Source organism: Neobacillus sedimentimangrovi (assembly GCF_010614825.1).
Classification (GTDB): domain Bacteria; phylum Bacillota; class Bacilli; order Bacillales; family Cytobacillaceae; genus Neobacillus; species Neobacillus thermocopriae.
This window is the reverse complement of the sequence record NZ_JAAFZF010000019.1, coordinates 1-53,360: the sequence shown is the minus strand read 5'-3', so window position 1 is coordinate 53,360 and position 53,360 is coordinate 1. Positions and strand designations below refer to the sequence as shown.

At 38.6% G+C, this 53,360-nt stretch carries 51 protein-coding genes, 1 rRNA gene and 1 riboswitch; of the genes, 38 read left to right on the top strand and 14 right to left on the bottom strand.

Translation table 11 applies throughout. The annotated features are described in order from the left end of the window. Together GZA11_RS08600 and GZA11_RS08595 are read right to left on the bottom strand one after the other, a co-directional pair. A partial coding sequence (locus GZA11_RS08600) for a transposase family protein (protein WP_163183477.1) occupies positions 1-189 on the bottom strand: 189 nt, incomplete at its 3' end. Between the two features lie 186 nt (positions 190-375). Continuing rightward, positions 376-1,788 (bottom strand): peptide MFS transporter, encoded by a 1,413-nt coding sequence (locus GZA11_RS08595; protein ID WP_163183476.1) that lies wholly within the window; start codon positions 1,786-1,788, stop codon positions 376-378. Positions 1,789-2,361: 573 nt separating this feature from the next. Here GZA11_RS08595 and GZA11_RS08590 point away from each other — a divergent pair. From GZA11_RS08590 to GZA11_RS08495, 20 genes are all read left to right on the top strand, one after another. After that, positions 2,362-3,126 (top strand): MerR family transcriptional regulator, encoded by a 765-nt coding sequence (locus tag GZA11_RS08590; protein WP_038539859.1) that lies wholly within the window; start codon positions 2,362-2,364, stop codon positions 3,124-3,126. A 229-nt stretch (positions 3,127-3,355) separates the two neighbouring features. After that, a complete protein-coding gene (locus GZA11_RS08585) occupies positions 3,356-4,369 on the top strand; it encodes an ABC transporter ATP-binding protein (RefSeq protein WP_038539863.1) in 1,014 nt (337 codons plus the stop codon). Continuing rightward, on the top strand, positions 4,350-5,318 hold the full coding sequence (locus GZA11_RS08580) for an ABC transporter ATP-binding protein (RefSeq protein WP_163183475.1): 969 nt from the start codon (positions 4,350-4,352) through the stop codon (positions 5,316-5,318). The genes GZA11_RS08585 and GZA11_RS08580 overlap by 20 nt, the downstream gene beginning before the upstream one ends. Positions 5,319-5,363: 45 nt before the next feature. Continuing rightward, the gene (locus GZA11_RS08575; protein ID WP_038539868.1) at positions 5,364-6,980 is read left to right on the top strand and encodes an ABC transporter substrate-binding protein; all 1,617 of its coding nucleotides are present in this window, start codon (positions 5,364-5,366) and stop codon (positions 6,978-6,980) included. A gap of 94 nt (positions 6,981-7,074) precedes the next feature. Then, a complete protein-coding gene (locus tag GZA11_RS08570; protein ID WP_163183474.1) occupies positions 7,075-8,082 on the top strand; it encodes an ABC transporter permease in 1,008 nt (335 codons plus the stop codon). A gap of 12 nt (positions 8,083-8,094) precedes the next feature. Then, the gene (nikC, locus tag GZA11_RS08565) at positions 8,095-8,997 is read left to right on the top strand and encodes a nickel transporter permease (RefSeq protein ID WP_038539874.1); all 903 of its coding nucleotides are present in this window, start codon (positions 8,095-8,097) and stop codon (positions 8,995-8,997) included. 130 nt (positions 8,998-9,127) lie between these two features. Further along, on the top strand, positions 9,128-9,664 hold the full coding sequence (locus tag GZA11_RS08560) for a shikimate kinase (protein ID WP_038539876.1): 537 nt from the start codon (positions 9,128-9,130) through the stop codon (positions 9,662-9,664). After that, positions 9,661-10,413: a type I 3-dehydroquinate dehydratase gene (aroD, locus tag GZA11_RS08555; protein ID WP_038539879.1), complete on the top strand. Its 753-nt coding sequence runs from the start codon at positions 9,661-9,663 to the stop codon at positions 10,411-10,413. Before GZA11_RS08560 ends, aroD begins: the two co-directional genes overlap by 4 nt. A 217-nt stretch (positions 10,414-10,630) precedes the next feature. Then, complete coding sequence (gene argC / locus GZA11_RS08550; protein ID WP_231314771.1) at positions 10,631-11,680, top strand: N-acetyl-gamma-glutamyl-phosphate reductase; 1,050 nt, start codon at positions 10,631-10,633, stop codon at positions 11,678-11,680. Between the two features lie 26 nt (positions 11,681-11,706). Beyond that, entirely contained in the window at positions 11,707-12,942 is a 1,236-nt protein-coding gene (argJ, locus tag GZA11_RS08545) for a bifunctional ornithine acetyltransferase/N-acetylglutamate synthase (protein WP_163183472.1), read from the top strand. A 14-nt stretch (positions 12,943-12,956) separates the two neighbouring features. Further along, positions 12,957-13,754: an acetylglutamate kinase gene (gene argB / locus GZA11_RS08540; protein ID WP_163183471.1), complete on the top strand. Its 798-nt coding sequence runs from the start codon at positions 12,957-12,959 to the stop codon at positions 13,752-13,754. Further along, positions 13,754-14,953 (top strand): aspartate aminotransferase family protein, encoded by a 1,200-nt coding sequence (locus GZA11_RS08535; RefSeq protein ID WP_163183470.1) that lies wholly within the window; start codon positions 13,754-13,756, stop codon positions 14,951-14,953. The genes argB and GZA11_RS08535 overlap by 1 nt, the downstream gene beginning before the upstream one ends. A gap of 6 nt (positions 14,954-14,959) precedes the next feature. Then, complete coding sequence (locus GZA11_RS08530; protein ID WP_163183469.1) at positions 14,960-16,033, top strand: carbamoyl phosphate synthase small subunit; 1,074 nt, start codon at positions 14,960-14,962, stop codon at positions 16,031-16,033. Beyond that, positions 16,020-19,253 carry a carbamoyl-phosphate synthase (glutamine-hydrolyzing) large subunit gene (gene carB, locus GZA11_RS08525; protein ID WP_163183468.1) on the top strand — a complete coding sequence of 1,078 codons (3,234 nt, stop codon included), beginning with the start codon at positions 16,020-16,022 and terminating at the stop codon, positions 19,251-19,253. The genes GZA11_RS08530 and carB overlap by 14 nt, the downstream gene beginning before the upstream one ends. Continuing rightward, positions 19,237-20,196: an ornithine carbamoyltransferase gene (argF, locus tag GZA11_RS08520; RefSeq protein ID WP_163183467.1), complete on the top strand. Its 960-nt coding sequence runs from the start codon at positions 19,237-19,239 to the stop codon at positions 20,194-20,196. The genes carB and argF overlap by 17 nt, the downstream gene beginning before the upstream one ends. 82 nt (positions 20,197-20,278) lie before the next feature. Further along, a complete protein-coding gene (locus tag GZA11_RS08515) occupies positions 20,279-21,496 on the top strand; it encodes an argininosuccinate synthase (protein ID WP_163183466.1) in 1,218 nt (405 codons plus the stop codon). Between the two features lie 72 nt (positions 21,497-21,568). Further along, positions 21,569-22,945, top strand: coding sequence for an argininosuccinate lyase (gene argH / locus GZA11_RS08510; RefSeq protein WP_163183465.1), 1,377 nt, complete (start codon positions 21,569-21,571; stop codon positions 22,943-22,945). Positions 22,946-23,109: 164 nt separating this feature from the next. Next, positions 23,110-23,967 (top strand): carbon-nitrogen hydrolase family protein, encoded by an 858-nt coding sequence (locus GZA11_RS08505; RefSeq protein ID WP_038539906.1) that lies wholly within the window; start codon positions 23,110-23,112, stop codon positions 23,965-23,967. Between the two features lie 42 nt (positions 23,968-24,009). Next, positions 24,010-24,681, top strand: a complete 672-nt coding sequence (locus GZA11_RS08500; RefSeq protein ID WP_163183464.1) for a GNAT family N-acetyltransferase — start codon at positions 24,010-24,012, stop codon at positions 24,679-24,681. A 260-nt stretch (positions 24,682-24,941) separates the two neighbouring features. Continuing rightward, positions 24,942-25,050, top strand: a riboswitch (SAM riboswitch). Between the two features lie 65 nt (positions 25,051-25,115). Beyond that, positions 25,116-26,345, top strand: a complete 1,230-nt coding sequence (locus tag GZA11_RS08495; RefSeq protein ID WP_163183463.1) for a homoserine dehydrogenase — start codon at positions 25,116-25,118, stop codon at positions 26,343-26,345. Positions 26,346-26,389: 44 nt separating this feature from the next. Here the strand turns inward: GZA11_RS08495 and GZA11_RS08490 are convergent, their stop codons facing one another. Then, positions 26,390-26,578 (bottom strand): YfhD family protein, encoded by a 189-nt coding sequence (locus GZA11_RS08490; RefSeq protein WP_038539912.1) that lies wholly within the window; start codon positions 26,576-26,578, stop codon positions 26,390-26,392. Between the two features lie 107 nt (positions 26,579-26,685). Further along, positions 26,686-26,814, bottom strand: coding sequence for a YfhE family protein (locus GZA11_RS08485; RefSeq protein ID WP_081905137.1), 129 nt, complete (start codon positions 26,812-26,814; stop codon positions 26,686-26,688). Between the two features lie 195 nt (positions 26,815-27,009). Between GZA11_RS08485 and recX the strand changes: the two genes are divergently transcribed. After that, the gene (gene recX / locus GZA11_RS08480) at positions 27,010-27,819 is read left to right on the top strand and encodes a recombination regulator RecX (protein WP_038539915.1); all 810 of its coding nucleotides are present in this window, start codon (positions 27,010-27,012) and stop codon (positions 27,817-27,819) included. Between the two features lie 31 nt (positions 27,820-27,850). On the opposite strand, the gene GZA11_RS08475 is transcribed toward recX, so the two are convergent. The 3 genes from GZA11_RS08475 to GZA11_RS08465 all read right to left on the bottom strand — a co-directional run bounded on the left by GZA11_RS08475 (position 27,851) and on the right by GZA11_RS08465 (position 30,695). Continuing rightward, the gene (locus tag GZA11_RS08475) at positions 27,851-29,335 is read right to left on the bottom strand and encodes a sodium:solute symporter family protein (RefSeq protein ID WP_163183462.1); all 1,485 of its coding nucleotides are present in this window, start codon (positions 29,333-29,335) and stop codon (positions 27,851-27,853) included. Then, positions 29,332-29,535, bottom strand: a complete 204-nt coding sequence (locus tag GZA11_RS08470; RefSeq protein WP_163183461.1) for a DUF3311 domain-containing protein — start codon at positions 29,533-29,535, stop codon at positions 29,332-29,334. The genes GZA11_RS08475 and GZA11_RS08470 overlap by 4 nt, the downstream gene beginning before the upstream one ends. Before the next feature lie 491 nt (positions 29,536-30,026). Next, positions 30,027-30,695 carry an SDR family NAD(P)-dependent oxidoreductase gene (locus GZA11_RS08465; RefSeq protein ID WP_163183460.1) on the bottom strand — a complete coding sequence of 223 codons (669 nt, stop codon included), beginning with the start codon at positions 30,693-30,695 and terminating at the stop codon, positions 30,027-30,029. Positions 30,696-30,782: 87 nt separating this feature from the next. Between GZA11_RS08465 and GZA11_RS08460 the strand changes: the two genes are divergently transcribed. After that, positions 30,783-31,106 carry a YfhH family protein gene (locus GZA11_RS08460; protein ID WP_269153303.1) on the top strand — a complete coding sequence of 108 codons (324 nt, stop codon included), beginning with the start codon at positions 30,783-30,785 and terminating at the stop codon, positions 31,104-31,106. 58 nt (positions 31,107-31,164) lie between these two features. On the opposite strand, the gene GZA11_RS08455 is transcribed toward GZA11_RS08460, so the two are convergent. After that, a complete protein-coding gene (locus GZA11_RS08455) occupies positions 31,165-31,320 on the bottom strand; it encodes a small, acid-soluble spore protein K (protein ID WP_163183459.1) in 156 nt (51 codons plus the stop codon). A 131-nt stretch (positions 31,321-31,451) separates the two neighbouring features. On the opposite strand from GZA11_RS08455, the gene GZA11_RS08450 reads away from it, so the two are divergent. Next, positions 31,452-31,718: a YfhJ family protein gene (locus GZA11_RS08450; protein WP_038539932.1), complete on the top strand. Its 267-nt coding sequence runs from the start codon at positions 31,452-31,454 to the stop codon at positions 31,716-31,718. Between the two features lie 43 nt (positions 31,719-31,761). Here GZA11_RS08450 and GZA11_RS08445 read toward each other — a convergent pair whose 3' ends face one another. Then, positions 31,762-32,742 carry a metal-dependent hydrolase gene (locus GZA11_RS08445; RefSeq protein WP_038539934.1) on the bottom strand — a complete coding sequence of 327 codons (981 nt, stop codon included), beginning with the start codon at positions 32,740-32,742 and terminating at the stop codon, positions 31,762-31,764. A gap of 162 nt (positions 32,743-32,904) precedes the next feature. On the opposite strand from GZA11_RS08445, the gene mutY reads away from it, so the two are divergent. Then, on the top strand, positions 32,905-34,011 hold the full coding sequence (gene mutY / locus GZA11_RS08440; RefSeq protein ID WP_163183458.1) for an A/G-specific adenine glycosylase: 1,107 nt from the start codon (positions 32,905-32,907) through the stop codon (positions 34,009-34,011). A 37-nt stretch (positions 34,012-34,048) separates the two neighbouring features. Here mutY and GZA11_RS08435 read toward each other — a convergent pair whose 3' ends face one another. Next, positions 34,049-34,240, bottom strand: coding sequence for a hypothetical protein (locus GZA11_RS08435; protein ID WP_038539939.1), 192 nt, complete (start codon positions 34,238-34,240; stop codon positions 34,049-34,051). Between the two features lie 115 nt (positions 34,241-34,355). Between GZA11_RS08435 and fabL the strand changes: the two genes are divergently transcribed. The 5 genes from fabL to GZA11_RS08410 all read left to right on the top strand — a co-directional run bounded on the left by fabL (position 34,356) and on the right by GZA11_RS08410 (position 38,471). Continuing rightward, on the top strand, positions 34,356-35,105 hold the full coding sequence (gene fabL / locus GZA11_RS08430) for an enoyl-[acyl-carrier-protein] reductase FabL (protein ID WP_163183457.1): 750 nt from the start codon (positions 34,356-34,358) through the stop codon (positions 35,103-35,105). A gap of 74 nt (positions 35,106-35,179) precedes the next feature. Further along, the gene (locus tag GZA11_RS08425) at positions 35,180-35,392 is read left to right on the top strand and encodes a gamma-type small acid-soluble spore protein (RefSeq protein WP_038539947.1); all 213 of its coding nucleotides are present in this window, start codon (positions 35,180-35,182) and stop codon (positions 35,390-35,392) included. A 167-nt stretch (positions 35,393-35,559) separates the two neighbouring features. Further along, positions 35,560-35,817 (top strand): YgaB family protein, encoded by a 258-nt coding sequence (locus GZA11_RS08420; protein ID WP_163183456.1) that lies wholly within the window; start codon positions 35,560-35,562, stop codon positions 35,815-35,817. 162 nt (positions 35,818-35,979) lie between these two features. Beyond that, on the top strand, positions 35,980-36,510 hold the full coding sequence (gene ntdP / locus GZA11_RS08415) for a nucleoside tri-diphosphate phosphatase (protein WP_038539952.1): 531 nt from the start codon (positions 35,980-35,982) through the stop codon (positions 36,508-36,510). A gap of 191 nt (positions 36,511-36,701) precedes the next feature. Continuing rightward, the gene (locus GZA11_RS08410; RefSeq protein ID WP_163183455.1) at positions 36,702-38,471 is read left to right on the top strand and encodes an ABC transporter ATP-binding protein; all 1,770 of its coding nucleotides are present in this window, start codon (positions 36,702-36,704) and stop codon (positions 38,469-38,471) included. A gap of 176 nt (positions 38,472-38,647) precedes the next feature. On the opposite strand, the gene GZA11_RS08405 is transcribed toward GZA11_RS08410, so the two are convergent. The 3 genes from GZA11_RS08405 to GZA11_RS08395 all read right to left on the bottom strand — a co-directional run bounded on the left by GZA11_RS08405 (position 38,648) and on the right by GZA11_RS08395 (position 45,978). Then, a complete protein-coding gene (locus tag GZA11_RS08405; protein ID WP_038539956.1) occupies positions 38,648-39,718 on the bottom strand; it encodes an FUSC family protein in 1,071 nt (356 codons plus the stop codon). A gap of 197 nt (positions 39,719-39,915) precedes the next feature. Then, positions 39,916-44,385: a glutamate synthase-related protein gene (locus GZA11_RS08400; RefSeq protein ID WP_163183454.1), complete on the bottom strand. Its 4,470-nt coding sequence runs from the start codon at positions 44,383-44,385 to the stop codon at positions 39,916-39,918. 297 nt (positions 44,386-44,682) lie between these two features. Then, a complete protein-coding gene (locus GZA11_RS08395) occupies positions 44,683-45,978 on the bottom strand; it encodes a glutamate-1-semialdehyde 2,1-aminomutase (protein ID WP_328822041.1) in 1,296 nt (431 codons plus the stop codon). A gap of 168 nt (positions 45,979-46,146) precedes the next feature. On the opposite strand from GZA11_RS08395, the gene GZA11_RS08390 reads away from it, so the two are divergent. The 7 genes from GZA11_RS08390 (at position 46,147) to perR (ending at position 51,192) form a co-directional block, all read left to right on the top strand. Next, positions 46,147-47,160, top strand: coding sequence for an ABC transporter ATP-binding protein (locus GZA11_RS08390; RefSeq protein ID WP_038539961.1), 1,014 nt, complete (start codon positions 46,147-46,149; stop codon positions 47,158-47,160). Continuing rightward, positions 47,153-47,944 (top strand): ABC transporter permease, encoded by a 792-nt coding sequence (locus tag GZA11_RS08385; RefSeq protein ID WP_163183453.1) that lies wholly within the window; start codon positions 47,153-47,155, stop codon positions 47,942-47,944. The genes GZA11_RS08390 and GZA11_RS08385 overlap by 8 nt, the downstream gene beginning before the upstream one ends. 6 nt (positions 47,945-47,950) lie before the next feature. Next, on the top strand, positions 47,951-48,736 hold the full coding sequence (locus GZA11_RS08380) for an ABC transporter permease (RefSeq protein WP_038539966.1): 786 nt from the start codon (positions 47,951-47,953) through the stop codon (positions 48,734-48,736). 107 nt (positions 48,737-48,843) lie between these two features. Further along, complete coding sequence (locus tag GZA11_RS08375) at positions 48,844-49,242, top strand: ion channel (protein ID WP_321175663.1); 399 nt, start codon at positions 48,844-48,846, stop codon at positions 49,240-49,242. 82 nt (positions 49,243-49,324) lie between these two features. Continuing rightward, entirely contained in the window at positions 49,325-49,792 is a 468-nt protein-coding gene (gene bcp, locus GZA11_RS08370) for a thioredoxin-dependent thiol peroxidase (RefSeq protein ID WP_038539972.1), read from the top strand. Between the two features lie 288 nt (positions 49,793-50,080). Next, positions 50,081-50,632 (top strand): cob(I)yrinic acid a,c-diamide adenosyltransferase, encoded by a 552-nt coding sequence (locus GZA11_RS08365; RefSeq protein ID WP_038539974.1) that lies wholly within the window; start codon positions 50,081-50,083, stop codon positions 50,630-50,632. 107 nt (positions 50,633-50,739) lie between these two features. Continuing rightward, positions 50,740-51,192, top strand: a complete 453-nt coding sequence (gene perR, locus GZA11_RS08360) for a peroxide-responsive transcriptional repressor PerR (RefSeq protein WP_038539977.1) — start codon at positions 50,740-50,742, stop codon at positions 51,190-51,192. Between the two features lie 303 nt (positions 51,193-51,495). Here perR and GZA11_RS08355 read toward each other — a convergent pair whose 3' ends face one another. Next, the gene (locus tag GZA11_RS08355; RefSeq protein WP_038539980.1) at positions 51,496-51,846 is read right to left on the bottom strand and encodes a YgzB family protein; all 351 of its coding nucleotides are present in this window, start codon (positions 51,844-51,846) and stop codon (positions 51,496-51,498) included. A gap of 151 nt (positions 51,847-51,997) precedes the next feature. Between GZA11_RS08355 and GZA11_RS08350 the strand changes: the two genes are divergently transcribed. Further along, complete coding sequence (locus GZA11_RS08350; protein ID WP_038539983.1) at positions 51,998-52,873, top strand: nucleotidyltransferase-like protein; 876 nt, start codon at positions 51,998-52,000, stop codon at positions 52,871-52,873. 270 nt (positions 52,874-53,143) lie between these two features. Beyond that, a 16S ribosomal RNA gene (locus GZA11_RS08345) occupies positions 53,144-53,360 on the top strand; the annotation flags it as partial.

The following is a 53,360-nucleotide window of genomic DNA, read 5'->3' as shown; positions in this document are numbered from 1 at the left end:
TTCAAACCATTTTAAATGTTGAACTTTTTGCCATCGATAATCATGAACTTTGTTGGTGAGCTGACCACAGTCAGGACAAGGGTGAGGCTTTCGCTCCATTTCCACATAGAGGAAGATTTTACCTTTACGCTCCTCCATTTTTATCACCTGACAGCCTTTTAATCCTGGGATATTCATGATAGAATTCATAGTACACGCAACTCCATTCTTTTTGCTTGTTTCTGGACAATTCAAGTATAAAAGAATGACGGGGGTGCGTGTCTTTTTTTTGACCAAAATTGTATGAAAACCCCAACATTTATTATAGAGCCGAAAAGATTAAATCGGAAATAAAAAAACGAAGTCACCAATAGGGTTGACTTCGTTTTTAATAAATTAGTTAGCTTTAGCCACTTGCTCTTCCATATTTTCTTTTTCATCGTCTCCCAACATTTTCACAAGCTTCTTAGAAAGTGAAAGGAGAATAAGTCCAAGAACAATGACAGAAACACCGATTACTGAAAATACTTCAAAGTATCCCATACTTTCAGTAAAAGCACCTAATTGACCAGCAATAATATTGGCGACAAAGGAGCTTGCCATCCAAACAGCCATCAATAAAGATGAAAATTTAACTGGTGCATATTTACTTACAAATGATAAACCAACAGGAGACAAGAATAACTCACCGATTGTATGGAAGAAATAAGTGAAAATAATAAATAAGATATTTGCTTTTACAGTAATATTGGTTTTATCGCTACCTGTTTGCATGATCGCAAATAATAAGACAATAAAACCAAGACCAAGCATAATCATTCCTAATCCCATTTTTGTTGGAACGGCCAGGTCTCCACGTTTCGAATTAGACAATTTAACCCATAGCATGGAAACAAGTGGTGCTAAGATAATAATAAATAATGGATTAACCGATTGGAACCAAGAAGTTGGAATTTCCCATCCAAAAATTGTACGATCAATAAACTTATCTGTATAAATGCTTAGTGCTCCGCCAGCTTGTTCAAAACCAGCCCAGAAGAACACAACGAATGTTGCTAAAATAAAAATGACCGCTGTTCTGTTCTTTTCTACTTTAGTCAAAGTTTGTTTTTCAACTGTTCCTGAAGTAGAAACTTTTGGTTTTCCAACTGGTTTTTTACCAATATCTCCTAAGAATCGATTCCCTAGTGCATTAAATAATACTTGTCCAATCACCATACCGATTGCTGAAGCAAGGAAACCATATTTATATCCGTATTCAACAACTCCGTTTGCTTGAACGGCAAACCATTTATCTGTAATGGCTCCAATGACTAATGGTGCGAAGAATGCGCCCGTGTTGATACCCATGTAGAAAATCGTAAATGCTGCGTCCCGACGTTTATCTTTTGGACCATATAGTTCACCAACGATAGTGGAAATATTTGGTTTGAAGAACCCGTTACCAATAATTAATAATCCTAATCCGATATAAACGGCGGTGAAACTTTGGTGGGCAAACAGGACGAGGTTTCCGCATGCCATGGTAATACCACCAATGGTGACAGCAAGTCTTTGTCCTAAAAATCTGTCAGATAAATAACCACCAATTAAAGGTGTAAAATAAACGGCTCCTGTGAAAAATCCGTAAAGCATTAGGGCCGTACTTTCTTTCATTCCTAATCCGCCACTAACTAAAGACTTCGTTAGATATAGGATAAGAATAGCTCTCATACCGTAATAACTAAAACGCTCCCACATTTCTGTCAAAAATAACAGATACAAACCAGGTGGGTGCTTTTTGGATTGATGATCCATTGTAGCTTCCATTTTGTATTCCCCCTGAAGATGAATGTTATTTGGGTATAATTATCTTAATTTAAAAACATTTGAATCGTCAATGAATTATTAATAAAAACCAATATTGGAAAAATTGATAATTCCGTTTATATTTAGTTAATTATTGTGTCTACATTGAAAATATTGAATTTATGATTTTTATATTTGGAATAAATATGTAAAAACAACTAATAATTACTATATTAAGAAAACAAGATGAGAGTGTACTACTTTATATCGTTTCATAACTGCTATCTTCTTATTTAAAAATGATTGATTGAACAAAAACTAATTTCTGTAAGAAATATTACCGGCATTGTGTCACAATTGGCTCGTATCATTTCAACCAGCAATTTAATTTTGTTTTCCCTACTTTTTATAAAAGTATGTGGTCATGGAGACTTACAAATACTGTAAAGAAACAAAATGAATGGATTAATTTTTCCATTACGCTTGTGAAGTTCCCTTCTTAATTTTTTGAAAAAAATCAATAAAATGGGCTAATTTTTAATTGACCTTAACGTTGCGTAAAGGTGTATTGTGTACTTAAGAGGAGGTGAAATGATGGAGTATACAGTGCAGAAGCTTGCAAATTTAGCGGGTATTAGTACGAGAACCATTCGATATTATGATGAAATTGGTATTCTTAAGCCGGCAAGAATCAATTCTTCAGGATATCGGATTTATGGTCAAAGGGAAGTGGACCGTTTGCAGCAAATTCTATTTTATCGAGAATTAGGTGTTTGTTTGGATGATATTAAGTCGATCATGACAGACCCTTCCTTTGATGGTGCTAAAGCACTGGAAGAACATCTGAAAAAGCTCCTCGAAAAACGAAAACAATTAGATTTATTAATTGCGAATGTCAAAAAGACAATCGCTGCAAAAGAAGGGAGAATTCACATGTCGGATAAAGAAAAGTTTGAAGGCTTTAAGAATAAAATGCTTGAAGAAAACGAAAAGAAATATGGAAAAGAAATTCGAGAAAAGTATGGGGAAGAAGTGGTAGAAAAATCTAATGAGAAATTCCGAAATATGACAAAAGAGCAATATGAAGAAGTAACTCACTTAGAAAAACAAGTTACTCAGACATTGGCTGAAGCCTTCAAAACGGGTGACCCTAAAGGAGAGCTCGCTCAAAAGGCAGCCGATCTGCATAAAAAATGGCTTATGTATTTTTGGCCTGAATATAGCAAAGAAGCCCATGCTGGTCTAGCTCAAATGTATGTAGACGATGAAAGGTTCAAAGCCTACTATGATAAAGAACAACCAGGTACTGCGGAATTTTTAAGAGAGGCTATTCTTGTATATACGGGAATAAAACAATAATATTTCATAAAAACTTTTCTTAAAATAATATAATCTCTTTTTGAGGGTATTTTCATTAGTGCTTTAACGTTTTACTGTTCTAATGAAAATACCCAATTTTTTAAATTTTTAAAAATTCATTATTGACAATTTTCGATAAAAAAGTAAAAATAAAAATAATCTGATTATATATAAATTTACTATATTGTTATATTTTTGAATTATAAATTAATTTCAGGCAGGTGTGAATGTGAGTAAAGAACCAATTCTTCGAATAAATGACTTAAAGATATCGTTTCAATCCGGAAAAAAATTGGTAACGGCAGTTGACGGAGTGAGTTTTGAATTAAAAGAAGGAGAGATTCTTGGAATAGTCGGGGAATCCGGTAGCGGAAAGAGTGTCACATCCCTCGCATCGATGGGACTGATTCCCTCACCACCGGGAAAAATTGAAAAAGGCGAAATTATCTTTAATGGAAAGAATTTAACCAATATTTCTGAAAAAGAATGGCGGAAAATCCGGGGAAACCAGATTTCAATGATTTTCCAAGAACCGATGACCTCTTTAAATCCGTTATTTACTATAGGAAATCAGTTGATGGAAGCGATCCGATTACATACGAACCTCTCTAAGGCAGAGGCGAAAGCAAGAAGTGTAGAATTGCTGAAGCTGGTCGGGATTCCGAGAGCGGAAGGGATTTTAATAGAGCATCCTCACCAGTTATCAGGAGGAATGAGGCAGCGGGTTATGATTGCCATGGCAATGGCGTGTAATCCTAGAGTGTTAATCGCGGACGAACCGACAACAGCCCTTGATGTTACAATTCAAGCCCAAATTCTTGCATTAATGAAAGACTTAAACCAAAAAACGAATACATCTATCATCCTTATCACTCATGATTTGGGGGTTGTTGCGGAAATTTGTGAGCGAGTAATTGTAATGTATGCTGGACAAATCGTCGAGCAGGGGGATGTACGAAAGATATTAAAAGACCCGCAGCATCCTTACACGAGAGGATTGTTGAAATCAGTTCCAGACTTAAGAGGGAAAAAAGACCGCCTTTACAGTATACCAGGGACGGTTCCGGTACCAGGGTCTGTTATCAAAGGGTGCCGTTTTGCTGCCAGATGTGCGGATGCTTTTGAAAAGTGCCGTCACGAGTCCCCTATTCTCCATCAAACGGAAAATGATGGACATGAAGTGCGCTGTTTCCTACATACAATTAAGGAGGGGAGTGACGAGCATGTCAGAGTTACTTCTTGAGGTAAAAGGACTAAAAAAATACTTTCCTATCACAGGCGGACTTTTAGGTAGAAAACAGGGGGAAGTCAAAGCGGTTGATGATGTCTCTTTTTATGTAAAAAAGGGCGAAACATTGGGGATTGTTGGTGAATCTGGATGCGGTAAATCTACCACTGGCCGTCTGCTAATGCATTTAATAGAGGCGAGTGACGGTAGAATTATTTTTGAAGATAAAGAGATTACAAAAATGTCCAAGTCGGAATTAAGAAGGGTTCGACGAGATATTCAGATGGTATTCCAAGACCCATATGCTTCCTTGAACCCGAGGCATTCGGTTGAGCAAATACTAGAAGAACCACTAATTGTTCATGGAATAGGGTCGAAAGAGGAGCGGAAAAAACGGGTTAAGGAAATGCTTGAAGTGGTAGGTTTAAGTAGTTATCACGCTAAGCGGTATCCTCACCAATTTAGTGGTGGGCAGCGACAGCGGATTGGCATTGCCAGAGCATTAATGACCAAACCTAAGCTAATTATTGCCGATGAACCTGTATCAGCACTTGATGTTTCTATTCAAGCACAGGTTCTCAATTTGATGAAGGACATCCAAAAGGAGTTTAACCTTACTTACATATTTATCGCTCATGATCTGGGCGTCGTTCGCCATATCAGTGACCGTGTTGGGGTTATGTATTTAGGAAGATTAATAGAGTTGGCTGATTGCGAAGAACTCTATGAAAATCCGAAACATCCATATACGAAAGCGCTTCTATCTGCTGTCCCGATTCCGGACCCAGATTTGAAGAAGCAAACTATTTTAATAGAAGGCGAACTGCCAAGCCCGGCCAATCCGCCTTCAGGTTGTGCTTTCCATACAAGATGCACTGAGTGCATGGATATCTGCAAAACAACTAGACCAGAAGAACATAATCTAAATGGTCATTATGTTGCCTGTCATTTATATAACAAATGAGAGGCGACATTTATGATAAAAAATATAGTTTGCAGGGGGTAAGAAATGAACACGAAGAATAAGACCTTTAAATGGCTGTTGATCTCTTTATTAGCCATCAGCATGTTCCTTGTTGGCTGCAGCAGCAAATCGAATGAAAAAACCGGTGGTAAATCTGCTAATGGCGGCCAATCCAAAAAAGATACTCTTGTTTATGGCCGCGGTGGAGACTCCACTTCCCTTGACCCAATTACCACTACTGAAGGGGAAGCATTTAAAGTTACTGAAAACATTTTTGAAACACTTGTTGAGTATGGTGATCAAGATACAACGATTAATCCTGGTCTAGCTGAAAAGTGGGAAGTTTCGGAGGATGGTTTGACGTATACATTCCATCTTCGTAAAGGGGTTAAATTCCATGATGGCACTGATTTTAATGCCGATGCAGTTGTCTTCAACTTTAACCGCTGGATGAACGGAAATGATGAGAAATTCCCTTACTATTCCATGTTTGGCGGCTATAAGAATGATGAAGGCCATGTAATTAAAGAAGTAAAAGCAGTGGATGAACATACAGTCCAATTCGTATTAAAAAGACCACAGGCTCCATTTCTTAAAAACTTAGCCATGTCTCCATTCGGTATTGCAAGCCCTGCGGCGGTTGAAAAATATGGAGACGATTTTAGAAGCCATCCGGTTGGAACAGGTCCTTTTAAATTCGTAGAGTGGAAACAAAACGATACAATCACACTTGAAAAGAACCCTGATTATTGGAAAGAGGGCTTACCAAAGCTAAATAAAATTATTTTCCGAGTTATTCCTGAAAACACTGCTCGTCTTAATGCACTTGCAAATGGTGAAATTGATGTAATGGATGGATTAAATAACTCTGATGAGGAAACGGTTAAATCCAACCCGAATCTTCAAGTAATCGAACGTCCATCCATGAATGTTGGATATATTGGTTTAACAACAACTCGTAAGCCATTGGATAATAAGCTTGTTCGTCAAGCGATCAATCATGCAGTGGACAAAAAAGCGATTATTGACGCATTCTATGGTGGTAAGGCGGAAGCCGCTGTGAATCCAATGCCTCCTTCAATTGAAGGGTATAATGATGCGATTGAAGATTATCCATATGATCTTGAAAAAGCAAAAGCTTTATTGAAAGAAGCCGGTTATGAAAATGGTTTTGAAATTGACTTATGGGCTATGCCGGTAGCACGTCCATACATGCCTGAAGCACAAAAAGTGGCTGAAGTCATTCAAGAAAGCTTGAGCAAAATTGGCATTAAAGCGAAAATTCAATCTGTTGACTGGGCCACATATTTAGAAAAGGCAACAAAGGGCGAGTTTGATATGTTCATGCTTGGATGGACCGGAGATAACGGGGACGCGGACAACTTCTTATATACATTGCTTGATAAAGATAGTATTGGAAGTAACAACTACACTCATTACAGCAATGACGAGCTTCATGAGGTATTGATTGCGGCTCAGACAGAAACAGATCAAGCAAAACGTAATGAGCTGTACAAGAAAGCACAAGAAATTATTAAAGAAGATGCGCCGTGGGTTCCGCTTGTTCACTCCACTCCATTATTGGCTGCATCAAAAGATGTTGTGAACTACTTGCCACACCCAACTGGCTCAGAAGCATTAACAAAAGTTGAATTTAAATAATCTTTTCTGGAAGGGGAGGGAGCTGTTCCTCCCCTTTTGTTAACAAAACATATTCTTAGCATTTTCTTAAAGAAAAAGAGGTAGGTGAAAACAATTGCTAACATATACGATTCGCCGTGTCCTTTCTTTAATACCAGTACTTTTTGGAATGACCCTTGTAGTTTTTGCGATTATTCATGCCATTCCGGGAAACCCGGCACAGGTTATTCTTGGTCAGAGAGCAACTGCTGAAGCGATTGCCACATTGACAAAGGAATTAGGTCTGGACAGGCCTTGGTACATACAATATTTTGATTATCTTGGTCAGCTTTTCCAAGGGGATTTAGGAACCTCATTAAGGACAAGAGGACCGATTAATGAAGAGATTTGGCCGTATTTAGGGGCAACTTTTGAACTTACATTGGTCGCAATGATCATTGCGGTAATTGTTGGGGTCAATGCAGGAATAATCAGTGCCTGGTTCTCCAAATCTTGGTTTGATTATGCAGCAATGGTTTTTGCGCTTATTGGGGTTTCCATGCCAATTTTCTGGCTTGGTTTGATGGAGCAGTGGGTTTTTTCTATCGAGCTTGGCTGGCTACCAACAACAGGTCGCGAGAACGTCAGAGATCCTGTAACTTCCATCACCAACTTATATTTAATAGATACATTGCTTCAAGGAAGAACAGACCAATTTTGGACCGTGGTGCAGCATTTAATTTTACCAAGTATGGCTCTTGCTACTATCCCAATGGCGATCATTGCGAGGATGACCCGTGCGACCATGCTTGAAGTGATGAAATCTGATTACGTCCGCACAGCGAGAGCTAAAGGATTAAGCATGTTCTGGGTTGTGTACAAGCATTCTTTAAAAAATGCCGTTATTCCTGTCCTTACGGTGATTGGTTTGCAAACGGGGCTTCTTTTGGGGGGAGCGATTTTAACAGAAACGATTTTTGGCTGGCCAGGGATCGGACGATATTTATATGATGCAATTGCTTATCGTGATTACCCAGTCATTCAGTCAGGAATCTTAATCATCGCCACAATTTTCGTGTTGATCAATTTATTGGTCGACTTGTTATATGTCTTCATTGATCCGCGTATTAAATACAACAAATAGGAGGGATTAAATGTGGCTGAACTTGCTAAAAATACATCAGCAGAAATCACAATGCAAGCTGTTGAGGAAAAGCTGACACCTCCATGGAAAGAAGCATGGCAATCGTTTTATAAAAATAAATTAGCTTTAGCGGGCTTAACTATTGTACTCTTTTTTATCATTATTGCCATTATTGCTCCGTGGGTGGCACCATATGGCTTTAAGGAGCAAGTCTTGACTGATCGAATGCAGCCGCCTTCAAGCAAACATTGGTTTGGTACAGATGATTTTGGCCGTGACATCTTTTCAAGGATTCTCTACGGCGCTAGGATTTCTTTATGGGTTGGCTTCTTTTCTGTCTTAGGTTCCGTGGTGATTGGAACGTTGCTTGGCATTGTGGCAGGTTATTATGGACGCTGGATAGACGCCATTATCTCGCGCATTTTTGATATCATGCTTGCTTTTCCAAGTATTCTATTAGCAATCGCCGTCGTATCCATCCTTGGTCCATCATTAAGGAATGCATTGATAGCGATTGCAGTGATTAACGTTCCCAACTTTGGCCGATTAGTTCGCTCGAAGGTTCTGAGTATCAAACAGGAAGAGTACATTATGTCAGCTAAAGCCATAGGGATGAGGGATACACGAATCCTTTTCCGACACATTTTGCCTAACAGTATTTCCCCGGTCATTGTACAAGCAACACTAGCAATTGCTACAGCTATCATTGAGGCAGCAGCACTTGGTTTTCTAGGATTGGGAGCCCAACCGCCAGAACCGGAATGGGGAAAAATGCTAGCAGATTCCAAAAACTACATTACTCAAGCACCATGGACATTATTCTTCCCAGGTATGGCCATCATGCTCACCGTACTTGGCTTCAACTTAATGGGAGACGGATTGCGCGACGTGCTCGATCCAAAAATGAAACAATAAATTTGGAGACTCCAGAGGGGGTCTCTTTTTGATGTCAGGCATTATTTGTTAAAAATCGTCATTTTTTGTCTTGTCAAGAAGTTTGACAACGAATAAACTCAAATAAAGGTTTTATTTAGGGGTTGTATTTATGGATATTAATGGATTAGAAAAAAGTATTGTATTTATTGGGTTCATGGGTGCAGGGAAGACCACGGTTGGAAATTTAGTGGCTAAAAAATTAGGCAGAAAATTTATGGATACGGATGAAGTGATTGAAAAAGAATTGGGAATGCCTACTTCACAAATTTTTAAAGAATTAGGTGAAGCGGTATTTAGAGAAAAGGAGAAAAGTTTAATTACTAGTCTGGCGCTAGAAAAGAATCTGGTTCTCTCATTAGGTGGTGGGGCATTTTTACAAGAGGAAATTCGCACTGCTTGTTTATCATCCACGTTTGTCATTTTTCTAGAAGTTTCATTTGAAAGCTGGCTTGAGCGAGTCAATCTCATTATTGACAGCCGTCCCGTCTTACAAGGAAAGTCTATAGAAGAGATGAAAGAGCTTTTTGAGAAGCGTCAAGTAATTTATGCCAATCATCATTTGAAAATCCAAACCGATGGGAAAACTCCTGAAGAAATAGCTCATTATATAATAGATAAAATGAGATGGAGTGAGACGGAAAGATGAAGAAAATCATAAAGGTAAAAGGTCTCACCATAGGTGAAGGAGCTCCAAAGATTTGTGTTCCGATGATCGGAAAAACGTTGAAGGAGCTGAAGTTGGAAGCGGAATATATTCAAAAACTTCATGTAGATTTGGTTGAATGGCGGGTTGACTTTTTTGAAAAGGTAGAGAAAATCGAAAAGGTTAAACAGGCACTTTCCGAAATTCGCAGTATTCTTCACAGTACCCCGATTATTTTCACGTTTAGAAGTAAACGTGAAGGAGGAGAAAAGGAAATAAATAACGGTTATTATATGGAGCTTAATAAAGTGGTGGCGGAGACGAGCCTTTCCGATTTCATTGATATTGAATTATTTAATGAAGAACAGGATATAAAAAAGTTAATTGATACCGCTCATTCCAATGGGGTATTTGTTATATTATCTAATCATGATTTTGAAAAAACACCACCAAAGGAAGAAATCATATCACGCCTTTGTAAAGCACAGGAACTTGATGGCGATATTTCGAAAATTGCGGTCATGCCTAATCATCCAGGAGATGTGATTACTTTATTAGAAGCGGCAAATACAATGAATGAGAAATATGCAGATAGACCATTTATCACGATTTCGATGGGGGATTATGGAAAAATTAGCCGATTTGGTGGTTTTGGATCAGCCATTTCCTTTGGAGTAGCCACAAACTCCTCTGCTCCTGGGCAAATTTCAGTTGAAGAATTAAGAAAGGTATTGGAAATCTTATATAAATGAGATGACGATCAAATGTATAACTGCGTTTCCACTTGTTAGTGGAGACGCTTTTTTAAGGTCATTTTGCATAAAGATTGTATATTTTATAAAAACAAAATGAAAGCGTTTCCAAATAAAATCCTAATAATTTTAGGATTAGATGAAAAAAATCTAAATTTATAGATTGAATATTTATATATCTGGATGTATAATAATTCAATATAAAAGGGATGCGGGAGTGAGAGAAAGAATGAAGGCAGCAGTTATCGGCGGTACTGGGTATGGAGCAGTGGAACTAATTAGACTTATAAAGATACATCCACACTTAAAGATTGGTACCGTTGTATCTAACTCCCAGGCTGGAAATAGCTTTAGTGAGGCTTACCCTCATCTAACTGGAATACTAGAACAACCGTTAGAAAAATTTGATCCGAAAACATTAGCTGAACAAAATGATGTTGTTTTCCTTGCCACTCCATCTGGCGTAAGTAGTAGATTGGTACCAGAGCTAATGGAAGAAGGGGTAAGATGTATAGATTTATCAGGGGATTTTCGCTTAAAAACCGAGGAACAATATGAAAGTTGGTATAAGCATCCATCTGCTGACCGGGCATATTTAAATCAAGCAATCTATGGATTAAGTGAGATTTACGCTGAAAAAATAAGTGATGCACGCTTAATTGCAAATCCAGGGTGTTATCCAACTGCAACAAATTTAGGACTCATACCTATTATAAGAACAAACTTAGTAGATTTTGAATCAATCATCATTGATGCCAAATCAGGTGTTAGTGGTGCGGGTAGAGGTTTATCATTAACAAGTCATTATGTTGAAATAAATGAAAATTTAAAAGCATACAAGTTGGGGAAACATCAACATATTCCGGAAATTGAACAAGTTCTAGAAGAGGAAAGCGGCCATCCAATCACCGTTTCTTTTACAACCCACTTGGTTCCGATGACAAGAGGAATTATGTGCACGATGTATGTAAACCTTAAGCGAAACCTTTCAACTTTAGAAGTGTATGAGTTATACAAAAAGTTTTATAAAAATAAGCCATTTGTCCGAGTAAGGCCGGTAGGGACGATCCCTGCAACTAAAGAAGTTTGGGGAAGTAATTATTGTGATATCGGTTTACATGTTGACGAGCGTACTAACCGTTTAACGATCATCTCTGTCATCGATAATTTAATGAAAGGTGCTTCTGGTCAAGCAATCCAGAATGCAAACCTGATGTTCGGCTGGGATGAAAGCACAGGATTAATCAATATACCAATGTATCCGTAAAAAAATGGTTGTTTACAAAGGGGGAAATGAGATTGGTTCAAGCGATATCAAGTGAAAAAATAGTAGTTTTTGAGAAAGAAAGTGTTACGTTACCGTTAGGTTTTAAAGCAGGTGGCATGCATTGTGGGATTAAAAGAAAACGGCTCGATCTTGGCTATATTGTTTCAGAGGTCCCTGCAACTGCAGCTGGTGTCTATACGACAAATGTGTTTCAGGCAGCCCCCTTATTAGTCACGCAAGAAAGCATTGCCAAAGAGCAAAAGCTTCAAGCCATTCTCGTGAACTCAGGAAATGCAAATGCATGTACTGGGGAACAAGGATTAATGGATGCATATGAAATGCAGAAAAATTTTGCCGCTGAACTACATATTGATGACCATCTCGTTGCAGTAACATCAACTGGTGTAATCGGAGAATTACTGCCAATGGATAAAATCAATCAAGGCATTAAGCAAATTCTACAGAAAGAATATGAACAGGAAGACAACTTTAAAAAAGCAATTTTGACGACAGATACGACGGTTAAAAACACAGCTGTCCAATTAAAAATTGATGGCAAAACTGTCAGTATCGGTGGGGCCGCTAAAGGGTCTGGCATGATCCATCCCAACATGGCTACCATGCTCGGATTTGTCACAACAGATGCAAACATTGCTTACGATGATCTAGTCTCAGCCTTAAAGGATGTAACGAACCAAACATTCAACATGATTACAGTGGATGGTGACACAAGTACCAATGACATGGTACTAGTCATGGCCAACGGTTTAGCAAAAAATAACCAACTGACAAAAGAACATCCTGATTGGGATTTATTTGTGAGCGGATTAAAAATCGTATGTGAATCTCTTGCTAAAAAAATTGCCAGAGACGGAGAAGGAGCAACAAAGCTCATTGAAGTGAATGTGAGCGGTGCTTATAGTTTAGAAGCAGCACGAGCAGTTGGAAAATCAATTATTTCTTCTAATCTGGTAAAAACAGCGATCTATGGAACAGATGCTAACTGGGGAAGAATCGTGACAGCCATTGGATATAGTGGTGTTCCTGTTGACCCGAACACAGTAAAAGTAGGAATTGGACCAATCACCGTATTTGAAAACGGTCTTCCATGTGTGTTTGTAGAAGAAGAAGCAAAAGAATACTTAGAACAAGAAAATGTCCAAATATTCGTTGAATTAAATCAAGGAGATTGTAGTGCTGCTGCTTGGGGATGCGACCTAACGTATGATTATGTGAAAATTAACGCATCCTACCGCACGTAAGGGAGGGAACCGAAATGAAATACTTAGTCATTAAGTGTGGCGGAAGTGTGTTAGAAAATCTACCGAGATCCTTTTATGAAGACATCGTTTCCCTCCATCAAACAGGTGAATGGACACCCATTATCGTCCATGGTGGTGGCCCTATGATCAATCAATTAGTGAAAAGCTTAAATATTGAAACGAAATTTGTTAATGGCTTGAGGGTAACGAATCAAGATGTTTTGGATATTGTTGAGATGGTTTTGAGTGGTATGGTCAATAAGCAAGTTGTTCGGAATCTGATTGAAGTAGGGGGTACGGCAATCGGCGTGAGTGGAGTTGACGGTGGTCTACTCCAAACAAAGCCCGTTCAAAATGCAAATGAATTAGGTTTTGTTGGTGAAGTGGAAGAGGTGAAACACTTAGTAATTGAAGGGATTATTGCTCAAGGAAGCATCCCGGTCATTTCCCCCATTGGAATCGACGCATTTGGTCAGCGATACAATATCAACGGTGATATAGCTGCTTCCGCGATTGCTAAAGCACTACAGGCAAATCTTTGTTTTATCAGTGATATCCCGGGAATCTTAGTGGAAAAAAACGGGACTAAACAGAAACTTGATAAAGTATCCAAAGCAGTTATCGAAGAAATGATTGAAAAGAAAATCATCTATGGTGGCATGATCCCAAAGGTAAAAGCGGCAATCGATGGGCTTGTCCATAACATCCATGAGGTGGCCATCATTAGTGGTTTAGAAAAAAGTAGTTTGATTGATTACGTGAACGGTAAAAAAATTGGTACAAAAATTGTACTGGAAGAGGAGATTGCATGATGACATCAAATAATTCCATCTCCATGGCAACGCCCATTATGCCAACCTACTCTCGTTTCCCAGTTACCCTTGTAAAAGGGAAAGGGAGTTATGTGTGGGATGACAAAGGGTCCAAATTTTTAGATTTCACTTCCGGAATCGCCACTTGCAATCTAGGGCATGTTCCGGATGTAGTAAAAGAAACACTGGAGGAACAACTGCAGAATTTATGGCATTGTTCTAACCTTTATCATATTCCAAATCAAGAAAAGCTTGCCGCTTTACTAACAGCTAATTCCTGCGGTGATCAAGTTTTCTTTTGCAACAGTGGGGCGGAAGCAAATGAAGCAGCAATTAAACTTGCAAGAAGATATGCAAGCAAAGTGAAGGGAAGCAATTCTGCTCAAATTGTGACCTTTCAGCAATCCTTCCATGGACGAACATTAGCTACTTTAACTGCTACTGGTCAGGAAAAAATTCAACATGGTTTTGCCCCTTTAATGCCTGGATTCAGTTATCTTCCGTTTAACGATGTGGCATCACTTGAAGAATTAAGCATTATCAAACCGGCAGCGGTTCTTTTTGAACTTGTTCAAGGAGAAGGAGGCGTCATACCAGCTGAACCAACTTGGGTGCAAAAGCTATCCCAAATTTGTAAAGAAAACGACATTCTCTTGATGGTTGACGAAATTCAGACGGGAATGGGAAGAACGGGAACCCTTTTTGCTTATCAACAATACTCCATTCAACCGGATGTGATTAGTCTAGCTAAAGGACTCGGTTCTGGATTCCCAATCGGAGCGATCATTGCCAAAGAAAAAGTAGCAAAGGGCTTCGAGCCTGGCACACATGGCAGTACCTTTGGGGGGAATCCCTTAGCCACGGCAGCTGGGATAGCAACGATCTCATACTTACTTGAGAGCAATATACTGACACACGTGAAAGAAATTTCAGTGTACCTCGACCAGCAGCTTGAAAGTCTGAAGAAGAAGTACACTTGTATTAAAGAGATCCGTGGCAAAGGATTATTAAAGGGCTTGGTGGTTGGAACAGATGCATTAGCCATTGTTAAAAAGGCCATCCAATATAATCTCTTAATTTTAACTGCGGGTCCAAAGGTGGTACGGATTTTGCCTCCACTAAATGTAACACAAGAAGAAATAAACGAATGTATGATAGCATTGGAAAAAACGTTCCAAAGTTTAGAGAAAGGCGAGTGAGGTTAGTTGGAACAGGGGTATCTTACTTTGGAAACGGGAGAAGTGTTTGAAGGGGTATTGATTGGTGCTAAGAAGGATTCCCTCGGTGAAGTGGTATTTAATACGAGCATGACTGGATATCAGGAAATTATTACGGATCCTTCCTATGCTGGTCAAATCATCACATTTTGTTATCCAATCATCGGAAACTATGGAATCAATGCGATGGATGACGAAAGCATTTCACCGGCACTGGCAGGGGTTGTCATCGGAGATTTATGTGAAACACCTAGCCATTATCAATCCATCCAAAAATTTTCTGATAAATTAGCACAAGCCGGTGTTACAGGAATTGCTGGGGTCGATACAAGACTTCTCGTGAAAACGGTCCGTAGTCGTGGGACCGTAAGAGGGTATTTAAGTCACACAAAAAAAGAGGAGCTGCCGCCAGTAAAAAACACTTTTTGGGTGGAAAAAGTATCAACAAAGAAAACGAAATATTTTAAAAATAAAGGACCTCATGTGGTTTTAATGGACTTTGGTTATAAAAAATCTATTCTTACCGCTCTTTTGGATGAAGGCTGTGCAGTGACGGTTGTGCCATACTCTACCCCATTTGAAAAAATAAAAGCCATAGATCCAGATGGTGTCCTATTTAGCAATGGACCTGGCGATCCGATGGAGTTAAAAAAATGGTTCCCGGAAATTAAGAAAATTAGCCAGCATTATCCATCCCTAGGTATTTGCCTTGGCCATCAATTAATTGCCCTTGCCTATGGAGCACAAACGGAGAAGCTTGCCTATGGACATCGTGGAGGAAATCATCCAGTGAAAGAATTGTCAACTGGAAAAGTAAAAATTACTTCCCAAAATCATGGCTATGTCGTCGTTGATTCAAGTATTGATAAGAACGTTTTCGAAATCACTTACTTGAATGTGAACGATAAATCTATTGAAGGATTGAAACATAAACATTATCCAATCCAAACTGTACAATTCCATCCGGAAGCCCATCCGGGACCGAACGATACCGTTCATATTATCACTGAATTTGTAACTCAGATTGCTTCATTGGGAGAGACACGTTATGCCATTAAATAAAAAGCTAAAAAAAGTACTTGTTATCGGCTCTGGGCCTATTGTCATTGGGCAGGCAGCAGAATTTGATTATGCTGGAACCCAGGCTTGCATTGCACTTAAAGAAGAAGGAATAGAGGTTGTCCTCATCAACAATAACCCGGCGACAATCATGACAGACGAAACCATTGCCGATAAAGTCTATATTGAACCGTTAACAGTTGAAACGATTGAAAAAATTATTCAGAAAGAAAAGCCAGACGGGATCATTGGAACGCTTGGCGGTCAAACAGGGTTGAATCTGGCTGTTCAGCTTTATGAACAAAAAATCCTTGATAAATATCAAGTAGAACTCCTCGGGACTTCCGTTGAGTCGATTAAAAAAGGGGAGGATCGTGAGAAATTTCGTAATTTAATGCTAAAAATTGGTGAACCGATTCCGGAATCGTCGATCATTCATACTTATGAAGAGGGCGTCCAATTCGTTAAGGAGATTGGCTTTCCGGTTATTGTGCGCCCAGCCTATACGTTGGGCGGTGATGGCGGAGGCTTTGCCCATAACGAACAAGAGCTTGAAGTTGTTCTAAAAAAAGGTTTAGCAGCAAGTCCGATTCACCAAGTGCTTTTAGAGAAAAGCATTAAAGGGTGGAAGGAAATTGAATATGAGGTCATGCGAGACGCAAATGATACATGCATCATTGTCTGCAATATGGAAAACATGGATCCGGTTGGTGTACATACTGGCGATTCCATCGTTGTGGCTCCATCACAAACATTAACAGATGTTCAATATCAAATGCTCCGTGACGTTTCAATTAAGGTCATTAGAGAATTAGAGATTATTGGAGGATGCAATATCCAGTTTGCACTAAACCCAGAATCCAACCAATACTACATTATTGAAGTAAACCCTCGGGTTAGCCGTTCATCTGCCCTTGCCTCGAAAGCTACTGGTTATCCAATTGCAAGGATGGCGGCAAAATGTGCCATAGGCTATCATTTGGATGAAATTATCAATCCGATAACAGGCAATACCTTTGCTTCATTTGAACCGGCGATTGATTATATCGTGGTTAAACTACCACGTTTCCCATTTGATAAGTTTCCTGAAGCGGATCGAACGCTTGGCACGCAAATGAAAGCAACTGGTGAAGTTATGGCGATAGATCGAACCTTTGAGGGAGCCCTAAATAAAGCGATTCGTTCGCTGGAAATGAATGTATACGGTTTATGCCAAGAAAGTGTTCAATCCATAAAGGAAGCAGAATTATTCAAACTGCTTGAAACGGCCAATGACCAGCGACTATTCGTCCTTGCTGAAGCATTTAGAAGAGGGATCTCCATTGAAAAAATTCAGCAATTAACGCAAATTGACTTTTGGTTTTTACACAAAATAAGCGCAATGGTTGAGTTGGAAAAGAAACTGGCAACCTATGATTGGGGCAATGTTCCTGTTTCATTATTAAAAGAAGCAAAACGATATAATATCTCGGATAAGCTATTGTCACAAATTTATAAAATTCCGGAAAAACAAGTTAGAGATAAGAGGAAGGAATTGAATTGGAAACCGGGATATAAGATGGTTGATACCTGTTCGGCAGAGTTTGATGCGGTGACACCTTACTATTACTCTACTTGGCACGGTTTTGATGAAGTAGAAGCAACTAATTCGAAAAAAATTCTAGTCATCGGGTCAGGACCAATAAGAATTGGTCAAGGAATTGAATTTGACTACTGTTCTGTTCATGCTGCCAAGGCCATCAAGAAAAAAGGGTATGAAGCGGTTGTCATGAATAATAACCCAGAGACGGTAAGTACGGACTATTCTGTAGCTGATCGATTGTATTTTGAACCACTTGCTGTTGAGGATGTCCTTCATGTCATTGAAAAGGAACAGGTTGAAGGAGTATTGATTCAATTTGGTGGTCAAACGGCGATTAATTTAGCGCATGCATTGGAAGAGGAAGGCATTCCTATCTTGGGTACTTCCGTAAAGGATGTGGACCTTTTAGAGGACAGAAAAGAATTTTATCAATTGCTTGAGGACTTGAATATTCCACATATTGAAGGCAAAACGGCCGAAAATGTGGATCAATTGTTGGAAGCAGCAACAGAACTCGGATATCCCGTACTCGTAAGACCGTCTTACGTAATTGGCGGACAGTCAATGTTTACTATTTTTTCAAAAGAAGAATTATTGGGATACATCCAGCAACTACAACAAAATTCACATGAAAAAATGTGGCCATTATTAGTGGACAAATACCTACCTGGGCTTGAATGTGAAATTGATGTCATAAGTGATGGAAAGAATATCGTTGTTCCAGGTATCTTTGAGCATATTGAAAAAGCAGGAGTTCACTCCGGTGACAGTATATCCGTGTTCCCGCCTATTTCATTGGATGAACAAACAAAAGAAGTGCTAATCGATTATGCGAACCGTATTGCAATAGCCGCGCAAATCAAAGGGATGATGAATATCCAGTTCGTTATCCATGGAAATACAGTTTATGTCTTAGAGGTTAACCCACGTTCCTCTAGAACCGTGCCAATCATGAGCAAGGTCACAGGGGTGCCAATGATTGAGTGGGCCGTAAGAGTCCAAATGGGTGAGTCGTTAACTGATTTATGTCCAACAACTGGGTTATTAGTAGAACCAAACTATTATTCTGTGAAAGCACCGATCTTTTCATCAAGTAAGCTGAAAGGAGTCGACCATGTGCTTGGACCTGAAATGAAATCTACTGGAGAAGCACTTGGAATCGACATGAATTATCAACAGGCACTTGATAAAGCTTTACCGTCTATTTCTGGTTCGGTTGTAGGTGATTATATTTTCTGTTCAATTGCAGATCGGGAAAAGCCTGAGAGCCTGCAAATTTTCCAACAGTTGAAAACAAAATACAATTTGGCAGCCACAGAAGGAACAGCCCATTTTCTTCAAAGCCATGGGATTCCTGTTGAAAAGGTAGTTAAAGATGAACAAGATGTTCAGCAATTATTTAAAAATCAAATGGTAAAGTTGGTTGTAAATATTCCAAATCAAGGGAGAAATAAACAGAAATTTGGGTTTCAAATTCGTGAGCAGGCGATTCGATTTAAGGTGCCGGTCCTTACCCATCTGGATACAGTAAAAGTAATGATGGAACGATTAAAAGGATTTACTTCTGATATAGAAGTAAAGACCGTAAGTGAATTTCATAAATTAGAGAAAAGAGGTGCCGTTCATGCTAAATGCCATTAAGCCAAGTGAATTGTTATTTAAAGGGAAAGATTTTTTGCAGCTCTCTGATTTTACACAAGAGGAAATCCTTTATTTACTTGAAGAAGCGCAAGAATTAAAAGCGATGCAAAAACAAGGCAAGCCACATCCTTATCTTGCTGATAAAGTATTAGGAATGATTTTTGAAAAATCTTCTACGCGCACCAGAGTGTCGTTTGAAGTGGGGATGTTGCAGCTTGGGGGACATGCGATTTTCTTAAGCTCTAAGGATATTCAGCTTGGCAGAGGGGAAAGCATTTCTGATACGGCAAAAGTGCTATCTCGCTATGTGGATGGCATTATGATCCGAACATTTTCTCATGATTCCGTGGAAGAATTGGCAGAGCATGCAACCATACCTGTTATTAATGGATTAACCGATTTACAGCATCCAACCCAAGTGTTAGCGGACCTGTTAACAATATTAGAGCATAAGGGGAAATTGGCCGGCTTAAAACTTTGCTACATTGGTGATGGTTATAATAATATGGCACATTCATTAATGGAAGGTGCGGTTAAGGTTGGAATGAATATTAGTATCGCCAGCCCGCAAGGATATTTACCGGATGAGGCGATTACTGAAAAGGCGATAAAAGTTGGGAAGCAAACGGGAAGCACAGTAACGGTAACGAATGATCCTCTAGAGGCAATTAAGAATGCAGATGTCATCGTTACAGATGTTTGGACCAGTATGGGACAGGAAATGGAGACTGAAAAGAGGTTAAAAGATTTTCAGGGCTATCAAGTGAATCAGGAGCTTTGTCAATATGCGAAAGAAGATTTTATCTTCTTGCATTGCTTGCCAGCTCATCGTGGTGAAGAGGTAACAGCAGAGATAATCGATGGTCCTCATTCCGTGGTTTTTGATGAGGCTGAAAATCGTCTTCATGCACAAAAAGCCATTTTAAAATTATTACTAGGTTAATAGTGGATTTTTTTAAAATTAAATGTATAATAATACTTAAATATGAATAATAATACAAAACTGATAAATAAGGAGCGTAACAATGGCTAAGGAAAAAATCGTATTAGCATATTCTGGTGGTTTAGATACATCTGTTTCCGTGAAATGGATCCAAGAAAAATATGGTTATGATGTGATTGCATTAGGTCTCGATGTTGGTGAGGGGAAAGACTTAGAAGCTATTAAAAACAAAGCATTGAATGTTGGGGCGATCAAGGCCATTATGGTGGACGCAAAAGAAATGCTGGCAAAGGATTATATTTTACAAGCTTTAAAAGCGAATTGTTTATATGAAGGGAAGTATCCGTTATCTTCTGCATTATCAAGACCACTTATTTCAAAATTATTGGTGGATATTGCTGAACAAGAAGGTGCCACAGCAGTGGCTCATGGTTGTACTGGTAAGGGAAATGACCAAGTTCGTTTTGAAGTTTCTGTTCAGGCTCTCAATCCAAGCTTAAAAGTGGTTGCTCCGGTCCGTGAATGGGGGATGACACGTGACGAGGAAATTGATTATGCGAAAAAGCACGGTATTCCTATTCCGGTAGACTTGGATAATCCGTTCTCAATTGATGCTAATATTTGGGGACGTGCTTGTGAGGCTGGGGTTTTGGAAGATCCTTGGGCAGAAGCGCCGGAAGAAGCATACGAATGGACGAATCCAATTGAATTAACACCGGATGTTGCTGAATATGTTGAAATTGAATTTGAACAGGGCGTACCAGTGGCTTTAAATGGAGAAAAAATGACACTTGTTCAATTGATTGAAACATTAAACAAGGTTGGTGGCAAGCATGGTGTGGGCCGTATTGATCACATTGAAAATAGATTAGTAGGAATTAAGTCTCGTGAAGTATATGAGAATCCTGCAGCACTGATTTTGATCAATGCCCATAAAGAATTGGAATTTTTAACATTGCCTCGCGAAGTGACTCAGTTCAAAACACAAGTGGATCAGCAAATGGCGAAAATCATTTATGAGGGACTTTGGTATTCACCGTTAAAAACGGCTTTAGATGCCTTTATTGAGGAAACACAAAAAGTGGTGTCAGGCACCATTCGTGTGAAGCTTCATAAGGGAAATCATACGGTAGTGGGCCGCAAATCTGTACACAGCTTGTACAATGAAGAACTGGCAACATATACAAAGGGCGATGCATTTGACCATAACGCGGCAGTTGGTTTTATTAAGCTTTGGGGACTTCCTACAAAAGTCTATTCTGAAGTGAACAAGAAAGAAGAATCGGTTGTAAAGCAATAATTTGTTTTAACTTTCGGATTGCCCTCGAAGCTGATTCGAGGGCAATCTTCTTACATTTAGGGGGGAGCAGATATGTCAAAGTTATGGGGCGGACGTTTTACCAAGGAAACAAATAAGCTTGTAGAGGAATTCACAGCATCCATTTTTTTTGATCAAAAGTTGGCCAAGGAGGATATTGCTGGGAGCCTAGCCCATGTACAAATGTTAGGAGAGTGCGGGATTATTCCGAAGGAGGATGCGGAAAAAATCATCGACGGGCTTCTTTTGATCAAAGAAAAGGTGGATCGAAATGAGGTTAATTTCTCAGTAGAAGATGAAGACATTCATATGAATATTGAAAAGCTATTAATTGAACAAATCGGGCCTGTTGGGGGCAAGCTACATACTGGGCGCAGCCGGAACGACCAGGTGGCAACAGATATGCATCTTTATTTGCGCACGAAAACAACAGAGTTAATCAAACTGATTGAAGATGTACAAAAGGCAATACTTAGTCAGGCAAAGGAACATGTCGAGACTTTAATTCCAGGATATACTCATCTGCAGCGAGCTCAGCCTGTCTCGTTTGCCCACCACTTGATGGCCTATTTCTGGATGCTTGAGCGTGATAAGGAGAGATTGTTAGATTCATTAAAACGAATCAACTGGCTTCCGCTCGGTTCCGGTGCTTTAGCAGGGACCACCTTCCCGATCAATCGTGAGCGGGTGGCTGAAATATTAGGATTTGAAACGATTTATCCGAATAGCATGGACGCCGTCAGTGATCGTGATTTTATCCTTGAATTTTTGTCCATTGGTTCCATCATTATGACCCATATTTCTCGTTTATCCGAGGAGTTGGTGATTTGGTCAAGTCAAGAATTCCAATTTATCGAGCTTGATGATTCTTTCTGTACAGGCTCAAGTATCATGCCGCAGAAAAAGAATCCGGACGTGCCGGAATTGCTTCGTGGAAAAACAGGGCGAGTATATGGTAATTTGGTAGGTTTGTTGACAGTGTTAAAAGGGTTGCCACTTGCCTACAATAAAGATTTACAAGAAGACAAAGAAGGCATGTTTGATACGGCAGAAACTTTAGAGGGTTCATTAAAGCTTTTGGCACCGATGATTGAAACGATGACTGTTAATAAAGAAGTTATGCGCAAAGCGATCAATAATGATTTTTCTAATGCGACAGATATTGCTGATTATTTGGTACGCAAGGGACTGCCGTTCCGTGAAGCACATGAGGTAATTGGAAAAATTGTTCTTTATGCGATTCAATCAGGTAAGTTTTTATTGGATTTATCCCTTGACGAGTATCATCAGTTTAGTGGTTTGTTTGAAGAAGATATTTACGATGTGTTAGCACCGGAACATGTTGTAGCCGTCCGCAACAGTTTTGGGGGAACTTCATCAGAGCAGATACGTGAACAAATTAAACTAGCTGAGGCCAAACTTACTAGATAAGTGAAAAATGACGTTTTTCATTTGTTATGTAAATAACTCTACAAAGCCAGCGTTTGCTGGCTTTTTCTGTTTATTGCAGCATATTATTTGTATTAAAATATTAATTTATAGATAATTTGTATATGGAATCCTTTTTTCAAAATATTACACATGGAGGGTTGCCCATGAAACTGAGAGTATCTGCAGTACAATATCATTTGCATACGATCCATTCTTTTGAGGAATTTGCCGCTCAATGTGAACATTATATAAAAACTGCCCAGGAATTTGGGGCTGAATTTGTCCTTTTTCCTGAATTCTTTACAACACAGCTTTTGTCCATCGGAGACGAAAAAGGGAACAGTTTAACGATTAACGACTTACCAAGCTTTACTGAAAGTTACCGTGAACTGTTCACGAAATTCGCTAAAGAAACCAATATGCATATTATTGCCGGAACTCATGTTTTAGAAAAAAACGGCAAGTTATATAACACAGCACATTTATTTTATCCAGATGGCAGAATTGGCGAGCAGGCCAAACTTCATATTACTCCAACCGAAGTTAACGAATGGAATATGGCCAAAGGAGATTCGTTTCAAATTTTTGAAACGGAAAAAGGAAAAATAGCCATTCTAACTTGCTATGATATTGAATTTCCAGAAATCGTCCGTATGGCCAAGGCAAAAGGAGCAGACGTTATTTTCTGTCCATCTTGTACCGATGATCGCCACGGGTTCCACCGAGTCCGGTACACCTGCCATGCTCGGGCAATTGAAAATCAGGTATATGTGGTTCTAACAGGAACAGTCGGCTCATTGCCAACCGTTGATTTTATGCGAGCTAATTTTGCGCAGGCTGCTGTTATCACACCGAATGATATTCCATTCCCTCCGCAGGGCATACAGGTACAAGGGGAAATCAATAATGACATGATCGTAACCGCAGACCTTGACCTTCAATTATTATATGAAGTTCGCGAGCGTGGTTCTGTCACGACATGGCGCGACCGTAGAACCGATCTGTACACTGATTGGAAATAAAAAAAGAAGAACTATAAATAGTTTTATGGAGGGGTTGGTAAAGTGTATCACAGTGAATTGTATGTTTTTGACCAAGATCGTCCGATTCCAGTTTGTATTCGCAATTATACGAAAGACGACTTTGATCAGCTTATTGAAATCCAGTCCGAATGTTTTCCACCTCCTTTTCCATCGGAATTGTGGTGGAACAAAGAGCAATTAACCAATCATGTTACTCTTTTTCCAGAAGGAGCTTTATGTGTTGAGATCAATGGGGAATTAGCTGGGTCACTTACCGGACTTTGCGTAGACTTTGATCCAAATGATGCTGCCCATACGTGGGGAGAGATCACTGACCACGGTTATATTCGCAATCATGACCCTAACGGTAATACTTTATATATTGTCGACATTAGTGTTCGTCCCAAGTATCGCAAACTTGGGCTAGGAAAATTAATGATGCAGGCTATGTACCATGTCGTAATTGAAAAAGGGTATGATCGATTGCTCGGAGGAGGGCGTATGCCAGGCTACCATAAAGTGGCTGATCAAATGTCACCAGAAGCCTATTTGCAAGCCATTATTAGCGGGCAGTTAAAGGATCCTGTTATCACGTTTCTACTCCGATGCGGGAGAGTTCCTCTTGGGATTGCCAAAGATTATCTCGAGGATGAAGAATCTTGTAATTATGCGGTTCTTATGGAATGGAAAAACCCTTTTAAAAATAGACAGTGATATACTTTACAGATCATTTTTACTCCACGTTCTTCGTTTTTTGAGGACTGGAGAATTTTCTAAGTGATTTAGCCTGCGGTTTATCCCTGACCAGAATTTGCGCAGGAGTTTAAATGCTTTTCACCCTAGTGTACTTGTACTAATTTATCAATTCTTACAAGTTTTATTGATTATTCTGAAAAGAGAAATATTGACATCCTTAGTATAGTTGACTATTATTGTTATTAATATGTTGGAAAATAATGAATAGTGAAATATAACTCTTATCCAGAGTGGCGGAGGGACTAGGCCCAATGAAGCCCGGCAACCTTCAAGGTATTCCTTGAAAAGGTGCTAATTCCTGCAGGTTTATTACCTGAAAGATAAGAGGAGGAAACAAAAGCCCTCTTCTTATGAAGAGGGTTTTTCATTTTAGTAAAGGGGTGGAAGAGAAAATGTCTGTAATTAAAGTGGCAATACTCGGATTTGGTACGGTTGGTGAAGGAGTTTATCGGACCATTCAATCTCATTCTGATGAGCTGTCAGCTGTTTTAGGAAAAAAGGTCGAAGTAGCGGCTATTCTAATTAAAAACAAAGATCGAAAAAGAAATATTCATGATGAAGTTTTTGTTACTACCAATTTTGAAGAAATCCTTCAACTGCCTCAACTGGATGTGGTTGTTGAAGCAATTGTCGATAAGGAACCTGCTTTTACATATTTGAAAAATGTCATTCAGCGGGGCTGCCACGTGATTACAGCTAATAAGGAAATGTTCGCCCATCATGGAAAAGAGCTACTTGAGCTGGCGGAAAAGAATAGTGTATCTGTTGGATTCGAGGCAACGGTAGCCGGAGGAATACCAGTCATTCAAACGTTGAGACAGTTATTAAAAATTAACCGTGTCCAGCAGATTGAAGGGATTTTAAATGGTACATCAAATTTTATTCTTACAGAAATGAGAGAGAAAAAACAGTCGTTTGAAGAAAGTTTGTTGCAGGCGCAGGAAAATGGTTATGCAGAAGCGAATCCTACGAATGATGTTGAAGGCTTTGATGCATTTTATAAAACAATGATTCTAAGCCAAATCGCCTTTGGAGTGGAACCTGAGTGGGATGAAGTTGAGCGAGAAGGAATCACTTCCATAACAAGTGAATTGATGGAAACTGCCGGAAAAATTGGATTGAAGTTTAAACATATTGCCAGCCTAATCAATGAGGGAAATCAAGTTAAAGCATCGGTTAAACCTGTTCTAGTAGGAAGTGAGCACCCTTTTTATCATGTGGAAGGGATAGAAAATGCAGTAGCCGTGCATTCCGATCTGGTAGGACGGATTACACTTCAAGGTCCAGGTGCTGGGATGTTCCCAACCGCAAGTGCAGTAATCGAAGATCTTGTTTATGTTTGTCAATCGTCATCCTCCAAGAAGCTAACTGTGAAAACTTCTTCTGTACTTCCAAAACAGCATAAAAAAATAAAATATTGGCTTGTACAAGGATTAATACCATATAATTGCCCTCCATTCATTAGCCTTGAAGAAGAAATTGGGGAAGGGATTTTTGTCGTTAAAGCGTCTAAGGATGATCTAAATCACCTTGAAAAGCAACAAACCGCTATTCGTTATTTTTCCATCGAAGGAGAGTTTCAATCCAAAATCGTTTCCAAGGAATCTGTGACAGTTAATTAAAATAAGAAGCAGGTAAAAACCTGCTTCATTTACTCTTTTCACCATTATTTTTTTCTGCGTGCATTGACACGTTGGTTGGCGGCATTGGCCCGGGAAAGTGCCTCAAGGTCAGCTCCATCTGCCATTTCTTTAGAGAATTCTACATCATTTCCGTCAGATTTCATGTTTTTAGGAACTTGTGGGAGTGAAGCTTTATTACGATCACGAGTTTTTTGTCCTCTTGAGCGGCCCATTAAAATACCCCTTTCAAATGTGACTAGTGGAGCTTAATATGCTCCCTTTACTAGCTTTTACAATTTGGATGGGGTCGATTAATGGAAAAAATTAATCAGTTTGGGTATTACCTTTTATTTTTTAAATACCCGCCTGCTCTGTCAGCCATTTTAAATTCATGGCCGTATGTAACTTCTTGCATACTTGTTAAATGGCTTCTTTCACGATCTCTATTTCTTTTCTTTTTTTCCGACAATTTGATCATCCTTTCCATTATTTTAATAAGTAAAATGGTACATAATGTACCCATCTCCATTTTTACCTTTTAAAAATGGAATGATACCGTATTTTAGGAAATATATTTAATAAGTTAAGGGTCAATGGAATACCAATATCTTTTTCCTTCATAACAAATGTACTCAATGGTAAAGTAGAGGTGAGGTGAAGGGATATGGGAATCATTACAAAAATCACCACACAGCAGAAAAATAAAGACCGGTTCAATATTTATATGGATTCCGGTCAAGGAGAAGAATTTGCATTTAGTGTAGATAGTGATGTTTTAATAAAATTTCATCTAAAAAAAGGAATGGAAATTGATGAGTTTTCATTAATGGAAATTCAGTATCAAGATGATATCCGTAAGGCATACAATTTAGCTGTCCATTACTTGGCGAGGAGAATGAGATCGGAAAAAGAAGTGCGGGATTACCTTATTTCAAAAGAGGTGGATGAGCCGGTAATAAATGAAGTATTACTGAAACTTTCTGAACAAAAATATTTAAACGACTGTGAATTTGCTGCTGCCTATGTTCGGACACAGGTTAACACGACTGATAAAGGTCCAGAGGTAATCAAGATGGAATTAAAGGAAAAAGGAATCTCTGAAGCCTTGATTAATCAGGCACTTGACGAGTTTCCTCAAGAGCAGCAAATTGAAAAAGTATCAAAAATCAGTGAAAAGTTTTTCAAAAAAAATTTGAAAGAATCATTTCGCATTCAAAAGCAAAAACTTGAGCAAATGTTGTTAAGAAAAGGGTATCCATACGAGGTCATCCACATTGTGATAGATGATATGGATAGGCATAAAGAAGAGGACGAGGAAATGGAAGCCATCCGCTATCAAGGGGAGAAGGCTTTACGGAAGCTTTCTAAATATGATGGTTATGAATGGAAGCAAAGAATGAAACAGACACTTTATCGTAAAGGATTTTCGATGGAACTAATAGAAAAATATCTTTCAGAACAAGAAAAATCATGACAGATGTCATGATTTCTTTAATTTTTATTACTTATTTGATAAATTCTTCTGCCATATTAGGACTTTTTCTTGTATCCAATGAGTTTGTTGCCAAACTTACACCCACTGCCACTAAAATATTAACGGCAATCGCTACAAAACCAATATTAATATCATTGATGATACTTGGAATATTTGGGAAAATATCTGCTAATTTAAATGAAGTAACTGCGTTAAATAAGACGATCGATACACCGGTTACAATACCAGTAATGGCCCCGTAAGTATTCATAAATTTTGTTTGAAAGAAGCCGAAAATCATAGCTGGAACTAATTGGGTAATTAAACCATAAGACATAATATTGAGAATGGCTAATGCTTTCCCTCCTATAATGGAGAAAACATAGGCGGTTACAATAATGAATATTACCAATAATTTAGATACTAGTAATTGCTGACGATCGCTGGAGTTTGGTCTTAATAATGTATAGAAACCGGTCATTAAACCAACTGCTCCGGACATGACCATAACGGATACTGGTACTAATGCAGTAAGTAAACCTGCACCGCCAACAATACCTACAAACCAAGGATCGAATGTTTGCATCGTGAGACGTAACAGCGATAGGTCACCATCCGCGCCTTGTAATCCTGGCACTTGAATAATGGCTGAAAATCCAATAAAGAAGGCAAATAAAATTAATATCGTATACAACGGCAATGTGATGGCATTTTTCTTTAAGGCTCGTTCACTTTTAGCTGTTAATACTACACTAAAAGATTGAGGTAATAAGTAAAACCCAAAAGCATTTAAAATGATGGTAGAAATAAACCAAGATTGACTATAGCCTTCAGATGCAAATGTTAAAGCTTCCGGTTTCACATTTTCGATGGCTTCAAATAAAGGTTTGATCCCGCCAAAATAGTGGTATGGAATATAGATTCCTAAGAATACAATGACAAATAAAATCATGATATCCTTTAATACTGCATTCCAAGCGGATCCATGGATCCCTGAGATGGTCACATAAATAGTGACAATAACTGCACCGATTGTAGACGCCATAAAGGGAGAAATGGTTCCATAGGAAGATTCAGATACAATAATTCCTAATCCTTTTAATTGGATAACAATATAGGGTATTAATGCAATTAACCCGATAAAAGCAACAACAACACCAAGGGCTTTACTATTATAGTTTTTCATAAAATACTGAGGTTGAGAGATAACGTTATGCTTTTTCGCGAATCTCCAAATTTTTGGAATCATCCAATAAGAAAGCACATATGCTAAGCAAATATAAGCTGGAACATAATATGCTGCGGCTCCTTTAGAATAAGCCCATCCACTACCACCTAAAAAGGTAAAGGTTGTATATACTTCACCTGCAATTAAGAGGAAGACGATTAATGTGCCAAATCGCTTATTCCCAACCGCAAACTCATTGATGTTCATTTCTTTTCCTCGGCTTGCCCGAATCCCTAAGAATAAAGCAATTGTAGCAGTAATAAAGATGATGATCAGGGCACTGTTCATTCATATTCACTTCCTTCATTCGTAGGATCAAGTTTATAAACGATGAACAGAACAAGGGATGATAATACCATCCATAAAACAATCCAAAATAATAAGAAAGGCATTCCTAATATATAAGGTTCAATACGATTGGCTATTGGTAGAAGAACACACATTCCTATAAAAGGAATGATTAGTAAGACCTGCGCATACTTTCTCATTTTTCACTCTCCGATCTTTTTAGGTTACATTCATTTTTGTTGCACTACGAATGGATATTTACCTCTACAAGCTTTTTATTTATTTTTCAACCATTTCAGTAATCTTTCCATTTACTAAAGTTGTCCAAATTATTAGTTCACCTCTCTATCAGAAAATTAAGAATATAAAAAATATAACACAATATTTTTTGAAATGTACATGAACAGAATGTAAAGTAAGTTCTTTTCGTGGTTTTACAATATGTTGGATTTATTCTAGGCTTCACTTATTAGCGGGATGAGTTTTTATTGAGGGCCTACTAAAAGGAAGGGAATGCTTAATCGTTGTAGACGAAAAATGTAATTTCAATACGACTTTTTCTTGCAATGAGTGAACGAACTCTCCTTCACCTCGATAGTAAGTAACATTAATTTAAGACATTCATTCTTTCATCGCAGTTAGGAGAGTTCCAGTACATACTGATCCTTATCTTATCGTGCAGAGTACTTTTCTATTTTTCAATAATGATTGTATCTTCATCCATCTTCTCTATAATGATTTCTGCCACTTCTCTAGGGGATTTTAGCCGTGAGCGATCTTTAACGAAGTTATTTTCGTCCCAAAATGGAGTATCCATGCCTCCCATGTACACAGCATTGATTTTAATGTTGTTGTTTTCGTATTCTTTTTGAAGGCTTTCGGTAAAACCGCGAACAGCAAACTTGCTTGCACAATAAACAGTTTCATGTACCTTGCCACGCAAACCTGCTGTGGAAATGATATTCATGATACGACCTTCACCACGCTCAAGCAATAAAGGTAATACAGCTTTCGTCATATAAATAGTTCCTAACACATTCGTGTTTAGCATTTCGGTGATTTGCTCCTCAGTCAATTCAGGAAACGGTCCAAAATGGCCGACACCTGCATTGTTGACTACTCCAAAAATATCAAACTGCTCGCGAACTTCTTCCATTTTCTCCAATATCTCTTTTTTATTACGAATATCTAAAGTAAGGATATCTGCCTTTCCACCTTGAGATTCAATCATATTTTTTACGTTTGATAATTTATCAGCGTTTCTCCCTATAAGTAATAAATGAAATCCTTTTTGGGATAAAAGTAAGGCCAATTCCTTTCCTAATCCGGAACCGCCACCAGTAACTAATATTGTTTTCATAAAATTGCCTCCTACTCAGTAGTTGTACTTTATTAATTGTACAAAAATTACTATACTAAAATAAAGAGAAGGGTGGGAGTGAGGAAGTTGCATCAGGAGAAACGATATAGTGAAATGACTGAACAGGAGTTAAGACAGGAAATTTCCAAGCTACAGGAACAGGCGAGAAAAGCGGAGCAAATGGGAATGGTTAATCAGTTTGCAGTATTAGAAAGAAAGGTTCAAATGGCTCGCGCATACTTAATGAATCCTGATTCGTTCAAACCAGGGGAAATTTATGAAATTGAAGGAGCTCCCGGGGAGTATTTCAAAATAGACTACATGAACGGGGTTTTTGCATGGGGTTACCGCTTAAATGGTGATGGTAAAGAGGAAGCATTGCCGATTTCTCTGTTAAAGTGGTTGAAATAAGTGGAAAGAGCCAGAGATGAACTTTCTCTGGCTTGTTCCATTATACATTGACATAGGACTATTCTTCCCGTTGTCCGGACGCTCTCATTCGCTCTTGCGGATGGGTATTAATGGTACCGTCAGCTCGTTTGGATGCATATTCTGCTTTAGCCCGCGGTTCCCCTTCCAATTTATTGTTATTTTGGTTCGGGAAAAGTCTTTCTTTATTTCTCATAATGTACCTCCATAAAAAGGAATGAGAAAACGTGAGAAACAAAGCGATTCACTTTGCCAACCACGTATAGTTAGTATTTACTTATATATATCGCTTATGTTAAAAGAAAATGGAAAAGGAGTGAATGATTAATGAATGATTTTCATGAAAGATTAACAAAGATATTGTTGGATAAGAATAACCAACTTTCCTATAATCAGGCCCGTACATGGATTGAACTACTTTGGGAGGATTTTGAGACTACCTTTGCCAAGGCAGGGCAGCAGTATATGGGCAGTGAAATGACGGAAAGAATCGTCAGACAATGGATCGAAAATTACGGGGATAAGCTTCATGATTTTATAGCAACAAATCCAAAGTATGAAAAATATTTCCAACTAAATAATAATGTACATTAAAAAAATCGGCTTGGGTTTCCACGCCGATTCTTTCTATATAGATTTATCCGGGAATCATTCTTAATTTTTTTCGCAGCTTTTTCTCACTGTACACCCAACCGGTATAGGAATTAATCACTTTTAAGTCCCGATCCAGCTGAACAACGGCTACAAATGGATAATGACCATTGCTACGATACCGCAAGTCGATAAAGCGAACCTCGTAATAGTTATCGTATTCATCCACTTCCCAGCGATATACGGGTGAAAAGGAGAGAAAGGCAGATACATTTTCATCATTTTTAGCCGCTTCAATCACAGGGGTTTTTGGGACTGGAATCCGTCGAAAACGATCCAAAATGTTTACTTTTCCATTTTCTGCTCTACCGACAAAAAAGGTATTCTCGTTCATTGCTGCAATTCGCCATTGATGGAACCTCAATGTCGGGGCAATAATGATGTCAGTAGCATCCGGAATTAACTTTCTAACTTCAGCAAGTACTCTTTTTTTCGCTTGATACCGTTTAATATAGTATCCAAAAATGATCAGATACATAATTAGGAAAGTATAGCCTGGATTTGCTCCCAAGGCCCAAATAATTATGCCAACTACGTGAATCGTAAAAATGAATGGATCAAAAGTATTAATTACCCCTAACGCCACCCATTTGGAGGTAAATGGCCTTAGTGCTTGTGTTCCGTAAGCATTGAAAATGTCAACAAATACATGAATAAAGACAGCTGCAAATGTCCACGCCCACAAATGCAGAATGTTGGCTTCTGGAAAAAGAAAATAAACAACGGCAGTAATAAGGAGAGGCCATATTAAAACGGCGGGTATGGAATGTGTAACACCGCGGTGGTTTCGAATATAAATAGCGTTATTTCTAAGTTTTAAAACTGTGTCAATATCTGGAATTTGCGACCCGACAATGGTGCCGATAAATACACTAGTTGTGGTAGCAGAGCTTGCTGCAACAACAGGGTCAAGAGTGGCAAGCCCTCCAAGGGCTATGCCCATTACAATGTGAGTTCCCGTATCCAAGAAAATCCTCCTTTATTTCACTTCTTGTCAAATTGGACAAATTGACTTATCGTAAAACAGACTGCTTTTACATTTTTAAAATATAGTATGACCAACGTTCATTTGAATTTCTCATCATATCCCCTAATTTATCATGTTTTATAGCGGAGGATTTTATTAGTTATGTTAATTGAACTAAAAAATATCAATAAAATCAATATCACTTCTTTTCAAAATGATTTAATAACTTGGTTTCAACAAGAGAAGCGTGACTTGCCTTGGCGCAAGGACCGGGATCCTTATAAAGTATGGGTTTCAGAGATCATGCTGCAGCAAACGAGGGTAGACACAGTCATTCCTTATTTCAATCGCTTTATTGAATGGTTCCCAGATATTGATGCTTTGGCTGAGGCTGAAGAGGATAAAGTTTTAAAAGCATGGGAAGGACTAGGTTATTATTCTAGAGTAAGAAATTTGCAATCTGCTGTTCGTGAGGTAAAAGAAAAATATCATGGGAAGGTACCTGACACCCGTGAGGAAATTGCCACACTAAAAGGTGTTGGTCCTTATACAGCGGGGGCGATTCTTAGTATTGCCTATGGCATTCCAGAACCGGCTGTTGATGGTAATGTTATGAGAGTCTTGTCGAGAATTTTGTTAATTTGGGAAGACATTGCCAAGGCATCCACTAGAAAAGTGTTTGAAGAAGCTGTCAGGAAGCTCATTTCACATGAAGACCCTTCATCTTTTAATCAGGCGTTAATGGAACTTGGGGCACTTATTTGTACTCCAACCTCACCATCATGCTTGTTATGTCCTGTTCGTGAACATTGTCAAGCATTTGAAGAAGGAGTTCAAAATGAACTCCCCGTAAAAACAAAAAAAACAAAAACCCGTGAGGTTCAGTTAGCAGCGGCGGTTTTATTAAATGAAGACGGGAAAATCTTAATCCATAAACGTCCGTCTGATGGATTACTTGCAAATTTATGGGAATTTCCAAACGTGGAACTCCATCATCCGATTCAGCATGAACGGGGAACTATAATGGATTTATTTGAAAATTCATTGGGTTTAAATGTTCATCTAAACAAAGTTATAGGACAAATCGAACATGTTTTTTCTCACCTTGTATGGAAGATCAAAGTTTATATTGGAACCATAAATAACAAAATTGAAGAGAACAGCGAATGGAAACTAGTCTCAACCGAAGAACTTGAGGAATATGCTTTCCCGGTCTCTTATCAAAAAATGTATAAATTATTCCTAAAACAGAAAAGAACGCCAAAATAAAAATGGCGTTCTTTTCTTCTCAATTGAGAAAATATAGTCATTTACCTAGCGTTTTTATCCCACCGCGCCTTTCTATTTCCTCAATAATCTCTCTGTGAATGGACTGCCCCTCACTATTTAAATAAGGTATCATTTGTTGCAGTGCATGATGAAAAAAAGCAAGCTCATCATTATTCCAATCTGATATGGACATCATGGAAAGCTCTGTCATATCCCGTCCTGTGTACATATCACTCCATCCTTTCATAAGGGATCTTTTGCCTAAGTTTTGTATAATCATTGTCTTCTATGCATGGAAAAGCTAAAATTAAACTCAAGACAAAGAGTTAGAAAGGAAATGAAAAATGACGCAAAAGGTAGCATTAATTACCGGCAGCAGCCGAGGAATAGGAAAGGCGACTGCCATCAAGCTTGCAGAAGCTGGATATGATATTGTTATTAATTACGCACGAAGCAAAAAAGGTGCATTGGAAACAGCTGAGCAAGTTGAAGCTTTGGGAAGAAAGGCATTAGTTGTTAAAGCCAATGTTGGTGATGTCAACAAAATTAAAGATATGTTTGCACAAATTGAACAGGAATTTGGTCGTCTGGATGTATTTGTGAATAATGCAGCCTCAGGGGTGCAGCGTCCAGCGATGGAATTGGAAGAATCGCATTGGGATTGGACATTAAATATTAACAGTAAAGCTTTATTATTTTGCGCTCAGGAAGCCGCCAAACTAATGGAGAAAAATGGTGGAGGAAAAATTGTAAGTATCAGCTCTCTAGGTTCCATCCGTTATTTGAAAAATTACACAGCAGTAGGTGTTTCGAAAGCAGCATTAGAAGCATTGACACGATATTTAGCTGTTGAGCTAGCACCTAAAAATATTGTTGTAAATGCAGTATCCGGAGGAGCAGTTGATACCGAGGCGCTGAAACATTTTCCAAATCGGGAAGAGCTGCTACAAGAAGCAGCTGAGAAAACTCCAGCCGGCCGAATGGTGGAAATTGATGATATGGTTAACTGTGTCATGTTTTTAATATCCGATAAATCGAGTATGATCAGAGGGCAAACCATCATTGTTGATGGAGGTATTTCTTTACTCGTCTAGTTTTTCATTTTAATTTAAATTTTTTGGATAATCTCCACAGGGAAGGGTAAATTAATCCCGTGGAGGTGATAACAATGGCAAACAATCAACAACAACCAAACAAAACTACTGCTGGAACTAACATCCAAGAAGTAAGACAACAAAACGCACAATCAGCAACTACAGGTACTACTGGTAAATTTGGTACTGAATTTGCTGCTGAAACTAATGCGCAAGAAGTTAAAAAACAAAACCAAGCTGCTGAAGCTCGTAAAGGCCAAAACGCTGGTCAATTTGGCCAAAGCTAATTAACTATACTTAAGAAAAAGGCGCTCCATCTCGGAATGGAGTGCCTTTTTCAAATTCAATGGTACAAAAAAGACAAAATATCCTTTCATTCAACATAAGTAGTCAAAGGAAAAAAGAAGATCTGAAAGAATACATAGTATAGTAAATTTTTTAGGCGGTGAAGGAAATGGATCATTTTAACAAACTAGTTTCCGAGCAAATGGTTACGATGGACAAATTATTATATCTTCAATCCGAACTTGAGCGTTGTCAAAAAATCAAAGCTGAACTACAAGCATTACAGAATGAGACAGACCTTGAGAGCATTCAATCAGATATTCAAAAGATGAAAAAAGAATTAAAAGAGATTCAGTTCATTTTTGAAAAACAGACGGAAGAGGTTATTAATTCCTATCGAGAGATGAATATAACTACTGCTTTATAGCGTATTTTTTTGAAAGAGCCATGGAAATAATGGCTCTTTTGTTTTAAATTCTGTGTTCAACCGTTATAATAATAGAAAAAAGGAATTTACTTTGTTGCCTTTTGTCGTAATGAATGGAAAGATTAGGTTGCAAAGCGTTCGGTAATGAAGGTAGGGGAGAAAATGGGCGTACCCATCGAAGGTGAACCAATACAAATACATAGCTATAAACACAATGGGCACATCCATCGCGTCTGGGAGGAAACGACGGTTTTAAAAGGAACACAGAATTTGGTCATTGGCGGAAATGATCGGACTCTTGTAACAGAATCAGATGGAAGGACATGGATAACTAGAGAACCGGCTATTTGTTACTTTCATTCCCAGCATTGGTTTAATGTAATCGGAATGATTCGGGAAGATGGAATTTATTACTATTGCAATATTAGTTCACCTTTTATATTTGATGGTGAAGCATTAAAGTATATCGATTATGATTTGGATATTAAGGTATATCCTGATATGACCTTTCATTTGCTTGATGAGGATGAGTATGAACGCCATCGCCGGGAAATGAATTACCCGGACGTGATTGATCAAATTTTAAAAAGAAATGTGGACAAACTCATTCAATGGATCAGACAGAGGAGTGGCCCTTTTGCCCCCGATTTTATCGATATTTGGTATGAAAGGTATTTAACATACAGACGATAATTGAATGTAGGGGAAAAATGCCTGTTGAGAGAGTCAACAGGTATTTATTTTTTTGATAGGAAAGTGAAGCGTTAAATTATTTGGCGGTCAGTTAACCATTGATCAAAAAACTTTTCTGCCCATTAAATAATTTAGATCTAGTGCGGTGCAAAAGGAACAGTTAAGTTATTTAGGAAGAGGGGGGACTGTCTGTGAGCAGTATCCGAAGATACCTTCAATTTGTAAAACCATATCGTTGGCAAATCATAGCCACAATTATTATTGGGATTATTAAATTCTCCATTCCTCTCATTATTCCGATGTTAATTAAATATGTCGTGGATGACATTGTTCAAAATCCGGAACTAATCCCAGATGAAAAAATAAAGAAATTATTATTCATATTAAGTGTGATGTTCATTATTTTTGTTATTCTTAGGCCACCTATTGAATATTATCGCCAGTATTTTGCACAATGGACATCTAATAAAATTTTATATGATATTCGGAATATGATGTATAGACATATTCAAAAGCTCAGCTTTAAATACTATAGCAACAACCGTGCAGGGGAAATCATCTCTCGTGTGATTAATGATGTAGAGCAGACAAAAACTTTTGTTGTTACAGGATTAATGAATCTATGGCTCGATGTCGCTACCATCATTATTGCCATTTTTCTAATGTTTTCTTTAGATATAAAACTAACATTTGTCTCGATTTTGCTTTTTCCACTTTACGCTTTCTCAATCAAATACTTTTTTGGAAATTTGCGGAGGCTAACAAGAATACGGTCTCAAGCTCTTGCTGATGTGCAAAGCTATTTACATGAAAGAGTACAGGGAATGCCGGTCATAAAGAGCTTTGCCATTGAAAAACATGAACAAGCTCTGTTCGACAAACAGAATCAAAATTTTTTGGACAAAGCGCTAAATCACACTAGCTGGAATGCCAAGTCATTTTCCGCAGTCAATACCATTACTGATATTGCTCCATTAATTGTGATTGGTTATTCAGCTTATTTGGTCATTCAGGGGCAGCTTTCATTAGGAACTATGATTGCGTTTTTTGCTTATATTGACAAGTTATATAATCCACTTAGAAGATTGGTTAATTCTTCTACTACGATTACACAGTCATTTGCTTCTATGGATCGGGTTTTTGAGTTTTTGGATGAAAAATATGATATTACGGATGAAAAAGACGCGGTGGATTTGAAACAGGTAAAAGGAAATATTATTTTTGAGAATGTTTCCTTTTCCTATCATGAAAATGAGGATATGGTATTAAAAAATATCAATTTAAATGTGAAAAAAGGGGAAACCATAGCCCTTGTTGGAATGAGTGGTGGAGGAAAATCAACGCTAGTAAGTTTAATTCCGCGTTTTTATGATGTGACAGAGGGTAGGATCCTCCTTGATGGAACTGATATTCGGCGTTTTCGTGTCCAATCTCTAAGAGATAAAATCGGTGTGGTTTTCCAAGATAATTTTTTGTTTAGTGAATCAGTTAGGGATAATATTCTATTGGGAAAACCAGACGCAAGTGAGGAAGAGGTAGTTCGAGCAGCGATCGCGGCGAACGCTCATGAATTTATTACACAGTTGTCAGAAGGATATGACACAAAAGTCGGTGAAAGAGGTGTGAAGCTTTCTGGCGGTCAAAAACAGCGGATCGCCATTGCTCGTGTGTTCCTAAAAAATCCGCCAATCTTAATATTAGATGAGGCGACTTCTGCTCTTGATTTAGAGAGTGAACATTTCATCCAAGAGGCATTGGAAGATCTAGCAAAGGACCGCACGACTTTTATTGTTGCCCATCGTTTATCGACAATCACTCACGCTGACCGAATCGTTTTGATCGAACATGGACAAATTGTGGAGATAGGTACACATGAGGAATTAATGGCGAAACAAGGGAATTATTATCAATTATTTCAAGTTCAGCAATTGGAAAGTAGAAAAGAGCAAGCACCGTGCTAAGCCGCTAAAGAGTTTGCGAAAGACATTCCATGAGTCGAAAACATACTTTCTCAGCAAAACTTAAGAGGGTGTTCCTAAAAGTGTAACTTTTAGGAACACCCTCTTTTTTTACCCTCTCGATCCTTGTCTGCTGATTTCCGTTGCAAGTTTTGCTTTCTACCGATGTGCAAGGATGACTATTGGTTCTCTTCAATGCACATTTCGTCGTGATGGTAGTAATGAAAACTCGTAATCAGCACATCAAGATGTTCTACTTGCTCCGAATAATCAATAATGGCCGAAACAATTTGCATCGTATGGAAAAGATGTGGATTATTTTGACCGTACATTTCACTTTGATATGCTAAAAAGAAATCATATAGTTTCTTTTTATTAATTGTTACCTTCTCTTCTTGATTAGAAGGTGGAGTAGGCACCTTTCCAATAAATCTAAGCATCAGCTGCTCGTGGAAATAAATAAGATTATCCACTTGTTCTTGAAGTGCTTGCCTAAACTCCTCAGGAAGCATCAGTACTTCGTTTTCGAATCGATGTAATTTTTTTAATGTATTTAATCCTTTATTGGCGGTTATGATCATCTGCCGGTAAATCACTAGCTTGCGGGATTTTTCTAAATGTTTCTTTTTGAAATAGCTTCGTTCTTCCTTATACATCGAATAAAATTGCTCCATCGCTTTCACACAGTCTCTTAATTTTTCTATCTCGGTTTTGAGAAGCTGATGGTCGAAGTCTTGACGAGTGCTTAAGCGAATCCATTTAATAATCTTTTCCGTCGTTTCCACAATCTTTTGGTAGAGTTTGTTTTCATATTTAGGAGGCATAAACACAAGGTTTACAAGGAATGCAGAGAATACCCCTATCATAATAGTGGAAAAACGAATCCCAGCAAATTGTATGAAATTTTCAGCAGGTGTTTCCATGATAGAAATCAAGGTGACTAAAGAAAGTCCAATCGTGTTTTCGAGCTTCAGCTTTAAATTAAGTGTAATCACAAGAATTGCAGCCAAGCCTACGACAATAAAATGATTTCCTAATAGTAATACACAAAAAACTGCTAGTAAGGCTCCAATGATATTGGATTGAATTTGTTCAATAATGGTTAAATAAGACCGATAAATGGTCGGTTGTATCGCAAAGATCGCGGCAATTGCTGCAAAAACTGGTGAAGGAGAATTTAGCAGCTGAGCCAGATAAAGTGATAAAACAATTGCTATTCCCGTTTTAAAGATGCGGGCACCTAACTTCATGTTATAAAAAATCCTTTCAATTCTACATTTCATCATTCATAAACAACTAAGTACTATACATGGATTAAACCATATAATCAAGTGAAATTTTATGTACAAATGATAAATTTTTTGTTAAGTTTTTGAAATGTATCTTACATAAAAAAAGCATCCGCCAATTGAATGCGGATGCTAAAAAAGGGACCTATTAAAGGAAATTATTCAGTTGAAACGGATGGGTCGGCTTGCTCTTTAACTGGGACAATCTGCACAAAGTGCTTCTCTGGTGCTTGAATCAAGCATTGCAGCTGCTCAGCTTCTTCGGCCTGACCATTTGATTCTAGTAAATGAGCATATTTTGTTAATAGTTCAAGAACGTCCTGTTTGCCTTTTTCATTTAATTCTTCGATAGATACTTTAGCACCTTTGGCAATTCTTCTCTCAATAGCTTTTTTCGTTAACCCCATTTCAGGCTGTTGACGAATATAAACAACACCGCCAGTCATACCTGCACAAATCCATGGACCTGGATCCCCAAGAACAAGGCCTCGCCCGTTTGTCATATATTCAAATGCAAATCCTTTAATATTTGCATTCGCACCTATATTTCCATTTTCATTTTCAGGGATAGGTTTTACCAATTGACCGCCAATAATCATATCTGCACCAGATAAGCGGATTCCGGCACGAGCGTCAGCGTTTCCTTGAGCAACGAGTAGACCACGTTGTGCTCCATAACCAAATCCTTTACCAACAGATCCGTTTACATATTTGCCATTTTTTCCTTTTGCTTTAAGAACATGAATACTTCCACCATAAGAAGTTTTACCAACACCGTCTTGACCGCCACCATTTACGGTGATCTCGATTCCATCACTGTTGTAGGCACCAAGGCCGTTCCCAGGAATGGATCCTTCCTTATATTTAAGTTGAACAGGAGGAAGCTGCCTATAAGAGCCGTCCAAACGGCCACGCACGCGGTGGCAGGAAACACGGCTTCCCAATACACGCTGATTGGATGTGACACTGACAAATTCCCTTGAAGATTGAAGTTGATCTACACTTGCATCTAAATATTCCGCACCGCAAGCCACTTGCATGAGTACTTCTAATGTTGATTTTGAATCTTCCATTTTTGCAAATTGGCTGATGGATAATGGTTTGAGTAAATAAGATAGGTTAAGCTGTCCTTCACCTTTCACCTGTTCTAATAGATCCGAACGTCCAACAGCATCTTGAAGATTCTTAATTCCCATTGAAGCAGCAATGGCTTTTAATTCTTGGCCAAATGCGCCAAAAAGGTTTACGATTCCTTGTACCGCTTTATCAAATTGACGTGGTACAAATCGGCGGAGCCCATGTTCTTTCGCCTGAGCTTCTGATTCAATTTGAGTCGCGATACCAACATGGCATGTGTCTAAGTGACAACCACGGCATGTTGTACAGCCGATGGATAGCATCGCCAGTGTACCAAAGCCGACACGGTTGGCTCCAAGTAACATAATTTTCATAACGTCCATGGCACTTTTTATACCACCGTCAGCCCATAGTTCCACTTTATGGCGTAATCCACTCTCCAATAGGGCGTTATGAGCTGCTTTTACTCCGATTTCAACTGGTAGACCAACATGTTGCAGAGCATGGATTCTGGCGGCACCAGTACCACCGTCAAAGCCGCTTAATGTAATAATATCTGCACCAGCTTTTGCGATACCAACTGCAATAGTTCCAATGTTCGGAACGACTGGTACCTTAACCGCAATTTTTGCTTGGTCATTCGCTGTTTTCAATTCAAGGATCATTTGGGCAAGGTCCTCAATCGAATAAATGTCATGGTTATTTGATGGTGAAATTAAATCGGAACCGAGCGTTGCATTCCTTGCAGCTGCTACCTTAGTCGTTACCTTTGAACCAGGTAAGTGACCGCCTTCACCAGGCTTTGCCCCTTGGCCAATCTTAATTTCTAATAGATTAGAAGAGTTTAATAGCTCAGCATTGACGCCAAATCTACCAGATGCTACTTGTTGACCGCGGGTGCGTGGATATTTGCCAAGCATATCTTTGATTTCTCCGCCTTCACCATTTAGACTCACCATGTTTAAGCGGTCCGCCCCTTCTGCATAGGCACGGAAGGCAATCTCATTTTGCGAGCCAAATGACATGGAAGAAATGATAAATGGCAAATCATGTTCTCCTACACGAATGTCAACTTCCTCAGGTGATAATGGCTTTTCACTCTGTTTCAATCCAATTAAATGGCGGATTGTTGTTGGATTCATTGTTTCTTGCTCTGTAATCTTATCGCGGTACACACCATAATCTCCAGTACTTGCTAACTCGCTAATGGACTTCCAAATCCGTGGGAAGAGATGGAAGGTTTTTCCGATTCGTTCTTTTTCATTATGGAAATCTTCTGCTCTTTTCAAAGCATCTTGCTTCATTGCTTCAAAGTCGGTCTCAATTTGATCGGAACCAAAGAAGTTGATGATATTTAAAACTTTGGCAACCTCTTCATGAAGCCCTATGCTTGAGAATAGGCGACCATACCCGCGGAGTTCATGGATTCCAATGGTAGATATTACTTTTTCTAACCCTTTTGTTAAAGCACTGTATAAATTGATTAATGGTTTTTCTGTCTCACCTAGAACAGTCAGGAACATATAATAAGGACTGATTAAATCTGCTCCTAGGCCAAATACAGTAATGATGTCGTGTAAAGAGCGAATGGCTGCTGAACGTACTAATAATGAGCAATCTCTTCTTAACTCTGCTTTGACTAATGCTTGATCAATGGCTGATGTCACTAGATGTGGGTCAATCCAATAGGCCTCTTCTTGATGAGCTTTACTATCATCTAAAATGAGCAAGCTTTTACCGGATTGGACTGCCTCGACTGCTTCATTTGCCAATCGATCAAGCGCTTCATTCAACGTCTCATCTTTAGAAAATGTCATTGAAAGATAGGCAGTCAATTTACGTTTTTGGAAAAACTGCACGACCTGATCGAAACTTAGCTGTTGCAGGATTGTCGAACAATTGTATCCTGCCTTTCCTTCTATAAGTATTGGGGTGGTTAACTCTATTACGGTTTCAGCGTCTTTGTTCGAAAACAAGTCAGGACGTTTTCCGATGATGACACGGGTAGAGAAATGCTCTGTTTCTCGCTCGCGGTCAATCGCAGGATTCGTGACCACAGCTACGCTTTCCTTAATATAATCGGCAATATTGACTCGTTCTGGATTTAAAGCGGCAAGCGGTGCGTCATGACCGAGGGAACGAATAGGCTCCACACCTTTTTCAGCCATTTGCTCGATTAATTGGATATGGTCTCTCTCCCATCCAAAAGCCTTATATTGGCCATTATGAAGTTTATCCGGATATTGCATAGTTACGGTTTTTTCAAGTGAAGGTGGTGTTAGACGCAGTCTCGATCCACTAAGATTTAACCGTTTGGAAAAACGACGATAGACTTCGTTTTGATATTCAGTATGTTCGTAAACATCCAGCACTTGGCCATTCCATTTAAAGCCCACCTTTTCACCAGGTGCTAATGGCTTTGGATCATTTACATACTCGGTTGTTGGAATAATTCCCGGTTCAGACGAGAAGAGGTAAGAGGTTTCCGTTTCGAGCATCCAAAGCGGTCGAAGTCCTAAAGCATCCACGCTGAACACAGCTTCATCGGCATAACGGGATACGATACCGGCCGGACCTTGGGCGAAGTGCCCCCATCCTTCACGGAGATAAGTATATAAATCTTGTAAATGTTCCGGATATGCTTTGATTTCATTGACAATAGGTGGGAACAAAAGGTCCATCACTTCAAATAGGGTATAGCCATCTCGACAAATGAATGTTTCCATTGTCCGGCTTAGATCTTGTGAGTCACTGCCGTCTTTTACAAGAGGCACACCAATCATTTTTGCCTCGTCACGAAGCTTGGCAATTGTATTAATTTCTCCATTATGGCCAAGAACGCTGAAAGGCTGTACCCGGAAAAAGTTTGATAGTGTATTTGTTGAATATCGGTTATGTCCAAGTGTCATTGTCGAAGCCACGAGTGGGTTGGCTAAGTCTTTATAGTAACGCGGAAGAATATCTCCTGCTCCCATAACTTTATAGACTACATGGTTTTGACTTAATGATGCTACATGAACATGCTCATTTTCCTCAAAATCTATTAAAGTTTCAAAAAGGACCTTGGTTAATTCTTGCCCTTTTTTGTAAGAAAGACAAGCAAACTGCCAAAAGACAGGGTTCTCCTGAATGGCAATTGGACCAAGGGCATCTGGGTCTGTAACCTGATCTGTCTCAAATATTAGTTCTAATCCATGATTTTTAAGTTTCGTGATTAATTCCTGTTTTGTAGTTTTCCAATCTGTTTTTTGGCTAACAAAAACATGGCCGACAGCAAATTGTTCTTTCTCCACGAGAGAGGGATCTAGGTCTGCCTGAAGTAATTTCTCTTTCCAAAGTGCAACTGGAATATCGATATGAATTCCAACACCGTCGCCCTCTCCATTAATAAAACCTGCACGGTGGTTCATCGTTACAAGGGCGTCAATACAGTCAAAAATATTTTTCCTTGTTGGGATTTTGTGTTTTTCAAGGCAAGCGACAATCCCACAAGCATCATGTTCCTGCTTATGGAAATCTTTGAAAATAGCTGGGGTCCATTTTTCTGTCATGTTACGGGCTTCTCGAGGCATTCCTCAGTAAGCCGCTTCACCTCCTATGATAGATTAGTTGCGAGTAGTATTGTGAATTGGATTCGACACTTTAATGAGGCATAAAATTAAAGAATGGAAAAATAATAAATTTATATTATCATATGAATTTTCGGAAATCAAATAAATATTCAAAAAAGTGGATGAAGATTGGAATGGGAGATAGAAGGAAAAGTCTAAAATTGCAAGCGTTTACATAAAGAAAATAAATAAAAGGGAGTGATTTTTCACTCCCAAATTTGCATAAAAAATGTATATTTATTCTGGTTTGAGTGCGGAGAATGCATTTCTTACTGCATGTAATGTAGCCTCAACATCCTCTTCTGTATGAGCAATGGTAAGGAACCATGCTTCATATTTGGAAGGTGCGAGATTAATTCCTTGGTGGAGCATTAACTTGAAAAATTTAGCAAACATTTCTCCGTCAGTATTTTCCGCCTGCTCGTAGTTTTCTACTTTTTCATTTGTAAAGTAGACTGTCAAGGCACCTTTTAAACGATTGATTGTAATAGGAATATTGTATTCTTTGCTAGCTTCAAGAATTCCAGCTTCAAGAATGGCGCCAAGACGGTCGAGATGCTCATATACACCTTCTTGTTTCAACACTTCCAGGCAGGCGATACCGGCAAGTATGGAGGCAGGATTTCCAGCCATCGTTCCTGCTTGGTAAGCTGGGCCAAGAGGGGCTACTTTTTCCATAATGTCTTTTCGACCACCATAGGCACCAATTGGAAGGCCGCCGCCAATTATTTTTCCTAGTGCCGTTAAATCTGGTTTAACGCCGAGTAAATCTTGGGCACCACCGTACATAAAACGAAATGCTGTAATGACTTCATCGTAAATGACTAAGGCTCCGGCTGCATGGGTTAGTTCATTGACTTGCTCTAGGAAGCCTGGCTTTGGTTCTACAATCCCGAAATTGCCGACAATCGGTTCCACTAATACGGCAGCGACTTGGTTACCCCATTTATCTAAAGCTTCTTTAAATGGTTCAATATCATTAAATGGTACGGTAATCACTTCTTGAGCGATTGATTTTGGAACGCCGGCAGAGTCCGGTGTGCCTAGAGTCGAAGGGCCTGATCCTGCTGCTACTAACACAAGGTCGGAGTGGCCGTGGTAGCAACCGGCAAATTTAATGATTTTGTCGCGGCCGGTATAGGCACGAGCCACTCGGATGGTGGTCATAACAGCTTCCGTCCCAGAGTTGACAAATCGAACCTTTTCAAGGGAAGGGATTGCTTCCTTAAGCATTTTTGCGAATTTGACTTCATGTGGGGTTGGTGTTCCGTAAAGGACACCAGTTTCAGCTGCACGCTTAATGGCTTCGGTAATATGCGGATGAGCATGGCCAGTAATGATTGGTCCATATGCTGCTAAATAGTCGATGTATTGATTGCCGTCGACATCCCAAAAGTATGCGCCTTGCGCACGTTCCATTACGACTGGTGCACCGCCACCAACGGCTTTGTAAGAGCGAGATGGGCTGTTTACGCCTCCAACTATATGTTCCAATGCTTCCTTATGTAACCGTTCTGAATTCGTAAATTGCAAGGTAATTACCTCCTTATTGTTCTTATCAATCTATTTTAACACGTATTTCCTGTTTTAACTTTTTGACAATTCTCTCAGTGGGACATATTGTGCAGGACGTTTGTCTTCTCTTTCCTATTTAGCTAAACTATTTCATTATGGTATGCATCAAGGAGGTGCTAGAAAAACATGAATGCAATTGAGGTAAAAAACTTACGAAAAGAATTTAAAGCCTATTCCAGCCGATCAGGTTTAGCAGGAGCGTTTCGAGACCTTTTTACAAGAAATTATAAAATCATTCCTGCCGTAAATGATATTAACTTTACCGTTAAGCAAGGAGAAATGGTTGGGTATATTGGTGAAAATGGGGCAGGGAAGTCCACAACCATTAAAATGCTTACGGGAATCCTTACGCCAACTTCAGGTGAAATTACCGTTAATGGCATGAATCCCCATAAAGAGAGGGAAAAATTTGTTCAAACGATTGGGGTAGTATTCGGCCAGCGTTCCCAATTGTGGTGGGATATCGCTGTTCAGGAATCATTTCGTCTACTGAAAAAAGTATATAAAGTATCCGATGAGCAATACAACAATCATATGGCCCATGTGATTAAAACTCTGGATATCGAACCACTGCTCGATAAACCAGTTCGTAAACTATCACTTGGTCAAAGAATGAGGTGTGAGCTGGCGGCGGCCCTTATCCATAATCCGCCTTTACTGTTCCTTGATGAACCGACGATTGGCTTAGATGTCTTGGTTAAACTAAAAATCCGGGACTTTTTAAAAGAAATAAACGAAAAATATAACACCACCATTCTTCTAACCACCCATGATCTATCTGATATTGAAGCCTTGTGTGAACGCGTCATTATGCTTGATGAAGGGAAAGTCATATATGACGGGGCACTGAAAAAGTTAAAGGAGACGATGGATGACGGAAAAGAAGTGCAGTTTCAATTCCTGCAAAATGTCGACCTCGCTCAAGTCACTGCTTTAACAGCAGGAATGCCAGTGAAATGGGAGCTCAATGAAAAAGAACAACTTTTTACCGCCTATATTGAGGATCAAGATGAGCTGATTTCGCAACTGATTTCAAAGGTGGTTTCTATTTATAAGATTAAAGATATTAAAATAAACGAAACCTCTACAGAAGAGTTGATTCGCAATATTTATGAAAAGGGTGCGGTTGAAGTTGGATAAATATTTGGAAATGATTCGGATCCGGTTTTTAATGATGCTCGCTTACCGGACCAATTACTACACTGGCATTCTCATCTATAGCATTAATATCGGTGCTTATTATTTTTTGTGGTCGGCCATCTATGGTTCTAAAGAACAGATTCAAGGGCTTTCTGTTACTCAAATGACTACCTATGTAGCTATTTCATGGATGGCTCGTGCGTTTTATTTCAACAATCTCGATCGCGAAATGGCCATGGAAATTAAAGAGGGAAGAGTAGCTGTAGAATTAATCCGACCATACAATTATCTCGGAATGAAAACTATGCAGGGACTAGGGGAAGGTATTTTTAGATTGATTTTTTTCTCCATACCGGGATTTATACTGGTTTATTTACTTTTTCCTATTCAATTATCTTGGAAACCAGATATTTGGGCGCTTTTCGCCGTCTCTATCCTCTTAAGCTTTTTCATCAATACGGAGTTGAATCTATTAACCGGAATTACAACTTTCTTCTTATATAATAATACAGGCCTTATTAGGGCCAAAAGGGTAGTGATTGATCTGTTTTCCGGACTTCTCTTGCCGATGAGCTTTTTCCCTGGCTGGGCACAGGAAGTCATGAGATATTTGCCTTTTCAGGGAATTAGTTATATCCCAAGTATGATTTTTACTGAAGGGTTTAATCACCATCAGGCCGTCGAGGCGATCGGCCAGCAATTCCTTTGGGTCATTGTTTTATTTATTCCCATTCGTTTGGTATGGTCAATCGCTAAGAAACAGATGGTCATTCAAGGGGGATAAGTGGCAATGTTTTATGTAAAGATATTTTTCCAATACATGTCACAATATATAAAAACAAGGCTCCAATATCGAACCGATATTTTTGTTGAATTTTTTTCAGATTTACTTTCCCAAGCGATCAATTTGATTTTTATCTTGGTGGTATTTGGCCACACTCATTTATTAAATGGCTGGAACAGGGATGAAATTATTTTTATTTATGGATTTTTCTTGGTGCCTTTTGCTGTCTTTTCCGCCTTTTTTAATATTTGGGATTTTAATGAACGGTATATTGTTAAGGGGGAACTAGACAGGATTTTAACAAGGCCGATCCATAGTCTGTTTCAGATTATACTAGAACGAATGGAGCTTGAAGCGCTTTTAGGTGCTATTACAGGACTGGCGGTTATGATTTATGCTGGTTTACGTCTTCATATAAATATCGAATGGTATGATCCGCTGCTCTTTATTGTTTTTGTCATTGGTGGTGTATTAATTTATGGCGGTATCTTTATTATGTTGGCTTGTATCAGCTTTTGGGCAGATGCACGGACTTCGCTCATGCCAATGATGTATAACATTAGTAATTATGGGCGGTATCCGGTAAATATTTATAATCACATTATCCGCTTTGTGTTAACTTGGATATTACCATTTGCGTTTGTAGGTGTTTATCCTGCCGCATTTTTCTTGGAAAAACAAGAATGGTTTTGGTATTCCTTTTTAACACCTGTAATGGGCATTCTTTTCTTTACTATATCCGTGATTCTCTGGAATCAAGGGGTTAAACGATATCGCGGAGCAGGAAATTAGTAAATATATAATTTTAAAAAAATAATGATGGGCAGATGGGACGGTTTGGATATTTTCATGGTCAAGCCGGCATAGAAATAGAATAACCCGTATCGAATTAGAGGTGTGTGTTATTGATCTATTTCCTATTGCCCATCGTTATTTTTTGCATTTTTATGAGTATCCGTACTTTATTCATTCCAAATACCATTAAAGGGAAGATTGTTTCAATTGATAATTTTTTTTATTTATTGACGGTTTATTTAACAGTAATAATCGGCTTTGGTTTGATTTATTTAATATTTGAATTAATCGGTTTAACCGTGCTTCTTGAGGTGAATCCCGAAAATCGAAATAATCCCTTTGAATCTAGCTTTTATTTTAGTGCGATGATGTTGTTTTCGGTTGGAAATGGGGATGTCATTCCTCATGGAATCGGCCGATTAATTGCCGCTGTGGAGGCATTAATTGGTTATACTTTACCAGCAGCTTTTGTGGCAAAAGTGTTTTTTGATAGGGAAAAATAAAATGGATTAGGCAGAATAGTTGTATTCCCCCAAATCTTTGGTTAGGCTGATGATAAATAATGACCATACTGGAGGGATTGAAATGACAGTAGAAGTTGGAAAGCAAGCCCCAGATTTTACACTAACAGCCCATAATGGGGAGACAGTAACTTTGTCAAATCTTAAAGGGAAAAATGTTGTGTTATATTTTTACCCAAAAGACATGACACCAGGTTGTACAACAGAAGCATGTGATTTTAGAGATCAATATGAACAGTTTGCCGAATTAAATGCTGTGATTCTGGGAGTCAGCCCGGACCCTGTTGAGCGCCATCAAAAGTTTGTTGATAAATATGGACTACCGTTTTTGTTGCTCGCAGATACAGACCATCAAGTTGCTGAAGCTTACGGTGTTTGGAAACTTAAGAAAAATTTTGGAAAAGAGTATATGGGAATTGAACGATCCACTTTTATTATTGACAAGGAAGGCATCATTGTAAAAGAATGGCGCAAGGTTCAAGTAAAGGGGCATGTAGAAGCAGCTTTAAACTATATAAAGGAAAACCTTTAAGCCTATTTTTATCAGTAAAGGCATTTGTCCAATGCATAAAAACTTTCATTGAATATCATTTTATTAGGGCATACCTCCTCAGATTATTTTTGGGCCAGCAAGTGGCCCCTTTTTTATGCAGTAAATTTCTAAATGCAACCATTCGATGATATGATTAAAGAAAATCATAATAAAATGGAACGGCTATTTTGTCATGTAACAAGAATCATGACTGATAACCATTTTCGCTGAATCTTTAACAAGGTATGTTGAAACTTATCTTTTCTTAAAACAAAGGGGGAGTTATGGATGAAAATTTACACAAAAACAGGGGATAAAGGAACAACCTCTCTAATTTACGGTGAGAGAGTGGCGAAAACTGATGTACGTGTCGAAGCATATGGCACATGTGATGAAACCAATTCCATGATTGGTCTGGCACTAAGTCATTTAAAGAAGGAAAATTTTCAAGGGAAAGAAATAATTGAAAAAGTATATCATAAAATACAAACAAATCTATTTCATGTTGGAGCAGAGCTTGCTACACCAAAAGGGAAAGAAGTAAAATGGAAGCTTGCAGAGGCAGACATCGAAGAAATGGAAAAACAGATCGATGAATGGGATGCAGAGCTCCCAACACTAACGAATTTTATTTTACCGGGCGGTCATCCAGCTGGCGCAGCATTCCACGTTGCCCGAACAATGGCGAGAAGGGCAGAAAGATGCGCCGTTGCTATAGAAGAGGATGTTAATCCATTAGTATTGGCTTTTTTAAACCGTCTATCTGATTTATTGTTTGTGACGGCACGCTATGTTAATTATCAGTTAGGAGAAAATGAACAAACATTGCATAGTAAGTAATATCAACAAAATGTTTATGCGGCATCATATTGACAAAACGACAAATTACTTAGTAAACTAATTATAACAATTATAAAGTAATAATATTTTTTGAAAAAGTGAGGTGCATGACGATGAATCAGTTAAAAGAAGCGTTGGAGACCTTAAAGGAAACAGGAGTACGCATTACTCCACAACGTCATGCGATTCTTGAATATTTGATAAATTCAATGTCACATCCTACAGCAGATGAAATTTACAAAGCTCTTGAAGGGAAATTTCCGAATATGAGCGTGGCAACGGTTTACAATAATTTACGTGTATTTCGGGAAGTCGGACTTGTAAAGGAATTAACCTATGGCGATGCTTCCAGCCGTTTTGATTTTGTCACATCCCATCATTATCATGTAATCTGTCAAGACTGTGGGAAAATAGTGGATTTTCACTATCCAGGTTTGGATGAAGTAGAGCAACTGGCCACTCATGTGACTGGCTTTAAGGTATCTAACCATCGTATGGAAATTTACGGTTCATGTCCTGAATGTACTGCAAAAAAAGAGAAAAAAGAAGTACAGCATTAATCTAAAAAAGACTGATTTGAGGGAAATCAGTCTTTTTTAGATTAAGCAAAGATCTTATCGACATCGTGAAACGTCGAACACAAGCGTTCTATTGATTTGTATCCTTCGCTCTCCTCCTTTAGACCGTCAAACATTCACCTTTAATTCGTTTGGATGGAGAGAATAATAAAGTAGGCTTTGGCAGCAAATGCATCATATGTCCAAAAGTGATAATTTTTTGGGAAGGTGATTACCGTAACCAAAGAGTTTTCGCATTTTGGATATTAAAAAGGATGAATTGGCAAATGCCGCATCATCCTTTTTTTATTTTCTAGATTTTTTATTATAGGATTCATCAAACTCTTTTCCTTCAAGTGTTGGATCAAGAGTTAGAGGCTCTCTACAATACATACACATGTCCACACGGCCAAGCATTTTTGTCGTTTTCCCACAGCCGGGACATATTACTTGAATCGTCCTAGTTGACAGCATACCGATCCAAAAATAAACAATTGTGCTGGCGATAATAAAAAGTAGACCAAGGATCATAAAAATGGTCATAATAATTGGTGAGGTACGGAAATAGATACCCCCATACATAACGATAAACCCAATGAAGATTAACGATAAAGCAAAAGAGCGGATTTTATTTATTTTACTAGAATATTTCGCCATGGTCTCACCCTCCTAGACAAACTATAACACAATCAAGCTGGGAGAAAAATAAAACTGTGGCTAGATGTCGAATTTTGTCTGAAATTCTAGCAGGAAATTTTAGCGCGTTGTCGAAGTAATATTGCTATCGAGAAAATTGGAGGTTGGATTCATGGAGGACATTCTTCGGCCCATCTATCAGGAAAGGGCTAGCCAACTAAATACTCTAGGAGTTTTATTGGTTGAAAAAAAACAAAAGTCAGCTCAAACCACAGATTTTTTTGATGTCATCTTACTTATCATTGTCAAAGAAGCAGATCAGCCTGTGTTTATAAAACATTATTCTTACGATGATAAAAAAGCGGCCATGCATGTTGTAACGGAAGAAAAACTACAGGAATGGCTGTTGTTGGGAACCAACAGAAAGATCTTTGAATGGATAGAACATTCCAAAATTATTTTTGACCGAAACGAATTTGTTGCTCGTTTAAAAACAGAGTTACGCGAATTTCCTTTTAATGGACGGAAAATCAAAATGGGTCTGGAATTTGCGAAGTTAATCCGCCGATATGTTGATGGCAAAGCATTTTTTGAAAGCAAACAATACTTGGATGCTTATAATCATGTTGTGCATTCCTTGCACCATCTTGCAAGATTAGCCATTATTGAGCATGGATTGCATCCAGAGTTGACCGTTTGGCAGCAAGTAAAACAAATTGAACCGGAAATTTATAAATTATATGAGGAACTTGTAAATAGTGAAGAAACACTAGAGAAAAGATTGGAGCTCTTATTTCTTGCCAGTGAATTTTTAATTCACTCGAGAGTCCATATCGGGACCTCGCATTTATTAAATGTGCTAAGCCGTAAAGATTATTGGATGTTTAATGAAATCATGACAGAACAAGAATTACTCCCTTATTCCGTAGATTTGTCTGTCTTAATTGAATATTTAATTGATAAACATCTAATTGAGGTCGTTAATCTTGAAACAAAAGGCCAGGGTGTTTTCCACCGATGTTATAGGTTAAATAAAAAAACATCATAAAAAAATATTAAAAAAACTATTGACCTATAATGAAATACTTGGTATATTAATAACCGTCGCTGCGATACAGTTGAAAAAACATAAGTTGCAGTCGACGGTTGCTTTTTTGAAAAAATAAAGTGTTGACAACAATGAACACTTTATGATAAATTAAAAAAGTCGCTCTTAACAAATTGTTCTTTGAAAACTAAACAACCAAAAACGTCAACAAATCACAACATTCGTTTCTATCGAAACGAAGCCAACGTTAATTTTATGAGCTAATCAACTTTTTTGGAGAGTTTGATCCTGGCTCAGGACGAACGCTGGCGGCGTGCCTAATACATGCAAGTCGAGCGGACCAATAGAAGCTTGCTTCTGTTGGTTAGCGGCGGACGGGTGAGTAACACGTGGGCAACCTGCCTGTAAGACTGGGATAACTTCGGGAAACCGGAGCTAATACCGGATAATTCATCCCCTCGCATGAGGGGGTGCTGAAAGTCGGTTC

Coding starts and splice junctions, on each gene's coding strand:
- argB (WP_163183471.1), top strand. CDS start 12,957: ATGAAATACTTAGTCATTAAGTGTGGCGGAAGTGTGTTAGAAAATCTA.
- GZA11_RS08465 (WP_163183460.1), bottom strand. CDS start 30,695: ATGAAAACAATATTAGTTACTGGTGGCGGTTCCGGATTAGGAAAGGAA.
- GZA11_RS08355 (WP_038539980.1), bottom strand. CDS start 51,846: ATGGCGAAATATTCTAGTAAAATAAATAAAATCCGCTCTTTTGCTTTA.
- GZA11_RS08405 (WP_038539956.1), bottom strand. CDS start 39,718: ATGAAGTTAGGTGCCCGCATCTTTAAAACGGGAATAGCAATTGTTTTA.
- recX (WP_038539915.1), top strand. CDS start 27,010: ATGGGAATCATTACAAAAATCACCACACAGCAGAAAAATAAAGACCGG.
- mutY (WP_163183458.1), top strand. CDS start 32,905: ATGTTAATTGAACTAAAAAATATCAATAAAATCAATATCACTTCTTTT.
- GZA11_RS08560 (WP_038539876.1), top strand. CDS start 9,128: ATGGATATTAATGGATTAGAAAAAAGTATTGTATTTATTGGGTTCATG.
- argJ (WP_163183472.1), top strand. CDS start 11,707: ATGAGATTGGTTCAAGCGATATCAAGTGAAAAAATAGTAGTTTTTGAG.
- GZA11_RS08455 (WP_163183459.1), bottom strand. CDS start 31,320: ATGAGAAATAAAGAAAGACTTTTCCCGAACCAAAATAACAATAAATTG.
- aroD (WP_038539879.1), top strand. CDS start 9,661: ATGAAGAAAATCATAAAGGTAAAAGGTCTCACCATAGGTGAAGGAGCT.
- ntdP (WP_038539952.1), top strand. CDS start 35,980: ATGGGCGTACCCATCGAAGGTGAACCAATACAAATACATAGCTATAAA.
- GZA11_RS08535 (WP_163183470.1), top strand. CDS start 13,754: ATGACATCAAATAATTCCATCTCCATGGCAACGCCCATTATGCCAACC.
- argF (WP_163183467.1), top strand. CDS start 19,237: ATGCTAAATGCCATTAAGCCAAGTGAATTGTTATTTAAAGGGAAAGAT.
- GZA11_RS08575 (WP_038539868.1), top strand. CDS start 5,364: ATGAACACGAAGAATAAGACCTTTAAATGGCTGTTGATCTCTTTATTA.
- GZA11_RS08505 (WP_038539906.1), top strand. CDS start 23,110: ATGAAACTGAGAGTATCTGCAGTACAATATCATTTGCATACGATCCAT.
- bcp (WP_038539972.1), top strand. CDS start 49,325: ATGACAGTAGAAGTTGGAAAGCAAGCCCCAGATTTTACACTAACAGCC.
- fabL (WP_163183457.1), top strand. CDS start 34,356: ATGACGCAAAAGGTAGCATTAATTACCGGCAGCAGCCGAGGAATAGGA.
- GZA11_RS08380 (WP_038539966.1), top strand. CDS start 47,951: ATGTTTTATGTAAAGATATTTTTCCAATACATGTCACAATATATAAAA.
- GZA11_RS08515 (WP_163183466.1), top strand. CDS start 20,279: ATGGCTAAGGAAAAAATCGTATTAGCATATTCTGGTGGTTTAGATACA.
- GZA11_RS08350 (WP_038539983.1), top strand. CDS start 51,998: ATGGAGGACATTCTTCGGCCCATCTATCAGGAAAGGGCTAGCCAACTA.
- carB (WP_163183468.1), top strand. CDS start 16,020: ATGCCATTAAATAAAAAGCTAAAAAAAGTACTTGTTATCGGCTCTGGG.
- GZA11_RS08425 (WP_038539947.1), top strand. CDS start 35,180: ATGGCAAACAATCAACAACAACCAAACAAAACTACTGCTGGAACTAAC.
- GZA11_RS08435 (WP_038539939.1), bottom strand. CDS start 34,240: ATGTACACAGGACGGGATATGACAGAGCTTTCCATGATGTCCATATCA.
- GZA11_RS08595 (WP_163183476.1), bottom strand. CDS start 1,788: ATGGAAGCTACAATGGATCATCAATCCAAAAAGCACCCACCTGGTTTG.
- perR (WP_038539977.1), top strand. CDS start 50,740: ATGACGATGAATCAGTTAAAAGAAGCGTTGGAGACCTTAAAGGAAACA.
- GZA11_RS08420 (WP_163183456.1), top strand. CDS start 35,560: ATGGATCATTTTAACAAACTAGTTTCCGAGCAAATGGTTACGATGGAC.
- GZA11_RS08400 (WP_163183454.1), bottom strand. CDS start 44,385: ATGACAGAAAAATGGACCCCAGCTATTTTCAAAGATTTCCATAAGCAG.
- GZA11_RS08580 (WP_163183475.1), top strand. CDS start 4,350: ATGTCAGAGTTACTTCTTGAGGTAAAAGGACTAAAAAAATACTTTCCT.
- GZA11_RS08470 (WP_163183461.1), bottom strand. CDS start 29,535: ATGAGAAAGTATGCGCAGGTCTTACTAATCATTCCTTTTATAGGAATG.
- GZA11_RS08390 (WP_038539961.1), top strand. CDS start 46,147: ATGAATGCAATTGAGGTAAAAAACTTACGAAAAGAATTTAAAGCCTAT.
- GZA11_RS08475 (WP_163183462.1), bottom strand. CDS start 29,335: ATGAACAGTGCCCTGATCATCATCTTTATTACTGCTACAATTGCTTTA.
- GZA11_RS08365 (WP_038539974.1), top strand. CDS start 50,081: ATGAAAATTTACACAAAAACAGGGGATAAAGGAACAACCTCTCTAATT.
- GZA11_RS08490 (WP_038539912.1), bottom strand. CDS start 26,578: ATGGGCCGCTCAAGAGGACAAAAAACTCGTGATCGTAATAAAGCTTCA.
- GZA11_RS08450 (WP_038539932.1), top strand. CDS start 31,452: ATGAATGATTTTCATGAAAGATTAACAAAGATATTGTTGGATAAGAAT.
- argH (WP_163183465.1), top strand. CDS start 21,569: ATGTCAAAGTTATGGGGCGGACGTTTTACCAAGGAAACAAATAAGCTT.
- GZA11_RS08495 (WP_163183463.1), top strand. CDS start 25,116: ATGTCTGTAATTAAAGTGGCAATACTCGGATTTGGTACGGTTGGTGAA.
- GZA11_RS08590 (WP_038539859.1), top strand. CDS start 2,362: ATGGAGTATACAGTGCAGAAGCTTGCAAATTTAGCGGGTATTAGTACG.